This is a genomic window from Neolewinella aurantiaca, assembly GCF_008014675.1.
GTDB classification, from domain to species: Bacteria; Bacteroidota; Bacteroidia; order Chitinophagales; family Saprospiraceae; genus Neolewinella; species Neolewinella aurantiaca.
Genome location: NZ_VOXD01000013.1, coordinates 1 through 57671 on the forward strand (window position 1 = coordinate 1; position 57671 = coordinate 57671).

General features: G+C 53.7%; 41 protein-coding genes (1 of these 41 running past the window's edge). 23 read left to right on the plus strand and 18 right to left on the minus strand.

Annotated features, from left to right (window positions below; translation table 11 throughout):
- Window positions 1-238: 238 nt before the first annotated feature.
- Window positions 239-1060, minus strand: a complete 822-nt coding sequence (locus tag FUA23_RS09800) for a purine-nucleoside phosphorylase (protein ID WP_147930565.1) — start codon at window positions 1058-1060, stop codon at window positions 239-241.
- Window positions 1061-1458: 398 nt separating this feature from the next.
- On the opposite strand from FUA23_RS09800, the gene FUA23_RS09805 reads away from it, so the two are divergent.
- From FUA23_RS09805 to FUA23_RS09820, 4 genes are all read left to right on the plus strand, one after another.
- On the plus strand, window positions 1459-1962 hold the full coding sequence (locus FUA23_RS09805) for an RNA polymerase sigma factor (protein ID WP_187270956.1): 504 nt from the start codon (window positions 1459-1461) through the stop codon (window positions 1960-1962).
- Window positions 1959-2435, plus strand: coding sequence for a hypothetical protein (locus tag FUA23_RS09810; RefSeq protein WP_147930567.1), 477 nt, complete (start codon window positions 1959-1961; stop codon window positions 2433-2435). The genes FUA23_RS09805 and FUA23_RS09810 overlap by 4 nt, the downstream gene beginning before the upstream one ends.
- Window positions 2436-2533: 98 nt before the next feature.
- Window positions 2534-3037, plus strand: a complete 504-nt coding sequence (locus tag FUA23_RS09815; RefSeq protein WP_147930568.1) for a DUF4252 domain-containing protein — start codon at window positions 2534-2536, stop codon at window positions 3035-3037.
- Window positions 3038-3098: 61 nt separating this feature from the next.
- Window positions 3099-3605, plus strand: a complete 507-nt coding sequence (locus FUA23_RS09820) for a DUF4252 domain-containing protein (protein ID WP_147930569.1) — start codon at window positions 3099-3101, stop codon at window positions 3603-3605.
- A 32-nt stretch (window positions 3606-3637) separates the two neighbouring features.
- Here FUA23_RS09820 and FUA23_RS09825 read toward each other — a convergent pair whose 3' ends face one another.
- Window positions 3638-5218 (minus strand): tetratricopeptide repeat protein, encoded by a 1581-nt coding sequence (locus FUA23_RS09825; protein ID WP_147930570.1) that lies wholly within the window; start codon window positions 5216-5218, stop codon window positions 3638-3640.
- A 216-nt stretch (window positions 5219-5434) separates the two neighbouring features.
- Between FUA23_RS09825 and FUA23_RS09830 the strand changes: the two genes are divergently transcribed.
- Window positions 5435-8392, plus strand: coding sequence for a T9SS type A sorting domain-containing protein (locus FUA23_RS09830; RefSeq protein ID WP_147930571.1), 2958 nt, complete (start codon window positions 5435-5437; stop codon window positions 8390-8392).
- A gap of 113 nt (window positions 8393-8505) precedes the next feature.
- Here the strand turns inward: FUA23_RS09830 and FUA23_RS09835 are convergent, their stop codons facing one another.
- On the minus strand, window positions 8506-9804 hold the full coding sequence (locus tag FUA23_RS09835; RefSeq protein ID WP_222707018.1) for a sulfatase-like hydrolase/transferase: 1299 nt from the start codon (window positions 9802-9804) through the stop codon (window positions 8506-8508).
- Window positions 9805-10004: 200 nt separating this feature from the next.
- Between FUA23_RS09835 and FUA23_RS09840 the strand changes: the two genes are divergently transcribed.
- From FUA23_RS09840 to dtd, 3 genes are read left to right on the plus strand one after another with little or no spacing between them, the layout of a single operon-like run.
- Window positions 10005-11183, plus strand: a complete 1179-nt coding sequence (locus tag FUA23_RS09840) for an aspartate aminotransferase family protein (RefSeq protein WP_187270957.1) — start codon at window positions 10005-10007, stop codon at window positions 11181-11183.
- 18 nt (window positions 11184-11201) lie between these two features.
- A complete protein-coding gene (locus tag FUA23_RS09845) occupies window positions 11202-11723 on the plus strand; it encodes a GNAT family N-acetyltransferase (RefSeq protein WP_222707019.1) in 522 nt (173 codons plus the stop codon).
- Between the two features lie 25 nt (window positions 11724-11748).
- Window positions 11749-12201 carry a D-aminoacyl-tRNA deacylase gene (dtd, locus tag FUA23_RS09850; protein ID WP_147930573.1) on the plus strand — a complete coding sequence of 151 codons (453 nt, stop codon included), beginning with the start codon at window positions 11749-11751 and terminating at the stop codon, window positions 12199-12201.
- Between the two features lie 75 nt (window positions 12202-12276).
- Here the strand turns inward: dtd and FUA23_RS09855 are convergent, their stop codons facing one another.
- The 3 genes from FUA23_RS09855 to FUA23_RS09865 form a co-directional block, all read right to left on the minus strand.
- The gene (locus FUA23_RS09855; RefSeq protein WP_147930574.1) at window positions 12277-14817 is read right to left on the minus strand and encodes an outer membrane beta-barrel family protein; all 2541 of its coding nucleotides are present in this window, start codon (window positions 14815-14817) and stop codon (window positions 12277-12279) included.
- Between the two features lie 85 nt (window positions 14818-14902).
- Window positions 14903-15721: a tRNA pseudouridine synthase A gene (locus FUA23_RS09860; protein WP_147930575.1), complete on the minus strand. Its 819-nt coding sequence runs from the start codon at window positions 15719-15721 to the stop codon at window positions 14903-14905.
- Window positions 15722-15768: 47 nt separating this feature from the next.
- Window positions 15769-19332 carry a hypothetical protein gene (locus FUA23_RS09865; protein WP_147930576.1) on the minus strand — a complete coding sequence of 1188 codons (3564 nt, stop codon included), beginning with the start codon at window positions 19330-19332 and terminating at the stop codon, window positions 15769-15771.
- A gap of 231 nt (window positions 19333-19563) precedes the next feature.
- On the opposite strand from FUA23_RS09865, the gene FUA23_RS09870 reads away from it, so the two are divergent.
- Both FUA23_RS09870 and FUA23_RS09875 read left to right on the plus strand, forming a co-directional pair.
- A complete protein-coding gene (locus FUA23_RS09870) occupies window positions 19564-19890 on the plus strand; it encodes a DUF6364 family protein (RefSeq protein ID WP_147930577.1) in 327 nt (108 codons plus the stop codon).
- Window positions 19887-20312, plus strand: a complete 426-nt coding sequence (locus FUA23_RS09875; protein ID WP_147930578.1) for a type II toxin-antitoxin system VapC family toxin — start codon at window positions 19887-19889, stop codon at window positions 20310-20312. The genes FUA23_RS09870 and FUA23_RS09875 overlap by 4 nt, the downstream gene beginning before the upstream one ends.
- Window positions 20313-20318: 6 nt before the next feature.
- On the opposite strand, the gene FUA23_RS09880 is transcribed toward FUA23_RS09875, so the two are convergent.
- The 3 genes from FUA23_RS09880 to FUA23_RS09890 form a co-directional block, all read right to left on the minus strand.
- Window positions 20319-23636 (minus strand): ATP-dependent helicase, encoded by a 3318-nt coding sequence (locus FUA23_RS09880; protein WP_147930579.1) that lies wholly within the window; start codon window positions 23634-23636, stop codon window positions 20319-20321.
- Window positions 23637-23639: 3 nt separating this feature from the next.
- Complete coding sequence (locus FUA23_RS09885; protein WP_147930580.1) at window positions 23640-24029, minus strand: type II toxin-antitoxin system VapC family toxin; 390 nt, start codon at window positions 24027-24029, stop codon at window positions 23640-23642.
- A gap of 245 nt (window positions 24030-24274) precedes the next feature.
- Window positions 24275-25240, minus strand: coding sequence for a ribose-phosphate pyrophosphokinase (locus tag FUA23_RS09890; RefSeq protein ID WP_246144136.1), 966 nt, complete (start codon window positions 25238-25240; stop codon window positions 24275-24277).
- Window positions 25241-25333: 93 nt separating this feature from the next.
- Between FUA23_RS09890 and FUA23_RS09895 the strand changes: the two genes are divergently transcribed.
- Complete coding sequence (locus FUA23_RS09895; RefSeq protein ID WP_147930581.1) at window positions 25334-26782, plus strand: TrkH family potassium uptake protein; 1449 nt, start codon at window positions 25334-25336, stop codon at window positions 26780-26782.
- A 119-nt stretch (window positions 26783-26901) separates the two neighbouring features.
- On the opposite strand, the gene FUA23_RS09900 is transcribed toward FUA23_RS09895, so the two are convergent.
- Window positions 26902-27567 carry a hypothetical protein gene (locus tag FUA23_RS09900; protein WP_147930582.1) on the minus strand — a complete coding sequence of 222 codons (666 nt, stop codon included), beginning with the start codon at window positions 27565-27567 and terminating at the stop codon, window positions 26902-26904.
- A 189-nt stretch (window positions 27568-27756) separates the two neighbouring features.
- Entirely contained in the window at window positions 27757-29097 is a 1341-nt protein-coding gene (gene trkA / locus FUA23_RS09905) for a Trk system potassium transporter TrkA (protein WP_147930583.1), read from the minus strand.
- A gap of 245 nt (window positions 29098-29342) precedes the next feature.
- Here trkA and FUA23_RS09910 point away from each other — a divergent pair, with 245 nt between their 5' ends.
- A complete protein-coding gene (locus tag FUA23_RS09910) occupies window positions 29343-30581 on the plus strand; it encodes an HD domain-containing protein (protein ID WP_147930584.1) in 1239 nt (412 codons plus the stop codon).
- A 20-nt stretch (window positions 30582-30601) separates the two neighbouring features.
- Here FUA23_RS09910 and FUA23_RS09915 read toward each other — a convergent pair whose 3' ends face one another.
- On the minus strand, window positions 30602-31855 hold the full coding sequence (locus FUA23_RS09915) for a Pycsar system effector family protein (protein WP_147930585.1): 1254 nt from the start codon (window positions 31853-31855) through the stop codon (window positions 30602-30604).
- Between the two features lie 165 nt (window positions 31856-32020).
- Window positions 32021-33205 (minus strand): radical SAM family heme chaperone HemW, encoded by a 1185-nt coding sequence (gene hemW, locus FUA23_RS09920; RefSeq protein WP_147930586.1) that lies wholly within the window; start codon window positions 33203-33205, stop codon window positions 32021-32023.
- A gap of 230 nt (window positions 33206-33435) precedes the next feature.
- Here hemW and FUA23_RS09925 point away from each other — a divergent pair, with 230 nt between their 5' ends.
- Window positions 33436-34971, plus strand: coding sequence for a phytoene desaturase family protein (locus FUA23_RS09925; RefSeq protein ID WP_147930587.1), 1536 nt, complete (start codon window positions 33436-33438; stop codon window positions 34969-34971).
- A gap of 68 nt (window positions 34972-35039) precedes the next feature.
- Here FUA23_RS09925 and FUA23_RS09930 read toward each other — a convergent pair whose 3' ends face one another.
- The gene (locus FUA23_RS09930; protein WP_147930588.1) at window positions 35040-38897 is read right to left on the minus strand and encodes a M4 family metallopeptidase; all 3858 of its coding nucleotides are present in this window, start codon (window positions 38895-38897) and stop codon (window positions 35040-35042) included.
- Window positions 38898-39251: 354 nt separating this feature from the next.
- On the opposite strand from FUA23_RS09930, the gene FUA23_RS09935 reads away from it, so the two are divergent.
- Window positions 39252-39968 (plus strand): OmpA family protein, encoded by a 717-nt coding sequence (locus FUA23_RS09935; protein WP_147930589.1) that lies wholly within the window; start codon window positions 39252-39254, stop codon window positions 39966-39968.
- 90 nt (window positions 39969-40058) lie between these two features.
- Window positions 40059-40433 (plus strand): VOC family protein, encoded by a 375-nt coding sequence (locus tag FUA23_RS09940; RefSeq protein WP_147930590.1) that lies wholly within the window; start codon window positions 40059-40061, stop codon window positions 40431-40433.
- A gap of 94 nt (window positions 40434-40527) precedes the next feature.
- Here FUA23_RS09940 and FUA23_RS09945 read toward each other — a convergent pair whose 3' ends face one another.
- The 3 genes from FUA23_RS09945 to FUA23_RS09955 form a co-directional block, all read right to left on the minus strand.
- Window positions 40528-40824 (minus strand): Sec-independent protein translocase subunit TatA/TatB, encoded by a 297-nt coding sequence (locus FUA23_RS09945; RefSeq protein ID WP_147930591.1) that lies wholly within the window; start codon window positions 40822-40824, stop codon window positions 40528-40530.
- Between the two features lie 159 nt (window positions 40825-40983).
- Window positions 40984-41928 (minus strand): isopenicillin N synthase family dioxygenase, encoded by a 945-nt coding sequence (locus FUA23_RS09950; RefSeq protein ID WP_147930592.1) that lies wholly within the window; start codon window positions 41926-41928, stop codon window positions 40984-40986.
- A gap of 252 nt (window positions 41929-42180) precedes the next feature.
- Window positions 42181-43254 (minus strand): alpha/beta hydrolase-fold protein, encoded by a 1074-nt coding sequence (locus tag FUA23_RS09955; protein ID WP_147930593.1) that lies wholly within the window; start codon window positions 43252-43254, stop codon window positions 42181-42183.
- A 203-nt stretch (window positions 43255-43457) separates the two neighbouring features.
- Between FUA23_RS09955 and FUA23_RS09960 the strand changes: the two genes are divergently transcribed.
- The 7 genes from FUA23_RS09960 (at window position 43458) to FUA23_RS09990 (ending at window position 55927) form a co-directional block, all read left to right on the plus strand.
- Window positions 43458-45263 carry a S8 family peptidase gene (locus tag FUA23_RS09960; protein WP_147930594.1) on the plus strand — a complete coding sequence of 602 codons (1806 nt, stop codon included), beginning with the start codon at window positions 43458-43460 and terminating at the stop codon, window positions 45261-45263.
- A gap of 180 nt (window positions 45264-45443) precedes the next feature.
- Complete coding sequence (locus FUA23_RS09965) at window positions 45444-46352, plus strand: hypothetical protein (RefSeq protein WP_147930595.1); 909 nt, start codon at window positions 45444-45446, stop codon at window positions 46350-46352.
- A 100-nt stretch (window positions 46353-46452) separates the two neighbouring features.
- Complete coding sequence (locus tag FUA23_RS09970) at window positions 46453-47766, plus strand: UDP-glucose dehydrogenase family protein (RefSeq protein ID WP_147930596.1); 1314 nt, start codon at window positions 46453-46455, stop codon at window positions 47764-47766.
- Between the two features lie 147 nt (window positions 47767-47913).
- Entirely contained in the window at window positions 47914-49050 is a 1137-nt protein-coding gene (locus FUA23_RS09975) for a glycosyltransferase (RefSeq protein ID WP_147930597.1), read from the plus strand.
- A 295-nt stretch (window positions 49051-49345) separates the two neighbouring features.
- Complete coding sequence (locus FUA23_RS09980; RefSeq protein ID WP_147930598.1) at window positions 49346-52063, plus strand: protein-disulfide reductase DsbD family protein; 2718 nt, start codon at window positions 49346-49348, stop codon at window positions 52061-52063.
- Between the two features lie 198 nt (window positions 52064-52261).
- Window positions 52262-52906 (plus strand): hypothetical protein, encoded by a 645-nt coding sequence (locus FUA23_RS09985; RefSeq protein ID WP_147930599.1) that lies wholly within the window; start codon window positions 52262-52264, stop codon window positions 52904-52906.
- 378 nt (window positions 52907-53284) lie between these two features.
- The gene (locus FUA23_RS09990) at window positions 53285-55927 is read left to right on the plus strand and encodes a DNA gyrase/topoisomerase IV subunit A (RefSeq protein WP_147930600.1); all 2643 of its coding nucleotides are present in this window, start codon (window positions 53285-53287) and stop codon (window positions 55925-55927) included.
- 85 nt (window positions 55928-56012) lie between these two features.
- Here the strand turns inward: FUA23_RS09990 and FUA23_RS09995 are convergent, their stop codons facing one another.
- Window positions 56013-56828, minus strand: a complete 816-nt coding sequence (locus FUA23_RS09995; RefSeq protein ID WP_147930601.1) for a 2,3,4,5-tetrahydropyridine-2,6-dicarboxylate N-succinyltransferase — start codon at window positions 56826-56828, stop codon at window positions 56013-56015.
- A gap of 202 nt (window positions 56829-57030) precedes the next feature.
- Between FUA23_RS09995 and FUA23_RS10000 the strand changes: the two genes are divergently transcribed.
- Window positions 57031-57671 carry the beginning of a CHAT domain-containing protein gene (locus tag FUA23_RS10000; protein WP_147930602.1) on the plus strand. It continues 2269 nt past the right edge of the window, so the window shows 641 of its 2910 coding nt (coding positions 1-641); its start codon is at window positions 57031-57033; the stop codon falls past the right edge of the window.

A 57671-nucleotide genomic window follows, 5' to 3' on the forward strand; every position in this document is an offset into this window, starting at 1 on the left:
AAGTGGATGGTGAACCAAACAAGCGTTTCTTGGGTCAGGAATCTGATCGACTCCAGGTAATGGATCAAGGGGGAGATTGGTCGTTTCCTTATTTTGCATGACTCAATAACGGAAAACAATCCCAGCTAGATTAATTTTATAGTATGCGTTAGCCCTGGGGACCGAGGGAGAGGGCAACGTTGTTTTCACACCCGGAGGGTGCTCACCCCGCTCGTTTACGGAGTGAGCATCAGACCAATTACCCCAGCCGTTCCACAACGTCCTTCATCAGCTTCCGCAGCTTCGGTTCAACGGCTTGCACAGTGGCAATCACGTCGTCTACGGTGGTGGGTTGAATCTCCACGATGGGGAAGCATTTATTGGATACGACGGAAACCACGAAGACGGGTAATCCGCAGTGGCGGGCAACAAGCACTTCGGGTACGGTAGACATACCGATACAATCAGCCCCTATGATGTTGGCCATCTTATACTCGGCGGGTGTTTCGAGGTTGGGACCAGGTAGGGCGAGGTAAACTCCTTCGTGGCCCTGAAGACCGTGCGTTTTAGCACGTTCTATGGCCCAGGCGTTGAGTTCGCGGTCGTACGTCTTGAGCATATCCGGGAAGCGGGGGCCGAGACGGGGATCGTTGGGGCCGCGCAGCGGATTTTCGGGCTGCATATTTATGTGGTCGCGCAAAAATATCAGGTCACCGGCTTCAATGTCTGCATTTACCGAACCACTGGCGTTGGAGATGATGAGGTGCTCAATTCCCAACGCGTGAAGCACGCGAACGGGGAAGGTTAGTTCCTGCATGCTGTAGCCCTCGTAATAGTGCAAACGGCCAGCCATGGCCACTACCGGAACGCCGTGTAGGGTCCCCAAAATGAGCTTTCCGCGATGAGTGTCAACCGTAGCAGCACAGAAATAGGGCAGAAGGCCATACACGAATTCGTGCTCTACAACGATGTCTTCGGTCAGCGAACTCAGCCCGGTGCCGAGGATTATGCCGAGGCGCGGCTGAAGGTCGCAACGCTGGCGAATGAAAGCTAGGGTTTCCTGTATCTGATCGTAGAGCATGAGGGTGATTTTTGCTTGGTGAGATAATAAGGCTGAGACGGTGGAAAAGTTCGCTGGAACTTACCGCAGAATAACTCATGCCGACTAAAATGGCGGGGCCGCGGGTGCAAGGAAAGTTGCGGAGCAGGGTAGGGGCTTGGGAAGTGAAGCTCTGCGTTGCGGCACGCCGCAACCGGCTGATGGTTGGTTATAACGGAAGACAACCTGGCCCTTACCTTTCTCTGCACCTGCGTCCGCGCCCCCTGAATAAGGTGGAAAATGCGCAAAAAAAACGGGGATTGCGGATGCCGGACTCTTCCGGATGAAGGCCCCAAAAGCAACGCGGGAGAAAAAACATCGTCTCTCCCTGTAACAAACTACTCCGCCCAAACGTGACCCGGGCAAACACAGCAATCATTTTGGACCATTACTCCAGCATTATAACATCCGTTCGTGACCGGCTTTACCGCCTGGCACTACGCGTCGTTAACGACGCCGATGATGCGGAAGATGTAGTGCAGGATGTACTGGTGAAAAGCTGGGGCCAACGCGAAAAAATTGTCTGTCTGGATAATCCACCCGCCTGGCTCCTCCGGATGACGAAGCACCAGGCGATCGACCGCCTGCGCTCGGCCAGGGTTCGCAGCGCCCGGGAAACCGAGGCTGCCATCCCCGACCACGAGGCACGGACGCCTTACCGGATTGCTGCCGCCAATGATACCCTCAGTCATGTCCATCGGCTCCTCCAGCAACTTCCGCCCGATCAGCGGATGGTGCTACATCTGCGCGAGGTGGAAGGAATGGAATACCAGGAAATTTCTGAGGCTACCGACCTGAGCATGCAGCAGGTGAAAACCTACCTGCACCGTGGCCGCCATAAAATCAGGGCACTTTTACTCAAAGAAAAAATCGTTCAACCATGATGACGCATTCCGAAGCTGAAATTCTGCTGTACCGTTACTTCGAAGGTGAAACCTCGCTCGACGAAGAACTGCGCCTGCGGGAATACTTCAGGGCTGGCGACATCCGCTCTGATCTCGCCGAACTGGATCCCATGTTCGCCTACTGGGACGAAGCCGCCCAAATAGTGGCTCCTCCGGCAAAGCAAACGGCCATTCGCCGGAGAATTCCCGTGCGGCGCTTGTCTGCGGCCGCCGCCGCAGCGGTGCTCTTTTTTGCCGTCGGGTCCTGGTTCAACCAGCCTGCCGGCCTGACTAACTTCCCCATCGCCGAGGCGGAGTCTACAACCATAGACTGGAGCAAATACGAAGTTACTGATCCGGAGGAAGCCTACAAGGTCCTCCGCAATGCCCTCGGTACCGCGAGTGCCGAGATGAACCGCAGTGCCCGGATCACCGTCCGGGAAATCAGCGCAGCGCGCAATGCGCTGAAGTGAATAAACGATGATCGGCAGGTTGCTGCTGGCTGTTTTTCACCATCGACTATCCTTTAACAAGAACCCCGGGCGCAGCCCGGGAGCATAAAATAATACCAATGAAATTTATTCTTCCCCTCCTCTTTCTGCTCCCTTTTACTTCTGCCTTTGGGCAGAAACTGCCGCAGGATGCCATCTCTACTTATTTCAGTGAATACGTAGACGATCCCGATTTCAGTGTGGTGTACGTCAGCGGTAAGGTGTTCAGTTTGTTCAAGGATGCTAACCTTGATTTCGATGACCTGGACGAGGAAGAGGTGAAGGCCGTCTTTGAAGTAGTGAAAGACATCCAGGGCATCCGTGTCCTCCATACCGAGCGCGCCGCAATGGCGCGCTGGAAAGAGGCGAAAAAACGTATCCCGACGGATCGCTACGAGCTGCTGTTCAAAGTTCGTACGGCGGATGGGGACAACGTAGAGGCTTTCATCCAGGATGAAGAGGCTGTTATTTCCGAACTGTTTCTGCTCATCGGAGCTCAGGATAATTTTGCGATGCTCTCTTTTGTTGGCGCAGTAGATCTGACTAAGCTTTCGGACCTGCAAAGGGCAATTGAAAGCAACTGATCCTCTTTCCTGATTTACTCACCGACGACGGCACCTGCCGCCGATCACACCCACATCTATCATGAAAAAAGTATTTACCCTTCTTGCCTTCACGCTGTTGACTACGGCTGCTTTTGCTCAAAATCCGATTAAGAAATTCATCCGTAAGCACAACAACGGGCCGGAAAATGTTTCGATCACGGTTCCTGGCTGGCTTATCGGGCTGGCGGGCGAAGTTGGTATGCTTGCCGCCGAAGACGAAGAAGAGCGGGTTGTGTTCTCTCTTGCGCAGTCTTTTGGCACCACGAAAATTCTGACCTTTGACAGCAACGATTTTGCTACGAAGAAAGACATTCGTGAATTACTCGGTGAGCTCGAAACTGAGCATGGCTACGAGCGCTGGGCAACCGTCCGGGCAGCATCTGGTGAACAGGTTGAGTTAACTGTTGAAATGAGAGGCGATGCGGTAAAAAGCATCGTTGCTCTGGTCCATGTGGAAGAAGAGCACCAGACTTTTTTTGCCCACGCAAAAACAGACTTTACGGCGCAGGAACTTGGCGATATTCTGAACCAGTTGATGGAGCAGTAGAGGCCGGCCAGCTAGAAAAAGCCGGGTCCGGATCAGAACGATCTCACGTGCTCCTCCAGGTTTTCTTCAGCACTAAGCGAGAGTTTTTTGCGCAGCCGGTTGCGCGTTTTCTTAACACCGCTGGTGGAAATACCCAGGATGTTTGAAATCTCTTTGGAGGTAAGGTTCAGTTTAAGCAACAGGAACAGGCGTTCCTCGGCTTCAGTCATTGCCGGAAACGCCGAACGAAGCCGCTGGACGTACCCAGGGAAAGAACCATCGAAGTAAGCCTTGAATTCGGTCCAGTCGGTTTCGGTCAGGATAGACTGGTTAAAGAGGTTGATGTGTTCTGATGTGTCGGGTTTGGAAGCCCCTCCTTTCAACTGATTGTCGCTGGACGCATGTGGCGTTACGGTTTGTTGCAACCTCATCATGGCTTCGTTCTTTTCCTGAAGCAGCCTTGTTACCACCCCGAGGTTTTTTTTGCTCTCTTCAATCCTGGCTTTCTGCCTTTTGTTTTGCCGCCACCAGAAGATTACGGCGATTAGAGAAAGGGTAAGGAGGGCCAGCAAAATGGTTCCCTGCCGTTCGGTCTTTCGCCGCGATTCTATTAGAGCCCGTTCACTTTTTTCCAACTCAAGGGCTTGTTCACTTTCCATGAACCGGGTCTCCAGTTCTGCAATTTTCAACTTGGTTCTGCTGCCAATCAGACTATCCTGAAGGCTGTAGTACTTCTCCTGGTAGGCAATGGCTGATTTATAATCTCCAATTGCCTGGTAGCTCTGCCTGAGCCCGGCGTAATTTCTGACCACGCTCTGGTAATGACCGATTCGTTTGTTGTGTTCAATTGCTTCTTCAAAGCCAGCAATTGCTTTAGGGATGTTGCCAGCCATCCGGTACGCATTGGCCAGGTTGTTGATGGCCCTGCCTAAATTCACGTCGTTACCTATCTCCCTTGCCAGGTCTCGGGCTCTTTTCTGGTAGGCAATTGCCTTGAGGGGCTCGCCCTCACCAATCAGTAAGTTTCCATAATTGGCCAATGCTGTTTGCAAATGCTTTTTCTCTCCGAATTTTTCCAGGAGAGGAAGGGCAAGCTCAAAGTAGTGATGAGCCAGATCGAAACTATCCATATAGCCGTAAGCTGCGCTTATTGACTGATAGCTTTCGCCTACGCAAAGGCTGTCTCCGGCCAGGGCGCATAACCTGCTGGCTTCCTGAGCGGCATTCAACCATTTTTCAGGCTCTCTGAGGTAAGTGTGAAGGTGAGCTTTACGAAAGGCGACTCCTCCCTGCCAACCTTCGTTCCCTGACTTTGCGGCTAAGTGCTCTGCCTTGATGATGTGGGTGGAAGCCCCGGTCAGATCGTTCAGCCGCACATAATCGTAAAAAAGGTAGAGCTCCCCCAGAATTTGTAACAAGGTATCTTCTTTGGCTATAGCTTCTTCGAGCCATTCCTGGTGAACTTTCACCCTTTCTTCTACTGGCAGGCCGGCAGAAGTAGGCACCGGGTTCTCACGTTCGTAATCCTCACGAAAGTTGGCTTGTCCGGTCAGAACAGACACGAAGCAAAATGATAGCATCAGGGTGCAGGCAATGGATGCGCTGTAACTAAAGATGCTAAGTGTAGATTTCATAGTGTGGTTGTTCTGCGGCGATGATACGGCGGGTAAAAAGAGGGAACAAATACATTCTGTTAAAAGGGCGGTTTTACTGGCTTTGATGTGTTGTCACCCCATCTGTCACCCCCTTTTTCTGCGATTTGGGCCTTTAAAAAAGCTTCTTTGTGCTTCTCTAGAAACCTTTTTCATCCTTCCATTGCACACAGTGGAACAACTCAAATTCATTCTGACATGAACAATCGACTCAATTTCACTAATACGGGTCTGGTCTTATTTCTGTTTTTACTCCTTGCTTTTCTTGTCTTTCCTGCTGTGGGGCAGAGCCAGAATACTGAGCGGGGAGATAACAGTTGGACCAGCATTTACCGACTGAATGAAAACTCATCTTTCGAAGCCATCCGGGAAGACTTTCGCTCTTATTGGGAGGGGCGGGAAATTGGAAAGGGGCACGGCTACAAACCCTTTAAGCGTTGGGAGGCCTACATGGCTCCACGAATTTACCCGTCTAACGACATGAGTCTCGTGAATAACACCTACTTCAATTATATGAAATGGGTACATAAGCAAGAGCAATCAGGAGAGACCAAGTCTTTTGCCGGAAACTGGACTCCGATGGGTCCCTTCACGAAGGCCACGGGTGAAGATACGGGTGTTGGCCGGATAAACATGGTCCGCTTTGACCCTCTGAATAATCAGGTCATGTACGTTGGAGCAGCCAACGGTGGACTTTGGAAATCCACAGACGGAGGTGCGTCCTGGTCAACGAATACTGATTTTCTGGATATAATCGGTGTTGCTGATTTAGCTATTCATCCTACTGTTACCACTACCATGTACATGGCCACAGGCGATGCCGAAGGTGATCGTCGGAGTATCGGTGTACTTAAGACGACTGATGGTGGAGCAACCTGGAATCCTACTGGCCTTAGCTGGACGGCAACGGACAATTTCTTCATCCGGAACCTGATTATGGACCCCACCAATTCTCAAGTCCTGTTGGCCTCGACCAATAACGGCGTCTACCGTACAACCAACGGAGGTGTCACTTGGGCGGCGCCTACGACAATAACAACCCAAAATGTTCAGGACATAGCTTTCAAACCCGGCAACCCGAACGTAGTCTACGCCTCGGGCAAATACCTCTGGAAATCAACAGATAACGGTATTACTTTCACTCGAATCACGAATGGCGTGCCTTCCGTAGATGTAGAGCGAATTGCAATCGCCGTTACGCCGAAGGAGCCCAATTGGGTTTATCTGATGGTGGGCAAGGCTTCCAACCAGGGGCTACTTGGTATTTACAAGTCCACGAACAGCGGAACTTCCTTCAGCACTCAGCACGAACCCGATTATTCTCCTGGTGCTATGCCCGCCCTGGGTTATGGAAGTAATATAAATATCCTCGGCAACGATGAGTACGGAGGAGATGCTGCCGGACAGGCGTTCTTTACTGCAGCCCTTGCTGCTTCTCCGACCGACGCTAACTTCTTGCTGGCTGGAGGGGTCAGCCAATGGGCTTCTACTGACGGTGGTGAAAACTGGTATATAAGCTCCTATTGGGCTCCTGACCCAAACTACTACTTTGTCCATGCTGATGCCCACGAAATTGTATTCAGCCCCGATGGTACCAAAGCCTATTCCAGCTGCGATGGTGGCCTGTCTATGTACACTGACAATGCTTCTGGCGATGGGGCATGGACAGATCTGAGCAACAATCTCAACATCTCTCAACAAGAAAGCATCGGGATGTCTGCAAACGACCCTAACCTGATTACCGCAGGTCTTCAGGACATCGGGACGATTCTAAACACCGCCCCCAACACATGGAAAGTTATCGGTGGCGGAGACGGCGAATACAACTTTATTGATCGTACCAACAATTCTGTTATAGTAGAAACGGGTACAAACGGGCAGCACTCCAGGTCTACGGATGGTGGACTGACCTTCACAGATATTCACACTGGTTTACCAACCGATGGAACAACGGGTGAGGTTCTGTTTAAGTCACCAATCAAGCAGGATCCCATCGTCGCAAATACTTACTACGCTGGTGGCCGTGCACACCTATACTACTCCTCTAACCAGGGAACAACCTGGACTGCGCGCGGAATTCCCTTCCCCGATGGAGATGGCGGTGGCTCCAATATCACTGAATTTGAAATTGCACCGAGCAACAACAACATCATCTACGCCCTCGATGGTTTCTACATGGCAAAATCAGTGGATGCAGGTGTGACCTGGACTGCAATCGCGGAGCCTACGGCCAGTGCTGCTATGTCCAAAATTGCTGTCTCCAACGTAGATCCTAACAAAGTTTGGGTTTCATGCTCTGGCTACTTTGCTGATCAGAAAGTATTCAAATCTGTTGATGGTGGTGCTACCTGGACCAATCTTTCGTCTGGCTTACCTAACATCCCCTTCAATACCATCGTCTTTCAAAATGGTTCCAACGACCTGGTCTATGTCGGTGCAGACATCGGTGTATACCACCGCGATGCTTCCGCTTCTGAATGGACCCCCTTCTTCGATGACCTGCCCCGTACCCAAATCAAGGACCTGAAAATATTTTACTCTGCAGGGAGAAGCGGCGAAGCGCTGAAAGTGCGGGCCGCCACCTTCGGGCGGGGTACCTGGCAAAGCGATGCCGTCAGTTCAGTCCTGCCCGTCAATTTACGCTCTTTTACCGGAGTCAACGAAGGCAAAGTTAATCGCCTGAACTGGCTGACCACCGAGGAAATAGACCTGGCCTACTACGATGTACAGCGTAGCACAGACGGTATTTCTTACACGAGTATCGGCAGGGTGCTGCCATTGGAGGGCCGCGCCGGTGATCGTTCTTATGACTTCGACGACGAAAGCCCCGAAGTCGGTGCCAATTACTATCGTTTGAAGGTTACAGACCTTGATGGCTCCTTTGAGTATTCCCGAATCATTACGCTCTTTGTTGATGATTCAAACAGTGAAATCAGCATATTCCCTAACCCGGCAATCAACGTACTTAAGTTCAAGGGACTGAGTGAAACCAGTGCCACCGTACGGGTAATGGATGCTCTCGGGCGTACGCTCATTGTACAAACCGTTCCTACCGCCGAAGGCATCAACATCAGCCGCCTGCCTAACGGAACTTACTACCTCGAGATTCGTACAGGAAGTAATGAGTCTGTTGTAAAACGTTTTGTGAAGAAATAATTGAAATATATAAATCAAGCCTTTCTGGCTGTCTAAACAACACTCTTGGTGGTAGCTCCGAATCAATCGGGGCTACCATTTTTATTTGGCGGGCAAGCGCGAGGGAGCGTTTATCAGTCCCTGGCGTTTAGTGCTTTTAGCAAATCGGTTCCTTCGGGAGGCAGCGCCATACGCAAGGATTCATCGGGCAGCGCGCCAAGGTTGAAGTAGGTCAGTGAGTCGGTACTGTCGTCGCGGTAGAGTTTGAAGTCGCCATAGCGCACGGCGGAAGCGGCCCCTTCCGGGCCGCCGTAGGGCGCCGACCAGAACAAAAACCGTGGCTTAGCGGATGCTCCCCGAAGCAAATGCAAAAAGCTCTGTCCGTCAGGACTGGCGGCATAGTCTCCCTGACTAAGAGCTTCGCCCACCGAGGGGAAAATGTCGGTTCCCATCACCTGCTCCAGGCTTGCAAACTGAGTGGTGGCGTAAGCCGGGTAATGAACGATAAACGGCACCCGGATACCTCCTTCGTAAAGGGTTCCTTTGCCACCCCGTAAGATGCCATTGTCGGTAGGTGGGGTATGCGGCAGCAGTTTTCCTTCGGCGGGCAGATCAAGGCCGCCGTTGTCTGAAGTGAAAATGATCAGCGTATTTTCCAGTTGTCCGTTTTCGCGTAATAAGTCTACAATTCTACCCACGTTTTCGTCGATGACGGAGATCATCGCTGCGTACTCCAGGGTTGGGAATTTACGCCAGTGGGTACTGTCAATCAGAGCGCGGTAGCCGGTAACCTGATCTTTGCGGCCTTCAAGCGGGACGTGAGGAGCGTAGTAGTTCAGAGACAATAGCCACGTGGAATCCCGCCATTTGTCCAGCAGGTCGAGGGCATGATCGGTAAGTTTATCGGTCAGGTAATCGCCAGGCTTTGTTTCTGCCAAAAGGTCGGCCTGAGGCTGAGTGGAGAAGAAAGGATGGTAGTAGCTGTCGGGGTAGCTTTCGTTGGCCGCGAACACGTGGTCGTATCCCTGGTTTCGGGGTGATTTGCTGCCGGTACCGAGCTGCCATTTTCCGATGTGGGCAGTAAGCAGCCCGGCCCGTTGGGCTAGTTCGCCCAGCGTTTCGTAATTACCGGGCAGGGCACCATGATCGGTCCGGGAGGGGTGCAAACCGGTTTGCAGGGCGGCACGGGATGGCTTACCTGCGGGCGCGGCAGCGTAGGCTTGCATGAACTGCACACCCCGGCGCGCCAGCGCATCCAGGTTGGGGCTTTTAACCAGGGGATTCCCGTAGCAGTTGAGGTCGGCCCAGCCGAGGTCGTCGGCCACGATCAGCAGAATGTTGGGCGGAGACGCAGGAGTTGTAGAAGGCGCGGCCGCAGGTGCAGAGGAAGAGTTGCAGGAAGCAAAGAGGGTAATTATCGGTATTAACCGCAAAAAACGTAGTATCATCTGGTGTGTGGAGTATAGGGGCAGAAAGGTGGAAACCTGCAAATATCTGGTAAAGTTGCGGTCTTATCCTAACGGATGCTCAACAGAACGATTGCCGGTAAAGAGAATTGCTGTTTAGTGTCAAAAAACGTTGCTCGTACCGTGAGGAGCCACCGGTGCAGCTGTGTATTCCTACCTTTGTGGCTATGTCCCAACGATCAAATTTTTTGGCGCACGTTGCCCAAACCAGCCCGGCCCCCATGGGCCTCGAAATTGCTGGAGGCGAAGGCGTTTACCTGCACGATGCTTCCGGAAAGCGTTATCTCGACCTCATCGCCGGCATCGGCGTTTCAGCTCTCGGCCACAACCATCCGGCTGTAGTGGAGGCTGTGCAAAAGCAAGCCGGAGCGTATATGCACACGCTCGTCTACGGTGAGTTCGTATTGGCCCCGCAGGCCGAGTTGGCCGCTTTGGTTACGGCACAGTTGCCTGAGGAACTGAACAATGTTTACTTCGTTAACTCCGGCGCGGAAGCGACGGAGGGCGCCATGAAACTGGCCAAGCGCGCCACGGGGCGCGCCGGGTTCATCAGCGCCAGGCACTCCTACCACGGCAGCACCCAGGGTGCTGCATCTTTGCAGTGGCCAAAAGATTTTACCCGGGCTTTTCACCCGCTTTTACCTGGTGTAAACCACCTGGAGTTCAACTCCGACGCCGATCTTGACCTGATTACCGAAAGAACTGCCGCCGTTATTCTGGAAACCGTTCAGGCCGAATGGGGCATCCGTAAGCCGCGTCCCGAATGGCTGCGGGCCGTACGCCAACGCTGTAACGAGACCGGAGCCCTGTTGATTTTCGACGAAATACAGGCAGGAATGGGCCGCACGGGAACGCTCTTCGCCTTCGAGCAGTACGGAGTAGTACCCGATATCCTGCTGCTCGCCAAAGGCTTTGGCGGAGGAATGCCTCTGGGGGCATTCATCGCTAATAAAAAAGTGATGGACCTCTTCACCGAGAATCCCGTTTTAGGGCACATCACTACCTTCGGAGGTCATCCGGTAAGCTGCGCAGCAGGCCTGGCTACTCTGAAAACCCTGCTCTCTGAAACCGAACTTATTTCCAGCGTCCGCGCCAAAGAAACACTCTTTCATCAGTTGTTGGTACATCCGAAAATCAGAGACGTTCGCTCGGCAGGGCTCTGGTTTGCGGTTGAGCTTGCCGATTTCGATGAAGTCCGCACTACCATCGCCAACTGCCTCGAGCACGGTCTCATCACCGACTGGTTCCTCTGGAACGAACGTAGTCTGCGCATCGCGCCGCCCCTCACCATCACGGAGGAGGAAATCAGGGAAGCCTGCCGGATTATTTTGGTGGCTTTGGGGTAGAACGCTACTTTTAGGCCAATGTCAGACACAATTACAACCATTCGCCCGGCAAGCCCCGCTGAGTACCCGACGATAGAACTGATCGCCCGTGCTACCTGGCCTTCCGCTTATGGAGAAATCCTGACGCCGGAGCAGATCAGTTATATGCTGAATATGATGTACAGTCCCCGGGCAATCGCCGATCAGGTCGCTGCCGGTCAGGAGTTTTACCTCCTTGAAACCGCGAACATGAGAACGCACAGTAAACAGGTAGTAGGTTACGTCAGCCATCAGGTCGATTACCTGCCCGGAACGACCAAAATACACAAACTGTACGCTCTGCCCGGCGTGCAGGGCCAAGGCTTCGGCCGCAGAATGGTGGAGCACGTAAAGGAGTTTGCCGCCGCTGCCGGTCAGCAAAAACTTCGCCTCGATGTGAATTACAAAAACCGCGCGATCGGGTTCTATGAAAAGCTGGGCTTCGAAAGAAAAGAGCGCTGCAATACCGATATCGGCAACGGCTACCTGATGGAAGATTGGGTGATGGAAATGCCACTCTGATCCTCAAAACAAATGTATTTAACCCATGCGAACCTTAATCCAACGAGTATCCTCAGCCTCGGTAACCATTGGCGGGAAAGTGTCCGGTGAAATCGGTCCGGGGTTGCTCATCCTGCTCGGCATCGAAGATGCCGATACTTCCGAAGACATCGATTGGCTCTGCGGAAAAATAAGCCGTCTGCGCATCTTCAGCGACGAAAACGGCCTGATGAACCGCAGCGTGACGGATGTGGACGGTGGCCTCCTCGTCGTCTCGCAATTCACACTATACGGAAGCACGAAAAAAGGAAACAGGCCGAGCTTTATCCGTAGCGCGAAACCAGACGTGGCCGTTCCTCTCTACGAGCAGTTCGTGAAAACCCTGGCTTTTACCGCTGTCCGGACCGTAGAAACGGGCGAGTTTGGCGCCGACATGCAGGTTGCTCTGGTAAACGACGGTCCGGTTACGATCTGGATAGACTCAAAGGCGCGGGAGTGATGAGACCGCGGAATACAGAGAGCAGATTTTACCCGATAGGTATGCTGCGTTCTGCTCTCTGAATTTTGCAATCTGCTAGAACTCCTTATCTCCGAATTCACTTTTAGGCAGTTTGGCTTTATTCGCCAGCTTGGTGAAGTGGTAGCCCACACCCAGGCGAAGAATGTCCGGCTCGTAAACATAGTTCGTTGTAGTGAAGAAGTTGGGCGTGGAGGTAGTGATGCGTTGCTGGTTATTGTCCCATAGCCCCAGGCTGATGTTTTGCCACTGGAAGGTAAGCGTAACCCGTTGTTCCGGGAATTCACGGCGAAGACTGAGGTAAGGATTGAAGAAGCGGCCATCGCGCCCCTGCGCCGTTACCCGCTCGGAGAGATAGTTGACGCCGAGCTGCAGGTCGGCCAGGCCGAAGATCGGAACATCGGTGGTGGTGTTGATGCTGTAAACCCAGTTGCCCGTATCCACCTCGTCGCCGAAGACCTCGCCCTGGATCTGGTAATGGTACACGTTTCCGCCGAGAGAAACCCGCCAGTCGTTACCCACAGGGAATACTGTCAGGCCCAGCTCCAGGCCGAGAGCGTCGGCACTGCCGACATTCGTATAAATCCGGTTTAGGATGGTGTCGTTGTAAATGGTATTAACCCGATTGATCACATCGCGTGTATGCCGGTAATAGATTGTGGCGAAGGCAGAATTATCACCGAAGTTGGAGGCTACGCCGAGTTCGACTAAGTCCGTCAGTTCAGGGAGAAGTTCCGCATCGCCCTGTTCCAGGGTTTCGTTGTGTTCACGCTCTGGGAAGGGAGTCATCTTGAAGGTTGTCGTCCGGTCGATGCGGCGACTGTAACCCGCTTTGAGGTTGAGCCCGTCGCCCAGACGGTAGCGCAGGTTGACGGAAGGATAAAAGCCAATACGGTCAAGACGATAGGTGGTGTCCGGCTGGTTGAGTTTTACGGTCCTGTCAAAATATTCGAGGCGAAGGCCGGCGGCGTATTCGAGCTTCTCCGTCGCTCCGCTGATCTGACTGTAGGCAGCGTGCACATCGCGCCGTAACAAAATGCCGTTGGTGAACTCCGGGTTTTCCACAAAGCGGTTGTTCCCGAAATCACGATCGAGGTAAAGAAAGTCACCCGGGTGTTTGAGGTAACGAAACTGGTAGCCGCTCTCCCAGGTGGCCGCGCCGAGTTTGCCGGTGTAGTCCAGGTTGAAGCGGTAGCCGTCGAGCGGATTATCGTTGGTGTTAAATTGATACTGGAGGGAGTCCGTTGAGCCCCGCTCGGGGAGGATAGTGTTGTCCGTAGGGCCACCCAGGATGGTGCGTTCGTAGAGGCCGGAGATGGCTAGTTTACGGTCGTTGCCGAGGTCGCGTTCATAGTCGAGTGAAGCGATGAAGAAGTCACCTTTCCTGACGCGGAGGTTTTCGTTGTAAAAGGTGCGTTGATCTAAGACTTCCTCTCTCCGGGGTTGGTTCCCCCGGTCGAGGTAAGCCTGGTAATAGCCTTCAGGACTGAAGCGGGTACTACTTACTGCGGAAAGGAAAGAGCGGGTTTGGTCGAGGTAGAGAATGTCGGCGGTTCGCCAGACGGTTTTTTTCCCCGCGAGTAGTCCGGCGCGGAGGTTTTGCTTTTTGTCGGGGGTGTAGTTGACGGTTAACCGGCCGGAGTAGTTTTCGCGGTCGTGGCTGCGTTCGCCGTCGCTGGGGAATTCGGTGAGTTGATCACCTGCGGGGTTTCTACGTCTCAGGGTATTCACGTACCCTTCCCGCCGCCCGGAGTTGTCATCGCGGCGGTAATCGAGGCCGGCGGCGATGTCCCACTTTCCGGCGCGGTAGCCCGCGCTGAGGTCGGCAGCGTAGCGTTTCTGAGGGTCTTTGTTGTCGTAGTCTTCGAGGCTGGGCAGGCCGTAGTTCACGTTTCCGGCTAGGCTCCAGCCGTCGGTGCTGCCTTGTTTCGTGATGATGTTGACGATTCCTGCCTTGCCGTCGGGGTCGTATTTCGCACCGGGGGTAGTGATGATCTCTACGCTGGCAATGGCGTTGGCGGGTAACTGACTAAGAATGGTAGCGGGGTCGGATTGTACCGGCTGGCCGTCGATCAGAACAAGAAAGCCGGTCGCGCCGCGCACGGTGATTTCGCCCTGTGAATTAATGGCAACCGAGGGCAGGTTGGCGATTACGTCGGTACCCGTTCCGCCGGTGGCGTTGGTGAATTGATCGGCGTCGAACTCCTGGCGATCGAGGCGGTGGATATCGGTCAGTTTTTTGCCGGTCACTTCCACTTCCTTCAGGATTTGGGCGCCGGAGCGCAGGTACAAAGTAAGTTCTTCCGAAGATCGCTCCACGGTAAACACATCGGTAAAAACAGCATCGTAGCCAATAAAACTGGCTTGAAGGATGAACGATGCTTTCCGGGGTGCATTGATTTCCCAAGCGCCCCCTGCACCTGCGACCGCGCCCGTTATCAGACTGGAGTCGACGGCATTCAACAAACTTACGGTGGCAAACTCCACAGGTTCGTTAGTGTCATGATCGAGGACTGTTCCCCGGAGCTTGAGGGTGCTTTGAGCAGAGAGAAAAAGGCAACACAGTAATAACTGCAGGGTCAGGCAAGATTTGAACATTATGGGGCAAATTAAACTGCAAAATAATCGACTGCCACAAAGAAACTGTGTTCCTGAGTAATACTATGGAGCTAATGGGTTTTTATCAGATACCCTCGGTTTCAGGAAGAATTTCAACCCACGCCTCCCGCCCACAAACCGGCAACACCGGCCCGGCATTAACGTACGGATACCGAACCCCCGTCAGGTAAAGCCCCTCCGGTGGGGCCAGGTGGAAACGCTCCAGGCGCTCTCCGGTACGAAGCGCCCGGGCAAAGTCTTCCACCGAAATTTCTCCCTTTCCGATCCGCATCAGATTGTCCACCAGCAGCCGGATCATACCCCGCAAAAAGCGGTTCGCCACGAACCGCAGCCGAAACCGATCCCCCGCCGCATTGCGGAATATGGTCGCCTCCCGGAAGTGAACGATGGTCGTATTGTGCCGGTCTGGCGCCTTACAGAAGGCCCGGAAATCTTCGTGCTCCAGTAAAAGGGGCAGTGCCCGGACAACCCGCCCGGGGTCAAATTCGCTGAGGTCGAACAATCCGCTTGCCCGGTCGAGCCAGGCATCTGGTTTGCTGTGCAGGAAATAATCGTAGGTCCGTTCCGTAGCGTCGAACCGGGCCTGGGCGTTGTCTGGCACCGGCAGGGCGGCGTAGAGCGAAATCCCCGCCGGCAGCCGTTTGTTGACGATGAAAGTATAGTGCTCCGGCAACGGCTGGTCGGTGCGGAGGTAGGCGTAGAACTGCGTAGCGTGCACACCCGCGTCTGTTCGGCCACAACCGCCCAGAATTACTTCCCTTCGGTGCACCTTGCTGAGTACTTCTTCCAGTGTTTGCTGTACGGTGATCACCCCGCCGGGCTGGCGCTGCCAGCCGCGATAATCGGTTCCGTCGTAGGCCAGGGAGAGAAAGTAATGGTGCATTGGGCGAAGGTACGGTGCAAAGCAAATTAAGCGCCCGGAGGGTTAGGCTAAAAGAAAGCCTGTACCTGCGCCCTCCCAACGTGGACCGTTTTGGCTTCGCCGGTCTGGCGCCCTTCGTAGCTAAGCGTAAGTTGTAAATATTCACCGAGCTGTCTGGTAGCGCCTGTGTTCCACAAGAGATTACGGCCAGGCTGCAAGCCCTGCAGGAGCGCGTAGCCTACGGGACTGCGGGAGTCGCCATCAAAGGCAATGTCGACCCAGCGGAAGCGGGCCGTGAGCCAGTTTTTGTAACTGCCCTCCATGTCGAACTCCAGCCGGTCGGTTTGTTCGCCTTCGCCTCCGGCGAGAATGTTTTTCTCTTGCCCGACGATGACCTTTGTCACGAGCCGGAGGTCTCCGGGCTGCCAGTTGATGCTCGGTTCGGCGCTTTGGGCTTCGATCCGGTAATCTTTGTTGTTGAAAAATTCTGAGTCGGCAGCCCGGGAACCGGTTACCGCAGCGGCCTCGAGGGATAGCTGGTCGTTCGGGCGGTAACGAAAGCGCAGGGTCCAGTCCTCGATCTGATTGGATTCGTACCCGGTGGTCAAGACCTGCCGGGTGCGCCGGTCGGAGTTGCTGAGCTGAATGTCGTACTTCGGGTCGGAACCGTTGAAGAACAGGCCGTGCCTGCGTTGTACGTTCAGGGCTACCAGGCTGGAGTCGGCAATACCGAGTTGGAGTGGATTCCACGCCTGAACGTCGGGGTGGTCTCTCGTTTTTCGGTCAATGATTACACTGGTGTTCAGGGCGAAGCGGCGCAAGAACTTTTTAACCCCTTTGGCGTCACGCCAAAGTTTTGCCGGGTCCCAACTCAGGGTCTGGTTAAGGGCGACGTTATCGGTCTGAATAAAGTCATCGCTGAACACAGAAACCCGGACGTAGTCACCGATGTCGGAAAACGGTGCAATTTCCATTTCGTTGGGCTGGATGCGGCCATCGTTGTTGTACAGGCTATCCTGCCAGATGTATTGCCCCTGACCCGGTCCGACGTAGAGGTACTGGAAATCCACCCGAGGCTCCTGACCGTTACCGACCTGATAGGTAGTTTGCGTCTTCAGGCTGCGCTCAAGAGCGTTGATGCGGAGGTCCAGCCTGCCCAGAATTGTTCGACTGGGCGTATCCTCCACGAGTTCCCGGTCATTGACGATCAGATCCCGGAAAGTGAAGTTGCCACCGAATTGTACGTGCTCGCTGGCGGTGTAATTCCCCTCGGCGGTCAGCTCGCTGGATTCGGTAGAGACGATGAGTTCGTCTCCCTTGGGCAGGTGGTCTGTTCGCTGGTTGGCACTGATGCTGAATTTATAGTTTTCGTTGGTAGGCAGGGCCATACCAACGGTGTATTTGTCGAACTGAAAAGACAGGGGAGAGAGGGTGTCGATCCCGATAGCCTGCCGTATGGAGCGCTCCCCCTCGTAGGCCGACTGCAGGGTCCATCCTCCCATTTTTTCGAATGTTTTACTGATCTTCAGTTTGGGTTGCCGAAAACTGCCATCAGCGACATCGTCTCTGCTTTGCAAGATGCTGATGTTGCCGTCTACCAGCCAGTTTTTTGCATCGACTTTTATCGAGGCAGCGTGGCGCTGCCCGTTGTAGCTCTGTCCCCTTACGAACTGTTCGTAGTCGTAATCGAATCGTCCCGTTTTACTTTTTACGAGGCCCAGACCCAAGCCCAGCACTTGCTCGTTTTCCCGCTCCGGCTGAACGGTGCCGAGGCGGTCACTGAGGTTCCAGTTCCGGAAGAATTCGGAGCTGCGGTAAGGGTTGATGGCATTGAAGCTTCGCTCTACGAATTCGTAGTGTCCGCGCCCGGCGAGGGCCCAGCCTACTGAGTCGGGGCCGATGGAGAAGGTCCGGTCGGCGTCGAAGCGCAGCGCGCTTCCGTTGTCGTCCTCGGCATCTTCGCGGCTGAAGCGATTCAGGTCGAGCTTACTGCGGGAGCCTTCTATTCGTACACTTCCGTTTTTTTTGAACCGGTATTCTCCTCCGAGCGCGATGAGCTGTTGTTGGGTTGGGGCAACAAGCTCGATGACGGGCGAAAAACTGCCCTGAGGCGTACAGGTCTCGGGGTTTGAGCCAACGTACCGGAAGACACGCTCGTTGGCCGAGTTTTCAGTATCCAGTTCATACTCTCCGAGGCCGGCACCGGTTTGGGTAAAAGTGGCAACGTAGCGGCCTGAAGTCGAACTCTTGAGATAAACGGTATCGATGTTGCGGGTTCCGCAGGTGTAGCTGGTGTCGCGGAGTTCATAGGTGGCGCGCTGTTCCGCGCGCCCGTCAAGGGTGTCGAGGCTCAGGATGGGGATGCCGCCTTCGGCGTCGCCGAATCCGGCGAGTTGAGACCGCTGGTTGGCGGTAAGTTCCAGATCGCCGGTGGCGGTACGGCTGTCTTGCTGAGAGTAAGCATTGAGGTAAGCACTGAAGCGTTCAGTGTCGTAGCGTGTTCCTCCGGTGGCCAGGGTACGGAGGTAGCGTTGGTCGGCAAATTCGTATTCGGCCGTAATCCGGCTGTCGCGGGTAATCAGCCGGCGGGTGGTGAAGGTCAGCTCCGCGATGTTATAATCTATGATGTAGTCGCCGTCGAGCCCGCGCACGAGCAACTGCCCGTCGAGGTAAATACGTTCCGTGCCGGCAAGCACGATCAGAAACTGCTGGTTGCCGTTGCCCACGAGTTTGTAGGGCCCCTGATTGCCCTCTATTGGTTCAATTTGCTGCCGGACGAACTGTCCCCTGGCAACTGCTATAGACGCTGAGTTGGTGAGCTGGCCCGGGGGCGAATCGTCTTCAGCTGAGCGCCCCGGGGGCGCTGCGCCTCGGACCGGACCCGCACCTGCGTCACCGCCCGAAACAGTGGTAAACGTCGCGCCTTCGAGTTTTTTGAAATAGCGCAAAAAGTAACCATCGGGGTTACGGAGTTCGTAGTCGCCAGCCGTGAGTGTACTGCGGTTCTTTTTCAGCTGGATGAATATTTTATCGAATTCGCGCAGCTGTTGGGTCGTGCCTTCAGGTTGTACAGGCAGGCTCTCGTCGGTGATGGCCGCGGCAACTTCTATGCCGTTGCCGAGTTCGCCGTTCATCTGCAGGTTGAAGGCCGAATTGAGAACGAGATCCTGACGATTACCGAAGCTGATGGCGCGGCTGAAGCTACCGTTGGTGCGGACTTTGCCATCGGTATCGAGCAAGCCCGACCGCACGTATTCATCGTACCCACCAATTACAAGGCCCGCTTCTTCCTGAATCAGTTGAGAGGAGTCCAGAATCCGGACGGTGGCATCGAGGGCGAAGGGAAGAACCCGGTACGTTGCCCGGACGGAATCCGGCAGGGCGGTGTTTTGCCAGGTAAGGAAACGGCCCTTCAGTTGGTAATCGGTGATGGGCAGTGGGGTAAATGACTCTGCGTCGTAGAGTCTGATACTGCCGGGAACTACCGTCAGGCTATCAAGTAATTGCCCGGCCGCATTGACGGTAACCACGGTGTCGCGGAGATTAGACAAGGGGTTGGTCTGGGCCATAAGCCCACCGGTTGCCGACAATAATGCCAGTAACAGCCATATCCGGTTTTTAAATTCGACCACGGTAAAAGGAACGGTGTAAGGACGTGCTTTCGTTTGATACTAACAAAATAGGGTGCGTGGCCTGCTTTTTTTCGTGGGCGCGGACGCAGGTGCAGCGAAAGGTCGCTGTGAAGAGCACTCTCCTGAAAGCGTGCTTTGCACCTGCGATCCCGCCCCGAAACACCACCCCTGGCAAATCAATGCAGCTTTTGTACGTGTCTTTAAGTTGTTATACGTATAAAAGTAATTGCTATGACTGCTGCTAAGCCATCAAAAAAGACCAAAGCGAAGAAGTCAAAGAAAAAGAAATTGACGCTGAGTATTGACCAGGAGGTAATCGAACAGGGGAAAGCCCTGGCTCGGGACCAAGGGATCAGTTTGTCTAAGTTGATAGAAAAATTTCTCAGTGAAACGGCCCCCATTGTTAAGAGAGAGCCGATTGTTATAGTCCCTGATCCAGACGTACTTGCATTGATGCTTCCCCGTAGAAATGGAGGCTCTTACGCAACTGACCCTGATGAAGCTACGGAGTATTACGATTACGTCAGCACCAACCATCTAAACTCCGAAGAAGAATGAAAGTATTTCTCGATGTAAATGTAATTGTTGATTATGTAACCAGCGGCGAACGTTTTGGAGCTGAAGCAGCAGAGATTATCACACTGGCAAAACACGGTGAATTCGAAGCTGTAACCGATCCCAATACGTTTGTAATTGCTTTTTTCAGGATGAACAGATTGATCAAAGACCCTGCGCGGTGCAAAGAAATATTGATTGAAGTTCGGAAGATTATTGGATGTGTTGATATGAACGCTAAGACGTTAGGTCTTGCGTTGACAAGAGAGAAGCCAAAGGATTTGGAAGATGGCGTTCAAATCGAAGCTGCATTAGCCTGTAAAGCCGATATGTTTTTAACTAATAACAAAAAATTACTCAAAACGAAAGAGTTCTCAGTGATGACAACTGAGCATTTTTTGAAACAGACGCCTTACAAAAGTTAACGTACACTACGTCCAGTCATCCACTTCGTCGACCCGCTCCAAAGGGACTTCCTCGCGTAGATCCGCCACAAAGCGGCACCAATCACAGTCTTCTTCTCCGCAGCCGGTGAAGTTCTGCGCCTGAATGCCATCCCAGGCTTCCCGCATAATCGCCCGCAGCGCATCCTGGTCTTTGGGGCCCATCGAGACGGTAGCCTCGGGTTGCTTACCCTGAGAGTTGACAAGCAGAAAACTGATCTTTCCCTCCTTTACCCGGCGGATATTCCCCGGCCGGTTATCGTAGAGCAGTTTGTAGAAGTTGAGCTGCCGCCAGTAGTTTCCGCCGTGGGGTTTCGACTTAGTGGGGCCTTTTATTTTTGGCCCCAATGACCCTTTACCAGAGCCGCTGGTTTTGTAATCTACCACACGCACCCATGCGTCGCTTAGAATGTCTACGCGGTCAATCATCCCAACGAGCGGAATACCGTCGACTTCAGTATTGCGGATGAGCATTTCAACTTCCACGTCTGCGGTCCAGCCACTGCGGTAGGTGTCGTAGTAGCTCGCAAGCTCGAGGTTTCCCTGACGCAGGCGGTTACGAAAGCCCTCGGGGCTAAGGAGGCCCCGTCGCCTGTTTAGCGCGGATTCGAAGTTGAAGAGCAGCTCTTCCTTGCTGGGGAAAATTTTGGAGGTGTCCCTCTTCATCCGCAGGAAGTAGGTCTCTAGGGCATCGTGCAGGGCCGATCCGTAAAGGGTTTGCTCCCGCTCCAGGTCGGGTACGCCGAGGAGTTTTTCGTAAAAAAACGCGGTAGGGCACTTCAGGTAACTGTAAAGCGCACTTACGCTGAGGCGGAAGTCTTTCAACAGTTCCGCGATAGCGGAAGCTTCCAGACCGGGGAGTCGGCTTTGATCGGTTGGCTGTAGTTGGAGAACGGCCGTTTCCATGGTGTCTTCGGCGGAGAGGCCCGCTTCTTCAATTTCAAGTCCGGTGTCGCTTACCAGTTCATCGATGAAGGAAACCCGTTGCTGAGCTTTGCCTTTACCGTCGAGGTCGGCCACAGACATGATTACCTCAGTTTTTGCCCGGGTCATAGCCACGAAGAACAACCGGCGGCGTGCTTCCTCTTCGCTTTCTACGCCGGTGTAGGTGAGGGTGTCGGGCAGCTTGAACTGCGATTTTCGGCCACCATTGGGCTTACCCCATTTGGGCTCGGCGCAGTCGAGCATCCACACTTTATCGAATTCGAGTCCTTTGGCGCTGTGCGCCGTAACGAGCAGGACAGCCTCGGCCTGGTCAAGATGAGAACGCAGCGGTAGCTGGATGCGGTTTTCGTCCATCTGTTCGATGGTTTCCAGTAGTCCTCCGAGCATGATTCTTGGTCGGCGGGCGACTTCCGCAACGGTGAAGTCGGCGAAGGTTGCGAGGTGTTGGAGCAGTTCGGCCCGGTTGGGATGACGCAGGACATTGGGCAGTAGCCCGGAGCCGTTCATGGCGCGCTCGACGTACTCGGTGAGCGGGTAGAGGCCAATTTCGCCGATCATATCTTCGAGCCAGTCGGCGGCGACCTGGATGGCGTCGCCATCGCGCAGGTCTTCCGGCCAGCGCTGGGGCATTTGCAGGAAGTCGCGCCAGGTGGGGAAGAACCCCTCGGCGTCTTTGGCGGCCAGGCGTGCGCGGTTCAGCCGGGCCAGGTCGTGCGGCCAGAGGCCGAAACAGCGGAAGTGAAGGACGCGGAAGAGCAGGTATTCGCCGGTTCCCGGGCGATCGTATTCTGCCTGGAGGTAGTGCAGCAGGTCGAGCAGCTGCCGTACGGGGCGTCCGTTGAGGACGTTGGGCCTGCGCTTGCTCTGGTAGGGGATGTCCGCGCGTTCCAGCAGGTGGCGGAGCTCCTCGGCCTGGCCGTGCCGGGCGTAAATCACGGCCATCTCGGACCAGGGCGTGCCAGCGGCATGCCACTGCCGCAACTGGTTGATGAGGTAGCCGGTTTCCTGATGGGCATCGGGGAAGGTGAGGATGCGGACCGATTCTTGATTCTCGATTTGGCTGCCGCTTGTTGGAGATTCAGATACTCGCTCCAACGTCTCCCCTCTCCAAAGGAGAGGGGCTGGGGGAGAGGGATTATCAGACACAGTTGAAGCAGGATGGGGTGTTTCTGCTGTGCCCGGCTCTTCTGAAACTTTACCCTGCACCTGCGTTTGCGCCGAAAAGGCAGGGTTGCTGGCCACCAGTTTCTTCTCTACCGCCAGTTCCGGAAGCTTGTTCCCGATCCGGAGGTCGTTCTTCGCAATGAGCGTAGAGGCAACGTCAAGGATTTCCTGGCGGCTGCGGTAGTTCTCGGTCAGTGTGACCAGTTTCACGTCGTTGTACCGCTGAAAGAAATCGGTCATTGAGCGCAGGCGCGCGCCCTGAAATTCGTAGATCGCCTGGTCGTCATCGCCAACGATGAAGATGTTGGGGTTTTCCCAGTATTCTACGAGACTGCGGACGATGGCATCCTGGGCACCGTTGGTGTCCTGAAACTCATCCACCAACACGTATTGGTAGCGTTCCTGGTACGCTCGCAGCAGGGAAGGGAAATCGTTGAAGGCGCGCAGTACCCACCCGATCATATCTCCGTAATCGTAGCGGCGCTCTTTACGCAACGCCTCCTGGTAGGCCGGAAACAGTTCTGCCGCGGCCCGGAGACGCTTCATGCGTAGAATCTCCTCGTCGATCTGGCCCTGCTTGGGGTCGCCTTTAGCTTTGTCTTTGTACTTCTTCTGGTAAACAAAATCCGGATGGGTCGGCAACTCAGCTACGTACCGGTCGATCTTCTGTTCTATGTCGTCGAGTTCCCAGTTTTCGGCTTTAATGGCACCGAAGAGATGCTTCAGGTGAGGTTCGTAGAAGTAGGGGTCATGGTAGCCTTGGCGCAGGGGTGTGTCTTGTTCCAGCCCATCCAGCAAGCTGCGGATGATGCGGATTTGCTCCAGCTCACCGAGCGGCTCGAGGTCGGGCTTGCCGAAGTACTGGAGGTTTTGCTGAATGAGGTTGCTGCAGAAGCCGTGGAAGGTGTAAATCCCGATGCGGTGCGCTTCCGGGCCGATGAACTTCAGGAGCCGTTCGCGCATCGCTTTTACGCCCGCTTCGGTAAAGGTGAGGCAGAGGATGTTGTGCGCACCTGTGTCTGTTTCGCTGAGGATATTGCCGATGCGGGCGGCAAGGAGGTGGGTTTTACCCGTGCCGGGGCCAGCCAGTACCATCACCGGTCCGTCGATTTTTTCTACGGCGGCCCGTTGGGCCGGGTTCAGGCGGTCCAGTTCGGTTTGGAAAGTAGCGTTGTGTTGGTAGAGTGAGGTGCGCAAGGACTAAAGGCTGTGAAGATTAATGGTTTTTAGGCCATCAATATCTTTGAAGTCCTTTTCGTTTCTGGTAACAATAATTGAATTATGCGTGAGTGCAGTAGCTGCAATTACAGCATCGGGAAGCTTGATTTTTTTTTGACGCTTAATTACAATCGTGGTTGCAATTACTTTCTCATCAATCGGTATAGATACAGAGCTATTGATGAATGCCGCGGCGAGTTTCATTTCATCTGGCTTACCGTCGTAACCCAAGACTCCAATTTGATTGATTGGTGAAATACAGTGTTGTTGGTTATTCACTTTTTCAATCAACCATGAAGCACCATCTGATGGCAAGCTTCCGGCCCAAAAGTCAATAATCACGTTAGAGTCGATCAAAAACTGCGGTCCCATTCGTTTTTGCTGTTTTCAACGAATGATAACATGTCTTCGCCTGTTTCTTTCGATATTGACCCAATCCATGATTGATCGATCTGAAGAGGAACTGTTGGTGTGCTTACCACACGGAAGAGTTGCAGAGCCTCAAGGCTACGAATAACCTTTAGCGTCTCCTCGTTGGCAACCTCAGTCATCATTCTGGTCATCGCAAAATGTTTGTTGCAATATAACGGTTTTCACTGATCAGTAGTTGCTAAACACTACTTCCCGCCCACAAACAGTGCTGAAATCGATTCGTTGTCGTGCGTCTTCCGGATGCCTTTGGCAAACAGAGCCGCAGAACTCAGCACTTTGATCTTAGGGGAGATTTGCTTCAGCGGCACCGCATCACAGACGATGAGGGTTTCTAGTTTTGATTTCTCGATCTTCTCGTAAGCATCTCCGCTCAGGATGGGGTGGGTAGCAATGGCACGAACAGATTTCGCTCCGCGCTCCATGATCAGGTCGGCGGCCCGGCACAGCGTGCCGGCGGTGTCTACGAGGTCATCCACGAGAATTACATCGGCTCCCTCTACGTCACCGATCAGGGTCATGCCGGCGATCTCACCGGCACGCTTACGGTATTTGTCGCAAATCACGACGTTACGCTCGTAGTACTTGGCGTAGTCCCTCGCCCGCTTTACGCCGCCCATGTCCGGGCTGGCGAAGGTGACGTTGCTCATGTCCTGACTGTCGAAGTACGGAATGTAGATAGCCTGGCTTTTGAGGTGATCCACGGGGATATCAAAAAAGCCCTGAATCTGATCAGCGTGCAGATCGAGCGTCATGATCCGGTCTGCGCCGGCTTCAACGAGGAGATTTGCGATCAGCTTGGCACTGATGGGAACCCTCGGCTGGTCTTTGCGGTCCTGGCGGGCGTAGCCGAAGTAAGGCATCACACAGCAGATGTAACCTGCGCTGGCGCGGCGGGCTGCGTCGATGGTAAGCAGCATCTCCATCAGGTTTTCGTGCGGCTGGAAGGTGCTGCCGATGATGAATACGTACTCTCCGCGTACGCTCTGTTTAATGATGGGTTGCATTTCTCCATCGTTGAACTTGGCTACTTCCAGTTCACCTAACGGTTTACCATAAGCAGTAGCGATTTTCGCAGAAAGGTACTGGCTACCTGTCGTGGAGAGTAGTGTGACCTCGTCGGTCATCGGGGTGAGGCGGGGCTTGTGGGACATATGGCAAAGGTAGCACGTTCGCCCATTAGTTCTCAGGTCCGAGACAGCTTTAAGGTTAACAGCCTAAGCGGCTCTGTAATTACCTTCGCACTCATGATTAATTTTCGTCCTATCGCCAGGGTAATCAGTATTCTCTTCGGCCTCATTGGTTTGATGATCTGGACTGCCCTGCCGTTTACCTGGTTCTATGGAGAAAACGGCTGGCCCATCTTTCTCGCCGGACTAACTTCTATGGGTATGGGAGGCCTCTGCTCTTTGGTTGAAAACCAAAAGGGGGCTCCGATCAGAAAGCGGGAAGGCTACCTGATTGTAGTGCTCAGTTGGGTAGCGATGGTCACCGCCGGGATGCTCCCCTACCTCTACAGTGGGATGATCCCTTCCGTTCCCGATGCGCTGTTCGAGACGGTCTCGGGCATGACGACAACGGGAGCATCGGTTCTAACCGACATTGAAATACAGCCGCGCGGCCTGCTCTACTGGAGAAGCCTGACACAATGGATCGGAGGCATGGGCATCATCGTACTCACCGTCGCTATTTTTCCGCTCCTCGGGATCGGCGGTATCGAGTTGTTTGCCGCCGAAGCACCGGGGCCGACATCGGATAAACTGCACCCCCGCATCAGTGAAACGGCGAAGCGGCTATGGCTGCTTTACGTCGGCCTTACGGGGATTCTCGCCATTTTACTGACCGTCTTCGGGCTTTCCCCCTACGAGGCAATCAACCACGCTCTGACTACTATGGCAACGGGAGGCTTCAGTACCCGCAATGCCAGCGCAGCGGCTTTTGCTCCTCACATTCAGTACCTGCTTATCGCGTTCATGTTTTTGGCCGGCGTCAACTACACCGTTCTGTACCTGAGCTGGAAGCGACGCTGGGCCGATGTCTGGCGCAGCGACGAACTGAAAGCTTATATCGGCCTGGTTGCGTTTCTGTGTGTTGTCTGTACTGCCGGCGTTTACCTGTCGGGCAACGGAGGAGGGCTGGAACAGTCTTTCCGCGACAGCCTTTTCCAAATAGTAAGTCTCATCACTACTACCGGGTTTATTTCCGCTGACTACACATCCTGGTCTACAAGCCTCACGCTGGTGTTTTTCGTTTTGTTATTCCTCGGAGCGTGTGCGGGGTCTACCGCAGGGGGGATTAAGTTGATCCGGCACCTGGTGTTCGTGAAGAACAGTTACCTGGAATTCAAACGCATCGTTCACCCGTCGGCCATCGTTCCGCTGCGCCTTAATGGCGAAGTAGTGCCGGGCAAGATCATCACCCACGTTTTCAACTTCCTACTGCTGTACCTGCTCATATTTGTAGTTGGCTCCGTTCTTCTGGCGATGATGGGCCTCGATTTCGAAACCGCACTCGGCGCAATGGCAACCAGCTTGGGTAACGTTGGACCCGGTATCGGGAAGGTTGGCCCAGTAGACAATTTTGCCTGGCTTTCACCACAGATCAAGGTCTTCCTCAGTGTTGTAATGGTGATCGGGCGGCTCGAAATCTATACCGTGCTGGTCCTGTTTTCGCCCTTCTTCTGGCGGCTCAATTGATCAGGTAAGACTGCGGTACAGTCGCTCGTTGCGACCAACAACAGAACTGAAACAAGAACGATTCTTTGGCGCGAACGCAGGATGCAATGCCGGGTTGTTGAAAATGGATTGGCGGCCTGCTAGTTCTCCAAACGGAAGGAAACGGGTACCCTCACTTCCCCTCCGGCAAGAGAACCATCGTGCCAGCGGTGTCCGTTGATGTCCATGTCACGGAGAACGTCGAGCACGGCGATGCCGGCCTCATTGGCGCTTCCCTTGATATGGTGTACGAGCATGTTATCGGCCAAACGGCCTTCGCCGTCTACGTTGAAGCTGACCACAAATGAGCCATTGAAACACTTTTTATCCCGGGCCCACACCTCTTCGGTGAAGGATTCGGCGAGTGCAACCTCGAGGCCGGACCGGAAGAGGTCGGTCGTCTCAATGCGGAGGTCTCCGAAGATGTGGGTTTTCAGGCGGTCGTTGTGGCCCTCCACATCGGGGTTGATGTTAACGACAAAACACGGAGTCGCGCTGCCGTAGTAAAATGCATCGTCGCCGGCATCCCGGAAGTTGGGCACATTGGCCCGGCTGCGCAGGTTTTCTTTTTCCTTCAGGGTTAGTTTTTGCAGGGTCCACTGCGGGCGCTCGCGCGCTCCGCGCACGTTCTCCACTACGTACTCGCCAACCGGCCCGGAAGATGCTGAATGGACGGTGAAATCGAAAAATGTACTAACAGCTATGGAGATAACCGCAAAGCACATACCCGCTAATGCGTAAGGAGAATTGAAGCCGAGGTTTTTCATGATGCTGGCGTTTGGTAATGAAGGGGTTATACCCTCAACGCCTTAATGATCTACTTTCTTTCGAAGATGTTGGTTTGTGCCCCGACTTTAACATCAATGCCGCCACATCTGTCCTGTAACGCGTCCTTCAACCCTCATTGCACCTGCGGCCCCGCCCCTGAATAGCGGAGCGACAACCGCACAGCTTGGTTAGCGGAAGAGTTCCTCGAGTCGTTTGATGGCCCGGGGCAGCGCAAATACGATCACCTTATCACCGATCTTGAGCTGCGTATTGCCGTTTGGAATCAGTGTTTCGTTACCACGGATAACCCCCCCGATCAGGGCGGTGTCGGGGAAATGAAGGTCTTTCACTTTTTTCTTCGTCAGCTGATTGCTCTTGGTAATGTGGTATTCGATCACTTCGGCGTCCACGCCGTGGAGGGTGGTAATGGCCTCGATGTTGCCCTTCCGCACGTGGCGGAAAATCTTGTTGGCCGCCAGCAGTTTTTTATTGATGAGCGTATCCACACCGATGTTCTGGCTGATGTGAATGTATTCCTTGTTCTCTACCTGAGCGATGGTTTTATAAACACCATGGTTGCGGGCCGTCAAACAACTGATGATGTTGGTTTCGCTGTTTCCCGTGACGGCTATAAAGGCATCCATGCCGTTGAGGCCTTCTTCCTTGAGCAAGTCGATGTTCGAATAATCTCCTTTGATGACGAGAACATTATTGAGTTGTTCGTTGATGTACTGGCAACGGCTCTTTTTCTCTTCAACGATGGTGATGTTGTAGTCGTCCTGCAGCAAGCGGGCGGTGGCAATGCCGAGGTCAGTACCACCGAGGATCATGATGCTCTTCACCTTGCGCTGCTTTTTACCAACGAAGGCTTCTACCAGGCTCTGCTTTTCGGGGCGGGTGATGAAGTAAATATGATCGGCCCGTTGGAGCTGGGTGAAGCCACGGGGGATGATGGTGGTGTGGCCCCGGAGAATAGCGATAGGGTGAAGATCGACCTTGGTTTCCAGGTGGCCGATGTCACTCAGGCGAACACCAACCAGCGGAGAGTCGTCGTCCAGGGTAATGCCCAGCAGGGACAGCTTGCCTTCTTCGAACTCAAAAATGTCGGTAAAGGAGCATTGCTTAATGAGCCGGCTTATCTCCTGGCTGGCCAATTGACGTGGGCTGATGATCTGGTCGATACCCAGCGAGCAGATCGTCTCGTTATGCTCGCACTGCATGTACTCTTCGTTGTCTACCCGGGCAATCACACTGCGGCAACCAAGCTTCTTAGCTATGATGGCCGACATCATGTTCGTCTTCTCCGAAGTAGTAACCGCCAGAAAGAGATCGGCAGAGGGGACAAAAGCCTGATTCAGGGCCGACATGCTCGTAGCGTCTCCGCGCACGGTGAGTACATCCAGGTGGGTTCCTGCGTAGTCGAGTACATCCTGATCGTTATCGATAAGAATGATGTCCTGGTTTTCAGTGGCTAACAGGGTGGCGAGGTGAAAACCTACGTCTCCTGCACCGGCAATGACAATTTTCATGCGCTAGAGGGGCTGATAATCAATTTAGAGGGGCAAAGGTACTGAAGGTAAATGTGATGTACATGATCAGTATGGTTCCTGAAAGACTGTAACTGCTTATTCGCCACTTCGTTGAACCCTGTGCGTAGGTGGGTTTAAATATTTAGCGGCTCAGCTTACGGTCATCGGGCGCCCCGGCCTGTTATAAACAGTAAATCTGTATTCTTAGAGTTAGGGAGTATCTTGCCCGTGCAAACCACACTACCATGAAAAAGTCCCATAAAATACTGAACGACCCGGTTTACGGTTTCGTAAGCATACCCTACGGGATTCTTTTCGATCTGGTAGAGCATCCTTATTTTCAGCGACTACGCAGTATAAAGCAGGTGAGCCTTACGCATTACGTCTATCCGGGAGCACTGCACACCCGCTTTCATCATGCGCTCGGTGCGTTGCACCTGATGGGCAAGGCCGTAGACAGCCTCAAACGCAAAGGCGTAAAAATCAATAAAAGGGAGGCCGAAGCCGTAAAGATTGCAATCTTACTCCATGATATTGGCCATGGGCCGTTTTCCCATACTCTCGAAAACACTCTGATTGAAGCACATCACGAAGAGCTTTCGTTGTTGTTCATGGAGCGCCTCAACGATGAGTTTCAGGGCAAACTCGACCTGGCCATTAAAATATTTAAGGGCAAGTACAAAAAGCATTTTCTGCACCAACTGGTTACGGGGCAATTGGATATGGACCGGATGGACTACCTCAACCGCGACAGCTATTTTACCGGCGTGAGCGAAGGCGTGATCGGTTACGATCGAATCATCGAAATGCTCAACGTTGCGGACGATCGGCTGGTCGTTGAGCAGAAGGGCATTTACTCAGTTGAGCGTTTCCTTACCAGCCGGCGGATCATGTACTGGCAGGTTTACCTTCATAAAACGGTGGTAGCTGCCGAGCAGATGCTCATTCTTGTCCTTCAGCGTGCGCGCGACCTGAGTCGCGCAGGGCAGGAAGTATGGGCTCCGCCAGGGCTCAGGTACTTCCTGAAAAACAGAATTACCAGCGACGACTTCAAACTCCGCCGCAACGAACTGCTCGACTGCTTCGCTGCGCTCGACGATACCGACATCACTACCGCAGTAAAAGCCTGGCAGCAACACCCCGACCAACTCCTGGCTTACCTCAGCTACGGGCTTATCAACCGCCGGCTCTTTCGCCTCGAGTTCTCTAATGAGCCTTTCCCCGAAAGCTACCTCGTCGGATTGCAAAAGGCACTAAGCAAAAGCGACGACCTGCCACGGGGAGCCGAGGCCTTCCTCATTAGCGGAGAAGAAAGCAACAGCGCCTACACCCTGAATAAAGAAGAAATTATGGTGCTCACCAAAGACGGGGCCGTTGTGCCGATGTCAGGCGTCAGCGATTTTGGCATCGAACCACGTACTTTTCGTAAATACTTTCTTTGCTACCCGAAGGCAATAGGCAGCGCTGCCGCAGACAAGGAATAATCAAGTGCCGGCAAAGTGTTCTATAAAAACATAACTCCCACCAGTACCAGTACGCTGAGGACCAGGCCCGCCAGAAAAATGGTGTAAGCCATGCGCAGCAACTGGTATTTTCTCTCCAGCGATTTTCCCAAGCCGTGCAAATCATTGACGAGGGTGCCGTACAGGGCGTTGGGGTCTTTGAGGCGATCCTCCATCTTTTCTGCAAATTCGGCGCGGGAGAGCTGGCTGAAGGAACCAAAGAAGGCCAGGTTTTCTTCAGGCTGTTCTTTGCCCGAAGGCCGGGCGGAAAGAGCCGCGTAAACAAGGCTCACAAGGCCACAGATGGAGAATAACCCGAGGGGAAGCAGAATTTCCGGTCGGGTTTCAGCCCAGTTCCGATAGCTCGTGAAAGTAACGAGAGCACCGATCAGGAGAGCGTTCACACTTATCATGATCGCGGCTTTTTGGTCTGCCATCGCGCTCAGATTGATGTGGTTGCGGAAAACGGTGCGGAAGTAAGTTTGAGCGGCCTGACGGGTCGGTCCGCTCTCCAGACTGGAAAGCCCCTGAAATTCATAGGGCTCGTCGAACTCCTGATAGCCAACACCTTTATTGATACGGGGGCGACGGCGCGCAGGTGCAAGGTGAGTTGCCGGAGATTGACGCGAGGTAAGCTTGTCTACCAACCGCTGCAAATCCAACAGCACCGCACTGTGTGTGGCTTGATACTGACGGCGGAGTTCTCCGTTGCGGAACCGCGCCGCGCGGAGTTCATTGAGGTAGGTTCGGAGCACCTCCAGGCGGGAGGTCGTCTCCTCCGCATCGGTCGGTTGTGAGTAGCGTGCTTCGAGCCACGAGAGCTCGGCGCCTTCTGCTCCGGAGAGTAGCCGCTGTGCAAGCTGAGCGTCGTGGAGCACATCCGCCAGTTCGGCTCTTTGCGGACCACTACCGCCGGGCAACGCCGCCTTAAGCGCCATTTGAGGGTTGAGGTAATCTGGGCCCGTCCATTGTGTAAACTCACTGGCAACCTCGGTCATGTCTCTGATTCCCGAGCCAACGCCCCAGTAGCGACAAGACTCTAGCAAGGCACAGGTTCTGGCCAGCGGAGCCAGGTCTGGCGAAGCACCGGGACGGCGCAGGGCAATCTCCCGGGCATGGCCGGCAAGGGCCAGTGCCCAGCTGTCGTTGTGCAACACGTGTGCCCGCGGTTGGCGCTCGTAAGTCATGAGCATAAAACGCTCCGCCTGGTCGGCGAGGTCGGACAGCTGGTGGTTGGAGAATAGAGGTGATTGCATTTACAGTAGTGAGCTTCGTGCAAAGTACGGGATTTGGACTGGGAAGTCAAGGTTTTTTGAATGAGAATCGCTCCGAAAATAACTTCAGGTTCGTTTATCCCTACTGCAACTGCCGCATTCTCTCTCGGTTACGCGGAATCAGGACCGAATTCACGCTTCGTCTCTCTAAACCCAAAACCCATCTCCCCCAACCCCATCAGCGCGCATTATCCCCGCCCGGCTCAAACGGTAAATGCCCTCGGAGCTGTCTTGGAATAAACCCGCGTCAACATTCCCTTGCTGGCTATCTACAAAGTAGCGGGCCTTCTCTTTACCAAATAAACGCTCCAGGTCGGAGACGGATACCCCAATGTCCCGCCGCAGCCCGGTCATAATGTATTCGTTGTAGCGGTCATGGTCGGTCAAGGATTCGGAATCGTAAAGGAAACCGTCTGCAGCGGCGTAGTCTTCGGGGGAATGGATTTCAGCCCAGGCTTTTGCGTAAGCCGCGTTGTTGGAAACGTTCCACTTGCGGGTCCGGAGGCCGTCGAAACCATGTGCTCCGGGGCCAATGCCCAGGTAAGGTTGTCCGCTCCAATAACCGGAGTTATGGCGGCTTTCATGGCCGGGTAAGCAGAAGTTGGATACTTCGTAGTGGCGGTAGCCGTGGGCCGTCAGGTGGTCAACGAGCATGTTGAAGTGGCGATCAAATTTGGCGTCGTCGGTGTCAGCTACTTTGCCTTTGGCTACCCTTACCCCGAGAGCAGTTCGGGGCTCCACGGTTAGCGCATAAGCGGAAATATGGTTGACCCCGAGGTCTGTGGCTATGCGCAGGTTTTCTGCCCACATTTCGTCACTCGTCGTCTGCCCGCCGTAGATGAGGTCGATGCTGACATCGTCGAAACCGGCCCGCCCGACTTTTTCGACGGCCGCGCGGGCTTCGTCCGCGCTGTGGGCCCGGTTCATGAAGCGGAGGTCTTCCTCGAAGAAGGACTGAATGCCGATGCTCAGGCGGTTAACGGGAGAGTTGGCGAGAACCTGTATGTTGGCTTCGCTGAGATCGTCGGGGTTGGCCTCAAGGGTGATTTCCGGAAAGTTGGGCGTGTCTTTATGGGGAGGCGTATCTGCCAGGTAGCCTTCGTTGCGTAACACGGTGAAAATCCTTTCCAGTTCCTCTGCGGTTAGTAAGGATGGGGTGCCCCCTCCAAAATAAACCGAAGAAACCGGACCGGAAGGTAACTCCGGTCTCCGCATTTGCAATTCTTTACGGATGCCATCAATCACCGCATCCCGTGTCTTCATGCTGGTGCTGAAGTGGAAGTTGCAGTAGCTACATGCTTGTTTACAAAACGGAATGTGGAGGTAGAGCATCGGAAGAAGTCATGGTAAGACTGTCTGGTAACAGCTCATTGTTTCAATAGTTACCTTTTTGCGCGTATCCCGTAGTAGACAGCATAACTTTTGGGCGGCACGCGCAGGTGCAAGGTAGGAGGTTGAAGGGGCAATGTTCTGTAAATTGCTCGCTTCCGGCTCCTGACGACGAACCTTTCCTGTATAATTCTCTTCCCCTACCGGAAAGCTAACACAAAAACAGAATTCTTATGTCTACAATCGTCATCGGAGCAGGAATAGCTGGTTTGGCTGCTGCAGTAAGGCTTGCTGCTGCCGGCCACGACGTGACGGTGTTTGAGGCAAACGAGGGCCCGGGGGGGAAACTCAGCCAGTTCAGCCTGGGTAAATATCGCTTCGATTTTGGCCCTTCTCTGTTTACGATGCCCCAGTATGTCGATGAACTCTTCCGCCTGGCCGGCGAGGAACCGACCGATCACTTCAACTATGTCCGCCTTCCGGAAGTGTGCCACTACTGGTGGCCCGACGGAACCCGCTTTTCCGCCCCCGGAAATACGGAAGACCTGGCCAGCGCCGCCGCCGAAACGTTTGATGTGCCAGAAGAACGCGTCGCCGAATTTATGGCCGCCGCCGCTAGAAAATATGAACTGACGGGACGTACGTTTCTGGAGAAACCGTTGCAAAAAGCAGATACCTGGCTCAACTGGCAGGTCCTCGGCGCGATGCTTCGCATCCCGACCCTGGATCTGTTTTCCACCATGAATGCTGTCCATGAACGCGACCTCCAGCATCCTAAGTTGGTGCAGTTGTTCAATCGCTTTGCCACTTATAATGGTTCTAACCCGTACAAAGCACCGGGCCTGCTGACGATGATCCCCCACTTCGAGCATCATTTTGGCGCTTACCTGCCGGTAGGAGGAATGTACGACATCAGCCAATCGGTGTACGACCTGGGGAAAAGATTAGGCGTGAGCTTCCGTTTCAATCAGCGGGTAGATGAGATCGTCCGCGAAAAGAGCAAAGTGACGGGAGTGAAAGTGAACGGCGATTTCCATCCTGCCGATACCGTCGTCTGCAATATGGACGTTTGGCTCGCCTACGAAAAACTCCTGCCCGAAGCTAAAAAACCAAAGCGAACCCTGAGTCAGCAAAAAAGCACCAGTGCGGTGATTTTCTATTGGGGAATCAGGCAGGAGTTCCCGGAACTGGGGGTACATAATATCTTCTTTAGCGAAGATTACCAAGAGGAGTTTACCCGCCTCGAAGCCGGAGAACTCGCGGAAGAAGTAACGGTCTACGTCAATATTAGCAGCAAGGTAGTAAGAGAGGACGCACCTGCGGGCGGAGAAAACTGGTTCGTAATGGTCAATGCCCCGGCACATACTGGCCAGAATTGGGAGGCAATGATCCCGGGACTTCGTAAACGGGTTATTGCAAAACTCAAAAAACATCTCTCTGCACCTGCGTCCGCGCCCGAAGAAAGTGAAGGGCCCGGGTCTGCCCCCGCAAGCGAGAAAGGGAAGGTTGAACCAGCTGGCTTCAATGAAGACCTTATTGTAGAAGAACGAATTATTACCCCCCCCGAGCTTGAGCGCTTAACGGGCTCGCACCAGGGTGCGCTATACGGCACGAGCAGTAACAATACCATGGCTGCTTTTTTGCGCCACCCTAATTTCAGCAGCCAGATTGACGGGCTGTATTTTCTGGGAGGAAGTGTGCATCCTGGCGGTGGGGTTCCGCTCTGCCTGCTCTCGGCAAAAATTGTTGCGGGGCTTGCCGAAAAATGAAAAACCCGCGCCTTCTGAAGCCGAAGACGCGGGTAAACACTTGTTATGAAGCACTAAGGGGATTTATTCTACTGCTTAAGTAAGCGGTGGGCAGAGGTCGTACCGTCTGCTTTGCGCACTCTAATGAAGTAGAGCCCGGACGGACGACCGGAGAGGTCCATCTCCTGCCCTTCAATAGCCGTTTGGGTCTCGAGGGTTTTGCCCGTTGCGTCGATCAGCGAAAGGGTAGTACCCTCCAGTTGGTCGGTACCACTCCAGCTTACCCTTATTTTATTTGAGGTAGGGTTGGGGAAGATGGAGACAGATTCTGTTCCTGCCGCAAGGGTCACCTGCCGGATATCGGAATAGGTAAAGGTTCCGTCGAGGTCTTGTTGCTTCAGGCGGTAGTGGTAGCTCTGGCCGGGCTGCGCCGTTGGGTCAGTAAACTGATAGCTGCCGGCACCACTGCGCCCAGAAGCAGCAGGTACCCAGCCAAGAGAACTAAAGGTGTTGTTTCCAACCATAGCCCGTTCTACCGAGAAGCCGTCGTTGTTTTCTTCCCGTGCGGTGGCCCAGTCAAGGATCACTACTTTACCGACAGCCTGGGCATTGAAGGAGAGCAGGTCTGTAGGCAGTGCCGATGAGGCTGGTTTGCCGAAAGCGAAACTCGAGAATCCTGAAGAGAAGTCAGCAGAGAAGTATACGCCTCCCGGAACGGTTGTCTGTGTCAGGTTTTCACCTGTTTCTACATCTCCTGGCATCGCATCGGCGAGCGGTCCGGCTGTTTTAAAGAGAACGAGGTCGCCCAACTCGTTATCCGATTCTGCCAGGTAGGCAGCAATTTCTGCGTCGGTGAAGTAGAGGGAGATAGCGTAGGTTCCGGATGGATCGTTGGTAGTTGGTGTGACGGAGATGGTTTTCGAGAAGTAGTCCCCATCGGGGAACATGGCGGTATGTCCGCCTCCGTCAGTTGTAATCTCTACTGTGGTACAGCCGAAGTCGCTCGCGCCGGTATTTTCGATGCGTGCAATTACTTCGTCTCCGGTAGGAGTAAGGAAAAAGATTTCGTCGCCGCCTTTGAAGTCATCTTCGATCGAAGTCGTAGTAGTTGCAATACCGGTTCCCGTAGCCGTGATCAGAGGATCGGTGAAAGAGAAGCTGTACAAGCCTCCGACGAGTGGGTCGTTGCGCCAGCGGAACCCAAGGTAAAACTGGGTTCCCTGAAGGAAATCGGGAAGTTGTTCGTCGAAACTACCGGTAGCGATGGTAAGAAGGATACCGTTGAAGGTCTGGAATTCCGTGAAGTCCGTCCAGGTCGTACCGTCGAAGGAGTAAGCCAGGTTGCCGTAATCTAAAGGGGTGGCGACCGGAACAGGTATTCCGTTGGGCCCGGCCTGAACGTCGGAAGGTACGTCAGTTTCTCCACCTGCGGTCCAGTCAAAACTAACGTTCAGTTGCCGTAATCCCCGGGCATCGATGAGCGGGGTTGACAGGATCAGATCGTCTGCTGCAGAGTTGCCATTGTAAACGGGAGCCACGCCTCCGGTTCCATCGATGCCGACGGTTCCGCCGTCGGCTGTTTTGAAGAAGTCGTTAGGACCTTCCAGCAGGGCGATGGTGGTCCAGTCCTCGTTGGGGGTAGATCCGTCCAGTAGGGTGACTTCTCCGTTGCCAACGCTGAGTTGAATATCGTTATCAATGAGAGTTATGGTATGCGTCAGGGAGCCGATGCTGAGGATGATGGTTTCATCGCCTTCAATTCTGGCGTCATCGATGATGTTGACGATGAATTCATGGCTGCCGAATCCGCTGGGGCCAACGGTGTAGTTGGGGTTGGAAATGGTGAAGTCTTCCCCTTCGGTAGCTGTTCCACTTACGGCTACTGTTCCGCTGGCGTTAATGGCTGCTTCAACGGTGAATGCTTTGCTGGCATCGCAGTCGTTGTTGTCCGATACGAGTTCGCCGACGGAGCTTTCGTCGAGAGTAAATCCGGCTGTAACGCCACAAACAAAAGCAGGGCCCACTCCTACGCCGTACCATGAGTTGGTAACCTGTTCTTCGAGGTTGCCACAGGCTCCGCCGCCTTCGCCAGAGGGCAGCGTGCGTACGTAAGCGATGGATGCAGCGCGTGCTTCGGCAAAAGTCGCGTTGGGCGTCAGCATCAACTCTGTACCATAAGCGATTTTTTCGGAGACTTCAAAGTCTACACCCACAACGCTGTAGGCGTCGCCTTTGTCGTTAGTTGCGCTTTCGCCGTTGGTGAGGATGTAGTACCATTTGTTCAGGACGCCGGAGTTGGTGTGTACGCCACACTGATCGTTGGCGAGACTGGGCTCACAATCCGGGTTTTGCCAGTTGGCTCCCCCGTAGGTGTCGGGGTCACCGGCTTTGTTTGGGTCGTCCATGTAGCGGAGCGCCTGCCAGCCGGCATCGGGGTACTGAATGCCGTTATCACGCTCGTCGATCTGTTCGCCAATTCCGTAAGGAGCCATCCGGTTGGCCAGGGTGGCGTCTACTTCACGGAAAACATACGCTTCAATGGCTGCTCCCCAAATATCGGAGAAGCCTTCGTTCATCGCCCCCGACTCGCTGGCGTAGACCAGATCGGCGGTAAAGGTACAAATGGCGTGGCCGATTTCGTGGCCACAAACGTCAAGACTCATCAGTGGCGCGAAGCCTGCCTGAGTACCTCCCTGAGAGCTGCCGTCGCCGTAGGTCATTGCGGTACCATTCCAGAAGGCATTGTCGTAAGCGACGCCATAGTGCAGGAAACTTTTGATGGCAATGTCGTTGTCGTCGTAGCTGGCCCGGCCGTGGACATCCAGCCAGTAGTCATAAACCATCTGGGTACCCCAGTGGGCGTCCCAGGCGACATCGTCGTTTTCGGCCTCGTTGACCGTACCACCCCGTTTGTGCTCTGCGAGGGTCCAGTTGGTATCGTCATCGGTAAAAGCTTTAGACTGGGTGTAGAGGGCTGCCAACGAAATTGGTGCGCCGCCCAGGCCATTCATGTCGTAGGTTTCAAGCCCGTCTCCACGGGTATCGTCTCGCAGTACGTACATCGGGCCTGATGCGAGAAGAAGTCCACCTCCTGCTGAGCGGCTGTCCGTAAGCGGCAGGCCACTGTTGGGGTCAAGGCCACTGCTTTCGAGGTCAATCATTATTGAGCGATCACCGGCGTACCGGGTAGTTACGGTAGTTGGCTGCGAAGCATGCTTGATGATGCGATCGTAGAGCATGATCTCGCCGGTGTGAGCGTTGACGTAAACCCAGGCACGGCTGAGTGGCTTTGAGGCATAGAGGTTGAACTTCCAGGCCAGGTCGGGGTCGTAGTTGTCGGTAGAGTAATTGTCCACGATGGTCAACTCACCACCGGGCCGGACTTCTTCCAGCTCTGCGGAAATCTGTTCCATGATGGGAGGAGCCCATACGTGACGGAGGTAATCTTCTTCGACTTGCTCCCAGGCGTACTGCTCGGCGCCAACGTAGTTTTTGGCGGAGAGCAGAGCCTCGTCGATGCTGAGGGTTGGCCTAACGTTGAGCGGTTCCAGAATTTTGTGGTGCTCCGCCGTGATGGCTTGCGGCCCCTGAGGGCCGGAAAGCAGGTTGTACCGGTCGTGTTCGACCTGCACCCCCTGGTGGAAGCGGCGGAAGAGTTGGAAGGTGATCCCTTCTTTGTTGGTCGTTGCCCGGTCGGCCCGGATTTCGTCAGCCCCCTTCTGAAGGTCGAAGTAGCCCGTAACAAGGGCCGCAGCATCCGTTGCTGCAGTTTTTTCAGGAACGAGTTCGATGACGTAGGGGGTGCCGCGCTCAGGACTCATCTCCACTTTGGAAATGTCTGGGCGGGCAGTGAGTGCTGACTTGGTGAATTGCGCAAATGCGCTGAGAGGAAGGAGAAGGCATAGCAAGGCCAGGCTTCTCCGGGAGAGGAGTAGATTAAGAGACATGTTTAAAAGGATGTTGATTTGTGTATTAACTAAAAACTAAGGCTTAAATATCGTTAAAATGTACGATGGCGGTAGTCTGTTTGGGTTTATATCGATTGCTTAGAATAAAAATAATCGACTTTTGCGTTGATTGTTGATGTTTAAAGTTATGTGTTAAGCCGTGTTTTTTAGAAGTTTATCACCTGCGATGTTTGCCTTGTATTTTTTTTGAAAAAAAAGTGCTTCAGGCGTATAAAATTTTGTCTTGAGGTAGGCAGAAGTGTGTTTTTTTGCCACGGCTTTATCCTTCCTGTGGCGAACACAGCAATTTATTTCCCCGTTTTAGTAGCCTGATCGCTACTAAATTATTGCATTATGAAAACTATCAATAGACTTTCTTTCCCCCTTTTTGTCATCATAGTCTTGCTTTTGGGCACAGGCTGTGCCGTAAGTAACACCGCCAAAGGCGGTGCAATCGGTGGTGCCGCCGGTGGCGTCGTTGGCGGAGCTATAGGTAAAAAGGGTGGAGATGGAACCAAAGGGGCCATCATCGGGGCCGTCGTAGGTGGTACGGCAGGCGCTATTCTTGGTAAATACATGGATAAACAGGCCGAAGAAATCGAGGAAGAGGTGCCCGGGGCCACCGTCGAAAAAGTAGAAACCGTAGATCCTGAAACCGGAGAGACAGTGACTGAAAGCGTGGTTATTACTTTCGACAGCGGAATCCTTTTCGAATTCAACAGCTATAAGCTGACGGTTGCGAGCCAACAGGAACTCAACCGGATGGCGGGCGTCATGAACCGTTATCCCGATACTGACTTGAGCATTGAAGGACACACCGACAGCAAGGGAACCGAGGAGTACAACCAGAAACTGAGCGAGCAGCGTGCATCGGCAGTAGCGGATTATTTTGCAACGTCAGGCATCAACCGCCAACGAATGACAATTCGCGGATTTGGGGAAATGTCGCCGGTCGCATCTAACGAGACCGACGCCGGCCGTGCAGCAAACCGCCGCGTGGAAATCAAAATACGTGGCAACGAGACCCTGAAGCAGAAGGCAAACGACGGTACACTCGTTACGCCCGAATAGGCCTTCCTCCCCGATTCCGAATCGTAATTCTTAAACTACAGCCCAATGATAGCAGCTTCGGATTCTCTCCGTTGCTGCTATTTTTATGCCATGAAATCCCTTGCTCCCACAACCCATCTTCGCGCTTTCGTGCCCGCCAAAGACTTTTCAGTCTCCCGCTCTTTCTACAAAGACCTGGGCGCTGAAGAACTCTGGTCTTCTGAAAACATGGTCTTACTTAAACTAGGCGATTCGTTCTTTTACCTACAGGATGCCTACGTAAAGGAATGGGCTGAAAACACCATGCTTTTTCTTTTCGTCCCTGACCTCGAATTGTGCTGGAGAGAACTTCAGGACCTTGACCTGGTAAACCGCTACGAAGGCATTCGTTGGAAGGAACCGACGGATTACCCGTGGGGGCTACGGGAAATTCACCTGATTGATCCGGCCGGAGTGCTTTGGCACTTCGCTACAGAGATCAGGTGACAAAATCAGGCCTCAGGGAGGCTGTCTCAAAAAAATACAGGCTGTCCTGCGCTTTGCAGGACAGCCTGTATGCTGTATACCGGTAAAGAGAAGCTTACTTCCCCTCCCGGGTAATGAATTGTTCCTCGCGCTGGCGCTTGGCTTCGCGTTCGCGAAGCTCCCGGAGTTCGCGCGCATCTTTTTCGCGTTGCTCACGCTCTTCTTCTTCTTTCATACCAGCCTTGAGTTCTTGCTCGAGCGTACCCTTGGCAGTGTTAAATTCACGAATACCCTTGCCGATGCCTTTCATCAGTTCCGGGATTTTTTTACCGCCGAAGAGCAGCAAAATCGCAAAGAAAATGACGATCATCTCGGGGCCGAGGAAGTTGAAAAGGAAAGTGGAATTAAACATTCGCTTTTATTGTTGGTCGATGCGCTGCCGTAGAATCTCGGTAGTGATCGGAATGATTATGGAGAATATGTGCAAAAATAACGCCTTTTCGTGGCATTGTGTTTCACAGGGCTGAGTTGGTAGTTGCGCAGCAACTCAGTGACTTGTCGGTTCAGCAACTTACTTCTTCAAGCCGATCTGCCGCAGCCGCTCATCGAGGTATTCACCGGCGGTGGTCGGCGGATAGTGTTGAGGGTTAGAAGGGGAGACGCAGCTTTCGAGCACGTTCAGACTCATTTCCGGACGGGGGTGCAGAAAGAAAGGAATGCTGAGACGCGGTTTGTGCCACTCCGAACGGGGTGGATTGACCACCCGGTGGGTGGTGGATTTGAGGTGGTTGTTGGTCAGTCGTTGCAGCATATCACCTACGTTGATCACGATTTCGTCGTTCTCAGGCACGATCTCCTGCCATTCTCCGGCTGCATTTTGTAGCTGAAGGCCACCAGCACTTGCACCCACCAGAAGGGTGATCAGGTTAATGTCTTCGTGCTGCTCGGCGCGGATGGCGCTGGCCGGCTCGTTCGTGATCGGGGGGTAGTGGATAGCGCGGAGGATGGAAACTCCATCTTTGGTGTACTCTCCGAAGTAGTTTTCGGGAAGGTTAAGCCCAAGAGCGATGGCCCGCAAGAGGCTGTTGCCCTTTTGCTCAAACTGACGGTAGAGTTTCATTCCCAGGTCCATGAATTCCGGAACCTCAGCTACGCGTGGGTTACGCTCTTCATCAGACATTCCTTCGGTTTCCTGGCCGATCTGAAAGAACTCCTTCAGGTCAGCAACTTTGCTCTGTTTCGCCTTCTCTTTCCCAAACGCAGTGTAGCCGCGCTGGCCCGCAGCTCCGGGAATTTCCTGCTTGCGCTTCACGTCTTCGGGCAAAGCGAAGAACTTCTTGGCCGCGACGAAGAAATCGTCGATCAGTGATTTGGGAATACCGTGACCGGTAACGCCCACGAAGCCAATGTCGTGAAAGGCTGTTCCCAGCTGTTTGATGAAGGCCTGGCGTGTGGCCTCGTCGCCGTTCTCAAAATCGGAAAGGTTGACGAGAGGGATGGTTCTGTTGGCAGACATATTGATTCGTTGTTATATAATTACGGGTAAGGTACGGGTTTGGTTGGATTGCAAACCTCTTGCTTACGTCAAAATTACGGGCGCGGCCGCAGGTGCAAAGTAAAGGTCTGGGCAAACAAGGCTCCTGAACTTAGGCTCGCCGAAGCACTTTTACGGGCGCTTTCCGTCTCTATGTAACGCCCCCTGCACCTGCGTTCGCGCCAGCAAGGGCAACATAAATTCGATCCAACAAGGTTTTTGCAGAGAGGCGCTCTAAAACAGCCATTCTACAGCCTTAGGAAATTCTTTGCCCCACCGTGCCTCGTTATGCTGGCCGTTGGGGTCTACTTCCGTTCTGAACTCCAGGTTGCCATGGTTACTGACGCGCGTTATCTCGCTCAGGAAACGAAGCATGTTCGGAACCATCGTTTTGCTTTCCGACTCGCCACCGTAGAGATAAACCTTACCGCTGAAATGCTTGGCCAGGTGCATCAGCTCGCCGGCCAGTTCGGGCGCAACCCAGAACGAGGGGCTGAAGATCATCAGCCGCTCGTAAACGTCGGGGAAATGAATCCCCGCCAGCACGCTCACGAGCCCTCCCAGCGAGCTACCTCCAATTCCGGTGTGCTGCGGTCCGGGCAGGGTCCGGAAGTTCTCATCGATGTATGGCTTAAGGGTCTTCGCCAGGAAATCGGAATACTTCTTCCCTTCACCAACGCCAAGCTTGTTCTGAAACGAAGGGGTAAACTCACTCACCCGCTGATGGTTGGCGTGGTCGATTGCGACAACGATAATATCACCAGTTCCGCGCTCGCTCATGGCGGCCAGTTGTTTGTCTACTCCCCAACTGCCGTACGGAGCGTAATCGTCGTAGAGGTTTTGTCCGTCCTGAAGATATAGCACGGGATACCTTTTGTCCGTTTCGTAGTAATCATGGGGCAGCAGAGCGGCTACCCTGCGCGTACGGATAAGCTGAGGGATCTCGAAGGCTTCATCAATAATCTCGATGCGGGGAAGAAACGCTTCGTTGTAGTGCAGGCCTGCTCCCGCCCAGTTCGTCACCCGATCGGGTAAGGTCCAGCGCTTGCTGACGTAGCGGCTGTGGTTCAGGGCGTTTTCGCCGTGCTGTCCCAGTTCCACGCATTCCCATCCGCCGCGGGTGTATTTGTACTCTACGTGGTCGATGTCATCGGGCAGGTCAAGGTATATTTCCCACTGGCCGGCCTTGGAGCCGGGCTGTAGCCGGTATGCTTCCTCTGCCACGCGCCAGTCATTAAATGAGCCTGCCACATAGATTGGCCGGTCGTCATCGGTTCCCGTTATCAGTTGTAGTTTCTTGCGACGCATGTAGTAGAGCGTGAATTGTAGCCGTATAAATTAAGGGGCACAAAATTACGATTCTCAAATCAAGTACACGTTTCGAATCATGTTTGAACTTAAAAATAAAGTCTTCGGATTCGTAACGCCCGCCCATCCTGGCGCATAAAGAGGCGATACGGGAGGCCCCTCTGCTTCCCTCTAACCCGCTTTTGCTCTCAAACAACACCATCATGAAACACCACCAGTTTCTCCTCTGCCTTGCTCTGCTCGGCGTCATTCTTTTGTGGTCCGGCTGCGACGACGAAGATCTCACCGATCCCGATTGCACCGTCGACATTCCGGTCATCTCCACCAACGTGTTGTGCGGCAACGAGCCTTACTACTTCGAAAACCTGGACGAACCTCAGGCGGGCAATCTGCCGTCGTTGCCGTTCAATTGCACCACCTCCGGGATGGAGCGCATTGTACGGATCGATGAGCCAGCCGACGGAGATTTCTACCTCCAGCTCTATGTCGGCGTTGCCGCTACCGTTCACTTTCAGGTGTTTGGTGCCAACTGCGAAGACAACGTGGTCCCCATCACGGGCTGCCTGCAGTCCGACGCAGTCGCGGTTTCGGAGAGAATCGTTTCTGCAAACGATTTCGAAGATGTCTACGTCGTTATCGATTACACCCTCTTTACCTCAGCTAACCACCTGGCCGATTATGTACTGGGCCCTGATGAATTCATTGGCGTAGCCGCGATCGATGAACTGCCGCAAACCGATGCTATTGATTACCGCGACCAGTCTTCCACTTATGAAGGCCCCGGACGATTGGCTTTCTCCTGCGACGGAGGAACCTTTCAGCGCGTGATCATCGGTAGCTGCAACAACAAAGCCGATGTTTACGCCTGGGCCCGGGAAATGGGGCTGCCCATCAGCGAAGCCTACCAGGGCGAAGGTGGTACCACCGTTGCGCTTGACATCCCGGAAGGGATGTCTCCCAATGCCGTAGGTGGCATGGGCGATAAGCCCCTCACTAAGCCCCGCCGGCCCAAGGCAGATTCCTCCGACTTTTTCATCGAAGAAGATTACATCATTGAGGTGTCCACGCTCGGCAATGGCTTATTTGATGGCAATGACATCTCCATCCCTGAGGAGGCCCTTCCGTGTCTTGCTTATCAGCCCCGCAACGGGTCGCGTCCGGGAGGAGGCAACGTGATCGTAAATATGATTGACAGCGGAATCGAAATCGGCGGCGCCTTCAACGACGACTTTCAGGGTTTTATCTATCAGGATGAGTACGAATCGGCTTTTGCTCAGCCAGGGCTGTTCGGTTTCGACTATTTGCGGGGCGATTTCGAGCCAAATGATGAGATTGGTCATGGCACTGCAACCGCTGGCACGGTGATAGGCGACTATCGGGGTGATGCTCCGCTTACCGTCTTCCACAGCAAGATTTTTGGAATCAATGGCCTGGCGAGTTATTTCGGCGCTGTCGTTGCGACCAACGAGGCCGTAGATATGAAAAGTACGATCATCAACATGAGTTGGGGCATACCGCTGGAAGAAGCTCCGCAAGCCCTGACCTGTGCTGTTCAGCGGGCTGCCAGTCAGGGTGTCGTAATCGTTACTACTGCCGGAAACGAAAACGCCAACATCGATGCTGCACCTCAATGGCCGGGAGCTTTTGGCCTTCAAAATGGTTTCGAGAATGTAATTACTGTAGCCTCGATGCAGTACCCCAATAATAATATTGATGAAGATCCGGTAAAGGCTTCTTTCTCGAATTTTAGCAACCAACGCGTTAACGTTGCAGCCTACCTGACCTCACAGTCTCCCGCGTTCATGGCAACTGACCTGGATGATTTCGATTACATCGGGGGCACTTCCATCTCCGCACCGCTCATCACGCGTAGTCTCGCCGCCTATCTTGGTCCTAACGGAGGCGGTTTGGCGTTGTGGACAGCGGAGAGACTGGAAAGGTCTTCCCAACTCAATAGCCTGGGGCAGGTGTACGAAGGCCTTTATTTACCCGTTTGTTCAGGCTTCTGAACTCTTCACTATTAGTTGTTAAGCTGGCACGCTCTGTTCGCATGAATTTGCGGTCAGAGCGTGCTTGTTTCCGGGCGCGGCCGCAGGTGCAGAGAAGGGTAGGGGAGCAGGCAAGGTTATTTAACCTGCTATTCACAACGATTAACAGTTGGCGGTATTCGTAGTGCTTAATTTAGCGGTATGCACCATTACTTCCTGTTATTCTGTCTGGTTTTTCTCTCTGCCTGCTTTAATGACTCCGCCGACGGAAGCCGCTTGATTCCGCTGTCTGATGTGGTCTCTTCTCCCGCACCGGACCCGTACCAGCCGTTGGACAAAATCATCCGCAGAGGAGATTTCGTCAAGGAAAAGAGCGGACTTAGTGAGGCGTACCTCGACGAAGTGCTTCATAACCGTATTCGCCGCCCTGCTGCCAACCTTGTTCTTAACGGAGACTCGTTACAGGTCTGTATTTCTTCGGTCGGGGCTCCCGGCGAAGAATGGGCGGCATCCCACGACTTGATATACCTCAACGCGTGGGGAGATACGTTGAGTCCTCTGGCGATGAGTTTGGGTCCGGATCATCTTGGGATGGTGAGCCCACAGACTATTCTGAAGATAAACCGCCGTACTTACCTGCTCAATATGCTCGACGAAAGCCGGTCACACATCGGAATCTCGGAGTTGGAAGATGCCCGGGATTTGCCCGTTGCAGCAAGCCTTACGACCCGGTACAAAAAATTATCGGTGCTGGATACTAACGACGAACCAACCCGTATTTCCCGGATGCCGGATAAAGAGCTCTTTGTGCTCTTCATGAATTTCCCCGAGGGGGCAGAAGAAATCCTGACTGCTTACCGGAAATTCACCGAGCTACCGATCAGGAAGCAAGAAAAAACCCAGGTCGCCGTAGTCAATCGCTACACCCGTGCACCGGCAGAAATTAAGGCTTTCTTCCTCGACAACGAAATCGGTTTCCCGCTTTACTTCGAAGGACCAGTCACCTGCGCTAACCTTCCCTGCCACGAGCGCTTTCCGTATTTCCTGAAAGTAAATACCGCTGGCAGAATCACAGATTATTACGGTTGGATGGAGGAGCTCGGTTGGTAGAAACTTATCCCTGCACCTGCGTTCGCGCCTTCTGATTGTTGCAGGGCCACAAATAGGTCATTAAAAGCATCTTATCTTTGCCCGCCAAAAAGAACCACATATGAAAATTGCAGTAGTAGGAACCGGCTATGTCGGCCTCGTAACCGGAACGTGCTTTGCCGAAACCGGCAATGACGTTATTTGTGTAGACATCGATGCCGCGAAGGTTGAGAAAATGCGCAACGGTGAAGTACCAATTTATGAGCCTGATCTCGATGTTTTGTTCGAGCGAAACCAGCGCCAGGGGCGGTTGAAATTCACAACTGACCTCAAATCCGCCGTCGATCATGCCGACGTGATCTTCCTCGCACTGCCTACACCACCCGGAGCCGATGGCTCCGCAGATCTGAGGTTTATCCTCGGAGTCGCAAAAGACCTTAGCGGAATGATCAGCCACTACACCGTAGTGGTCGATAAAAGCACCGTCCCCGTAGGTACCGCCGAGCGCGTACACGAAGCCCTGGCTAAAAACCTGGACGAAAGCCTGTTCGACGTTGTATCCAATCCTGAGTTTCTCCGGGAAGGAGTGGCCGTCGATGATTTCCTGAAGCCCGACCGCGTCGTGATCGGCACTAACAGTGAAAAGGCCGAAGAAGTGATGCGCCGCCTCTACGAACCTTTCGTTCGCTCGGGTAACCCGATCATTTTCATGGACATCCGCTCCGCCGAAATGACAAAATACGCTGCCAATTCCTACCTCGCTACACGGATCAGTTTCATGAACGAAATCGCTAACCTTTGCGAGGAAGTTGGCGCTGATGTAGACGCAGTGCGCAAGGGGATGGGCAGTGACAGCCGTATCGGAAAGCGATTCCTCTTCCCCGGCGTCGGTTACGGAGGCAGCTGCTTTCCGAAAGACGTGCAGGCCCTGGCCCGCACCGCGGGGCAAAACGACTACGATTTCCAGATCCTCAACGCCGTTATGGCGGTCAACGATCGCCAGCGGTTGCGTATCGCGGATAAGATCGAAGCCTACTACGGAGACGACCTGAAGGGTAAAACCATTGCGCTGTGGGGCCTCGCCTTTAAGCCCAATACGGACGATATCCGGGAAGCTCCCGCGCTTTACACCATCGATCGCCTCCTTGCGGCCGGAGCCAATGTACGCGCCTACGACCCCGAAGCGATGGACAACGTAAAGGAACTCTACGGCGATAAAATTACTTTCTGTGAAGACCAGTACGCTGCGTTGGAAGGTGCAGACGCCCTGGCCATCGTCACCGAATGGTCGGCCTTCCGGACGCCCGATTTTGGCCGGATGCAGGAAGCACTCAATCACAGCGTTATCTTCGACGGACGTAACCTCTACGATCTTCGCCGGATGGTGGAAGCCGGATTTTACTACGATTCTATTGGACGGGGGGTGGTTAAATAGTCAGATGTCCGGGTAGTCAGATAGTGGCTGCCGAGCCTTCTGCAGACAGCGCCAGATTTGTTTACGTTCAAAAGCAAGCATAGCGCAGGAAGTGAGCTCAATCTCAGTACTATTTGATTACCTGGCTACCTTGATTATCTTACTACTATGAAAATAGCCATCATCGGAACCGCTTACCCTTACCGGGGAGGGCTTGCTGCCTTCAACGAACGGTTGGCGGTTGAGCTGGCAAAAAATCATGAAGTAGCCATCTTTACTTTCACGCTGCAGTATCCGGGGTTTCTCTTCCCGGGGAAGTCGCAGTACACCGATGGCCCGGCTCCGGAGGGATTAAAGATCGTGCGGAACATCAACTCGGTAAACCCGCTGAGTTGGTACTCCGCCGGCCGGCAGATCAAAAGAGAAGGATTTGACCTCGCCATCATTGGCTTCTGGCTTCCGTTCATGGGCCCTGCTCTCGGTACCGTAGGGCGGCTGACCGGCTGCCCGGTGATTTCGGTAGTGCACAACATCATCCCGCACGAGCCGCGGCCGGGAGATGTGGCCTTTGCCCGGTATTACTGTGGCGCATCGGATGGTTTCCTTTCGTTGACAGATTCGGTGGCGGAAGATCTGAAGCGATTCATTGGGGATAAGCCCTCGGTAGTTTCCCCGCACCCGGTGTACGACCACTTTGGGGAAAGGACCGCCAGAGAAACGGCGCTCGGGAAATTGGACTTACCGACCGATAAAGAATACTTGCTCTTCTTCGGTCTGATCCGGGACTATAAAGGGCTCGATCTTCTGTTGGAGGCTTTAGGCGATGAACGCTTCGAAAACCGGAACCTGCATTTACTGGTGGCGGGAGAATTCTATACCGAGCGTTCGGTCTATGACAGCATCATCGAAAAGCACGGGCTGGGCGATCGTGTAACCATTATTGCTCAATTCATCCCGGACGAGGAAGTTGCCGACTATTTCAACGCTGCAGACTTGTTGGTGCAGCCTTACAAAACCGCAACCCAAAGCGGCGTAACTCAAATCGCTTACCACTTCGAAAAGCCGATGATCGTGACCGATGTAGGCGGTTTGGCCGAAATGTGCCCGGACGGTCGGGTAGGCTACGTTGTGGATCCTCAGCCCGCGGCGATTGCGGATGCCATTGTGCGTTACTTCGACGCTACCGACCGGGAAGCCATGCAGGAAATGATCCGGAAAGAAAAACGGAGGTACGACTGGGGCACAATGGCAGACGCCGTGCTGCAGCTTGCCGCTGATGTTGCTCGCCGGCGCGAAAGAGGGTAGTAGAAAGCACAAACCATCGTCTGATCATTGTTGTCCGCGACGTTTTGAGGTCGTTAACAATTGATGAGATTTGAAGCTCAACCTCAGTAGATTACTGGTTTTGCAGGGTAGAAAATCAGCCCGCCTCTCTCGACAATGACTGAGCAGGGGCTGAACTGAAAAAAAGAAATATTACATTTGTAGTATTGAGCGCGTTATCTAAAACTAAGTAAACTGCAGTACCGTTTACTTTCCTATTGGCAAAGAAGCCCTTGCCGCGCCGTACTTTTGCCCCGTTTCGCTAATTCCTCTGCCTATGTTACGTCATTCTCTAACGCTGATCATCGCCCTTTTTGCCCTGACGCTGTCTGCTCAGTTTGGCAACCCCATCAGCTGGGACTTTTCCTTCAAACAGGTGGAAGGAGATGAGTTTGAGCTTATTGCTACTTCTTATGCAGAGGATGGTTACATGATTTACAGTCAGTTTACCCCCGAAGGTGGCCCGATACCAACGGTATTTACGTGGGAGCCGGGCGAGCACTATGAACTGATTGGCAGAACGGAAGAAGAAGGTCACCTCAAATCAGGTATGGACGAGATGTTTGGCATCGAGGTCAACAAATTCTTGCCGGACCGCCCCGTGACCTGGACGCAGCGCGTAAAGGTGAAAGATTACGGCACGCCGATTGAAATGATGGTAGAGTGGATGTGCTGCGACGACGAGGAATGCCTGCCACCTACCGATGAGATTCACAGCTTCGTACTGCCCGCTCCGGCACCAGCCCCGGACCCTGCACCTGAAAATAAGCCAGCACCGGAGAACGAAGGAACAGACGGTGATGAAGCCGGGCAAGAGGATGTTGCCCAGGTCTCAAAACCATCCCCTGCACCTGCGGCCCCCCGCCCGGAACCACAAACGGCACAGCCCGCACCCGCAAAAGAAACGACCCCGGTAAAGCCCGAAGCAGAATCGGTCGAACCCGAAACACCAGCCTCCACTGATTTGCCAGTAAAGGGCACTTACGAAGTCAAAGGCCCTGCCCCCAGCGAACGCGCACCCGTAAGCTGGGATGCGAAAGCAGAAGACCTCGGCAACGGCACTTACCGCATTTCTATGACCGGAACGATGTTGCCGGAATGGACGATTTACAGCAAAGATGTGGATCCGGACGTAGGTCCCATCCCCACTACTTTCGTTGTTCAGAACAACGACAAGGCAAAGACGGTGGGTGAAGTCTCGGAAAAAAGTGCTACACTAATCGAAAAATTTGATAAAGCCTGGGACACGGTCGTCGCCAAAATAGATGGCGGAACAGTGGTGTATAGCCAACTGGTTGAAGTGCCGGCGGGCAGTAAAATAAGCGGCTACCTCGAGTATCAAACGTGTGATGGCGAGATGTGCCTGCCCCCGACTGAAGTCCCCTTCTCGCTGGACCTCGCCGAAAAGACACCTGTACTGATGCTGGACGGCCTCACCGCTTCGGATGCACCGGTTGCTCCCGCAGCTCCTGCTGGCGAAGTGAACACTGCCCTGCCCAACGAACTCGGCATCAGCGTTCCTTTCAACCCCGAACCCGTAGGTGATTGCAGCGTGGGCGCCAAAGAAACTGCCGGTAAAAGCCTGTGGGCCATCTTCGGTCTCGGCCTCCTCGGTGGCCTTTTCGCCATGCTGATGCCCTGCATCTTCCCGATGATTCCGCTGACGGTGAGCTTCTTCACCAAAAGCGGCGGTAGTAGAGGCGAAGGCATCCGCAAGGCGGGCCTCTACGGCTTCTTCATTTTCCTGATCTACGTACTGCTGAGTGCGCCCTTTCACCTGCTGGACGGCTTAGACCCCAGCATCCTCAACAACATCGCGAGTAGCGTTACCCTCAACGTTATTTTCTTTGTTGTCTTCATCTTTTTTGCCGGTAGCTTTTTCGGCTTTTACGAACTCACGCTGCCCGAAAGCTGGAGCAACCGCGCAAGCCGGGCCGAAGGCACCGGCGGCATCGCCGGTATTTTCTTCATGGCGCTCACTCTGGCTTTGGTTTCTTTCAGCTGTACTGGTCCTATCCTGGGTAGTCTTTTGGTGGAAGCCGTAAGTGGTGGCGCGTGGCCGCTGACCGCAGGGATGGCCGGCTTCGGCGTGGCGCTCGGTCTGCCGTTCGCGCTTTTCGCAGCCTTCCCCGGCTTCCTGAACAGTATGCCGAAGAGCGGCGGCTGGCTGAACAGCGTAAAGGTGGTGCTTGGTTTTGTGGAGGTCGCACTGGCTTTCAAATTCCTGAGTACGGCCGATCTGGTTGGTAATTGGGACCTGCTGCGCATCGAGCCTTTCCTCGTCGTCTGGATTCTCTGCGCACTTGGCATCGCAGCCTACTTACTTGGCTTTATCAACTTCCCTCTGGACAGCAAAAACAGAAAGAGGAGTACCCTGGGTGTAGCGCTGGCAGTTGGAGCTCTCGTGCTTACCGGTTACCTCGCAATCGGCCTTACGGCAGACAGCGATACCGGAACGTACACCGGCCGCAAACTGATGAGTGGTATCGCTCCTCCGGTTTGTTACAATTACTTCTTGCCTTGCGATGAGGACAAAAACATAACTCCTTTCAAAGATCTGGAAGAAGGATTGGCTTACGCCCGTGAAGTAAATAAGCCGGTAATGCTGGACTTCACCGGCTACTCCTGTGTCAACTGCCGTAAAATGGAAGAGCACGTATGGACAGAGCAAAAGATCAAGCGTTATCTGACCGATGAGTATGTTATCATCAGTCTCTACGTCGACGAGCGCAAGCCGTTACCCGAAGAGCAACACATCGAGGTTGACCGAATGGATGGGTCGGGCCGCAAGAGACTGATCAATACCGTTGGTAAGAAGTGGCAATACCTGCAGCAGTCTGTCTATTCCAAGTTGTCGCAGCCGTATTACGTTCTGGTCGATCCGGACGGTACCACCCTGAATCCGCCCGTTGCCTACACGGCCGATGTGGATACTTATGAGGACTTCCTGGAGTGTGGCCTGGCTACCTACCGGAAACTGGAGAGTAGTAAGTAGAGGGTATAGTTGCCGAACTCACGAAGTGGGTGTTTCCCTGCAGGAGCACTACTCCCCATCTTCTACACACTCAAAAAGGGCGCGGTCGCAGGTGCACAGTAGGTTAAAGTCAGTTTTAACAGGCAAAGCACGGTGACAAAGGCAACCTCTCCTCCCGAAATACGTACTATTCACACATAACCAAAAGATTCTACATCCATGCAAAAGTTATTTCTCTTCCTCTGTCTCGCTTCTATGCTTGCAGTTACAAGTTGCTCCAAGAAAACAACCGCAGGTGCGGTTGCGGGCGGAACCGATTATGCGGCCCTGGCTGCCAGCTACAAACAAAACCCCGACGCACTCCGCCAAATGGTAGAAAACTGCGAAGCGAACGAAGCAGCGCTAGTTGCTGCCCGCCAGGACATCAGTCGCCTGCAAAACCAAAGCAGTACGACCAGTCAGGACGTTACAGCACTGCGAACTAATCTTTCCAACGCACAAATGGAGAACGATCAGCTTCGTCAGCAACTCGCTCAGGCGCAGGCTGCTGCTGCCAACGCAACCAGCGACCGCCTGGACACAGACCAGCAAACGATCGTGGCCGGAGTTATCTTCCAGGTTCAACTGGGAGCTTACGCACAGAATACTGTCAATTCCGACCTGTCCACCGGAGATGCGCTGGAACTGCAGGAACAAAACGGTGTGCAAAAAGTAGTCGTGAGCCAATTCCGGACCTACGCCAGTGCCGCTACACTTCGTGACCGGCTGAAGCAAATGGGCGTTAACGGAGCCTTCGTGGTCGCTAAAAACAACGGCGTTCGGATTACCGTGCCGGAAGCACTGAAAATGACGGGGCAGGGGTAATTGCAGCCGTCAGGATGTTACAACCGGAGATTCCGAAAAGTCTCCGTGTCATACGATGGGTTGACCCAAATGCCGAAGGCACGGGTCAGCCCATTGTGTTTGAAGAAGGTGGTTCAGATGCATTGATATTAGCCGCACATTGTATAGAGTAATTTATTTTAAAACAATAAGTAGTATCAATAAATTTTTCTATCTTCGCCACTGCGGTTGCGCCGGGAATAGAAACCTCTCTCTGCTCTCTTGAGAGTTTGACTTTGCACCTGCGCCCGCGCCGCCGCTTGCTCCTTGACTAAGGGGGAGAGTGAGATGTATTCCGGCTCGGGATATTAAGTATGACATACAGCAGAGCAAATAACAGCTACGAAAAGATACCGAAACATGAGTGATAAGGCCCAGGAGCCCCAGGGGGAACACGCCTCCGACAACGAAGAACAAATCACTACCCTCAAGGGAATGTATGAGGATTACTTCCTCGATTACGCCAGTTATGTTATTCTGGAGCGGGCTGTGCCTACCATAGAGGATGGCCTGAAGCCGGTACAACGCCGAATTCTGCACGCGCTCAACGAGATGCACGACGGTCGTTACCACAAAGTTGCCAACGTGATTGGCCAGACGATGCAGTACCACCCCCACGGTGATGCTGCTATCGGTGATGCCCTCGTAAACATGGGCCAGAAAGACCTGATGATCGATCCGCAGGGAAACTGGGGTAATACCCTCACCGGAGATTCTGCGGCTGCCAGCCGCTACATCGAGGCCCGGCTTACCAAGTTTGCGACCGAGGTGATCTTCAATCCCCAAACCACCGAGTGGCAGGTGAGCTACGATGGCCGCAAGAAGGAACCCGTTAACCTGCCCGCTAAGTTCCCCCTCGTACTTGCCCAGGGAGCGGAAGGTATTGCCGTTGGTTTGAGCACCAAAATTATGCCGCACAACTTCATCGAGTTGTGTAAGGAAAGCATCAAAATACTGCAGGGAAAAAAACCGAAAATTTATCCGGACTTCCCCACCGGCGGAAGCATCGATGTATCGGATTACCAGTGGGGAAAACGTGGTGGAAAGATCAAGATCAGAGCAAAGATCGAGAAGATCGATAACCACTTTGTCGCCATCCGTGAGTTGCCTTATGGTATGACGACAAGCAGCCTCATCGACAGTATCCTCAAGGCGGTCGATAAAGGCAAAATCCGCATCAAAAAAGTTCAGGACAACACCGCGGCGGAGGTGGAAATTCTGATTGAACTTGCCTCCGGTATCAGTCCGGACGTAACGATCGACGCGCTCTACGCTTTCACGAATTGCGAACTTTCCGTTTCTCCCAATGCCTGTGTCATCATTGGAGGGGATAAGCCTCACTTCATTTCAGTACTCGACATTCTCGAGCACACTACGCACCAGACGAAGGCGCTGCTGAAGATGGAGTTGTTGATCAAGCAGAAGGAACTGGAGGAAAAACTCCACTTCGCCAGCCTTGAAAAAATATTCATTCAGGAACGCATCTACCGTGATATCGAGGAAGCCGAAGACTTCCCCGAAGTGATCGACATCATCCGTGCTGGTCTGGAAAAGTATTTCCGGGAACCACTGGATAAACCGAAAGCCGGAGATAAACGCATTCTTTTACTGCGTGCTATCTCAGAAGAGGACATTGTACGGCTCACAGAAATCCGGATCAAGCGGATCTCGAAGTACAATAAATTCAAGGCCGATGAGCGGATGGCGGCCCTCGAGGAAGAACTCAGGCAGGTTAAACACGATCTGGAGCACCTCACCGAATACGCCATTGCCTGGTACGAAATGCTGTTGAGCAAATACGGCAAAGGGCGGGAGCGAAAAACAACTTTCGACAGTTTCGAAAAAGTGAAAGTAGCTATCGTTGCGGCCAACAACGCCAAACTGTACGTTGACCGGAAGGAAGGCTTTGTGGGAACCGGATTGAAGAAGGAAGAATTCGTAAAGGAATGCTCGGATTTAGATGACATCATCGTCGTGCTGAAAGACGGAACAATGATGGTTACCCGGGTAGACGACAAGACCTTTGTCGGCAAAAATATCATTCACGTCGATGTCTGGCGTAAAGGTGATGAACGGACGACGTATAACATGATCTACCTGGACGGAAAAACAGGACGGGCAATGGGTAAGCGGTTCAACGTGAAAGCCATCACCCGCGACCGTGCCTACCAGTTACACAAGGGAGCAAAAGGATCGAAGCTTCTTTACTTCAGCGCAAACCCCAACGGAGAAGCAGAAATCGTCAATATTCTCCTGAGCCCGGCATCCAAGGCCAGGGTAAAGGATTTCGACTTCGACTTTGCCGAGCTGGCGATTAAAGGACGGGCCTCCGGGGGAAACATTGTAACCCGCTATCCCGTCCGTAAAGTAACCATGAAGGAAGCTGGCAAGAGTACGCTCGGGGCCCTGAAGGTATGGATGGACGAAGTGAGCGGTCGCCTCAATCTCGAGGAAAGAGGCTTGCTCCTGGGCGGCTTCGATACCGGAGACAAGTTGCTTGTCCTTAACTACGATGGCACCTACGAACTGGAAGAACTCGACATGACCCGTCGCTACGATCCCAAACAGGTATTCTACATCGGCAAGTACTACGACGACATGATCGTGAGCGCGGTGTATTACGAAGGAGAGCGCGGTTACACGCTGGTAAAACGCTTTGAAATAGAAACCAGTGCCACCGGACAGAAATTCAACTTCATCACGGATCACCGGCAATCAAAACTATACCTGGCGACCGTGCACCCGAAACCGGAAGCGGAGATTTCCTTCAGGGTGAAGCGGGAGACCCAGAAGAAAATAGTTCAGCTCGCGGACTTTATCGACGTTAAAGGCTGGAAGTCGTTGGGCAACAAACTCCACGATGGTAAGCTCACCGCTGTGAAGGAACTCAACGAAGCTTACGTACCGCCGGTAGAAGAAGCCGAGGTTAAGGCTGCTCCTAAAAAGAGGCCAATGGATACTCCCGGAATCAAACCGGGTGATACGATTGAGTTGGAATTCTAGTCGGTTCAGATCACGAAAAGAAAGCGCGCGCTCGGATGTTACCGGGCGCGCGCTTTGCTTTTGGCGTCAGAATTTGCGAAGATGATTATACCGCAACATCGTGTTCACGGAGAGCAGAGTTCAGGCTGGTCTTTTTGTCGGTACTCTCTTTACGCTGTCCGATGATGAGGGCACAGGGAACCTGGTACTCGCCGGCGGGGAATTGCTTGGCGTAAGTACCCGGAATGACGACCGAACGTGGCGGTACGTAACCTTTGTGAGTGACCGGCTCGCTACCGGTAACATCGATGATGTGGGTGCTCTTGGTAAGAACAACGTTGGCCCCCAGTACCGCCTCTTTGCCGACGCGGACGCCTTCAACAACGATACAACGTGACCCGATAAAACAGTCGTCTTCGATGATGGTTGGGGTAGCTTGCAGCGGTTCGAGGACGCCCCCGATACCTACGCCGCCGCTAAGGTGAACGTTGCGCCCGATTTGTCCGCAACTGCCAACAGTAGCCCAGGTGTCAACCATGGTGCCGCTGCCGACCCAGGCTCCGATATTAACGTAGCTGGGCATCATGATCACACCTTTTTCAAGGTACGCACCGTAGCGGGCGATGGCGTGGGGGACAACCCGTACGCCCTGAGCGGCGTAATCCTTCTTAAGCGCCATCTTGTCGTGGAACTCAAAGGGGCCTACTTCGATAGTTTCCATCTGGCGGATGGGGAAGTAGAGTACTACCGCTTTTTTTACCCACTCGTTGGCCTGCCAGCCGTCGGCTACGGGCTCCGCTACGCGGAGACGGCCTTTGTCGAGTTCTTCGATAACGGCATTGATGGCCTCTTGTGTCTTCGCTTCTTTCAGTAGCTCGCGCTGGTCCCAGGCGGCTTCGATGATTGCTCTTGCGTCTTGCATAATATCTTGTTTTTTGAGACGGCAAAGATGGGGAATTTCGGGCGACTGAGAGGAAACCTTCAGGCTGTTGTTTTACGGCCTGAAGGGAACGGGCTATTCGTTAAAGCGCTGCTTTACTGATGTATGGCAGTGCGGTGCCTTGGTGGCGTCGGCTAAACCCGTACCTTAGCAGTCCTCTGTTTTTCTTACTTATCCCATCCCGATGATTATTAACCGTCCTGTTACAGGCTGGCTCTTCCTTGTGTTTCTTACGGTCAGCCTTTTGGCCGGAGGAGATTCTTTTGGTCAGACCCCTCAGCAGTTGGAAGATCAGGGGAAGTATGATGAGGCCGCGCAAGCATTCGTTGCGGCCGGAGGGAGAATGAATTACTTCCGGGCCGGAGAAGCATGGTATGAGCCAGACAGCCTCCTGAAGGCAGCGGCGGCTTTCCTTAATGCAACGCAAGGAGAAAACGGTGCCTTGGTTGAAGACAGCCTTACGGGACTGGCCCTCCATAAAACAGGTCTGTGCTTTTATCGTCTTGAAGACGATGAGCAGGCGATCAAATATTACCGACAGGCCGTACAAATCCGCGATAAAATTTTTCCCGGGCCGCACAACGACCGGGCAAAGAGCCGGAAAAACCTGGCAACCTCAATGCGATTTCTGGGCAACCTCGATTCTGCCGCGGTTCTCACCCGCGAAGCTATCGCTATTTACGAGCACCTGCCCAGTCCTGATACCACCAACTGGCTAAGGGGGCTGAACGAACTTGGAGACATTTCACTTGAGTTGCAAGACATGCAGGTTGCGCTTAGCTCCTTCCTGGCTGCCCGTCCTCTGGTAACAAAGGTGTCGGCCGA

Bases quoted from the DNA above. Each gene is read 5' to 3' on its own strand.
- FUA23_RS09800 (WP_147930565.1), bottom strand. From the start codon at position 1,060: ATGCTCTACGATCAGATACAGGAAACCCTAGCTTTCATTCGCCAGCGT.
- FUA23_RS09810 (WP_147930567.1), top strand. From the start codon at position 1,959: ATGATGACGCATTCCGAAGCTGAAATTCTGCTGTACCGTTACTTCGAA.
- FUA23_RS09815 (WP_147930568.1), top strand. From the start codon at position 2,534: ATGAAATTTATTCTTCCCCTCCTCTTTCTGCTCCCTTTTACTTCTGCC.
- FUA23_RS09820 (WP_147930569.1), top strand. From the start codon at position 3,099: ATGAAAAAAGTATTTACCCTTCTTGCCTTCACGCTGTTGACTACGGCT.
- FUA23_RS09825 (WP_147930570.1), bottom strand. From the start codon at position 5,218: ATGAAATCTACACTTAGCATCTTTAGTTACAGCGCATCCATTGCCTGC.
- FUA23_RS09830 (WP_147930571.1), top strand. From the start codon at position 5,435: ATGAACAATCGACTCAATTTCACTAATACGGGTCTGGTCTTATTTCTG.
- FUA23_RS09840 (WP_187270957.1), top strand. From the start codon at position 10,005: ATGTCCCAACGATCAAATTTTTTGGCGCACGTTGCCCAAACCAGCCCG.
- FUA23_RS09845 (WP_222707019.1), top strand. From the start codon at position 11,202: ATGTCAGACACAATTACAACCATTCGCCCGGCAAGCCCCGCTGAGTAC.
- dtd (WP_147930573.1), top strand. From the start codon at position 11,749: ATGCGAACCTTAATCCAACGAGTATCCTCAGCCTCGGTAACCATTGGC.
- FUA23_RS09855 (WP_147930574.1), bottom strand. From the start codon at position 14,817: ATGTTCAAATCTTGCCTGACCCTGCAGTTATTACTGTGTTGCCTTTTT.
- FUA23_RS09860 (WP_147930575.1), bottom strand. From the start codon at position 15,721: ATGCACCATTACTTTCTCTCCCTGGCCTACGACGGAACCGATTATCGC.
- FUA23_RS09870 (WP_147930577.1), top strand. From the start codon at position 19,564: ATGACTGCTGCTAAGCCATCAAAAAAGACCAAAGCGAAGAAGTCAAAG.
- FUA23_RS09875 (WP_147930578.1), top strand. From the start codon at position 19,887: ATGAAAGTATTTCTCGATGTAAATGTAATTGTTGATTATGTAACCAGC.
- FUA23_RS09885 (WP_147930580.1), bottom strand. From the start codon at position 24,029: ATGGGACCGCAGTTTTTGATCGACTCTAACGTGATTATTGACTTTTGG.
- FUA23_RS09890 (WP_246144136.1), bottom strand. From the start codon at position 25,240: ATGTCCCACAAGCCCCGCCTCACCCCGATGACCGACGAGGTCACACTA.
- FUA23_RS09895 (WP_147930581.1), top strand. From the start codon at position 25,334: ATGATTAATTTTCGTCCTATCGCCAGGGTAATCAGTATTCTCTTCGGC.
- FUA23_RS09900 (WP_147930582.1), bottom strand. From the start codon at position 27,567: ATGAAAAACCTCGGCTTCAATTCTCCTTACGCATTAGCGGGTATGTGC.
- trkA (WP_147930583.1), bottom strand. From the start codon at position 29,097: ATGAAAATTGTCATTGCCGGTGCAGGAGACGTAGGTTTTCACCTCGCC.
- FUA23_RS09910 (WP_147930584.1), top strand. From the start codon at position 29,343: ATGAAAAAGTCCCATAAAATACTGAACGACCCGGTTTACGGTTTCGTA.
- FUA23_RS09915 (WP_147930585.1), bottom strand. From the start codon at position 31,855: ATGCAATCACCTCTATTCTCCAACCACCAGCTGTCCGACCTCGCCGAC.
- hemW (WP_147930586.1), bottom strand. From the start codon at position 33,205: ATGCTCTACCTCCACATTCCGTTTTGTAAACAAGCATGTAGCTACTGC.
- FUA23_RS09925 (WP_147930587.1), top strand. From the start codon at position 33,436: ATGTCTACAATCGTCATCGGAGCAGGAATAGCTGGTTTGGCTGCTGCA.
- FUA23_RS09930 (WP_147930588.1), bottom strand. From the start codon at position 38,897: ATGTCTCTTAATCTACTCCTCTCCCGGAGAAGCCTGGCCTTGCTATGC.
- FUA23_RS09935 (WP_147930589.1), top strand. From the start codon at position 39,252: ATGAAAACTATCAATAGACTTTCTTTCCCCCTTTTTGTCATCATAGTC.
- FUA23_RS09940 (WP_147930590.1), top strand. From the start codon at position 40,059: ATGAAATCCCTTGCTCCCACAACCCATCTTCGCGCTTTCGTGCCCGCC.
- FUA23_RS09945 (WP_147930591.1), bottom strand. From the start codon at position 40,824: ATGTTTAATTCCACTTTCCTTTTCAACTTCCTCGGCCCCGAGATGATC.
- FUA23_RS09950 (WP_147930592.1), bottom strand. From the start codon at position 41,928: ATGTCTGCCAACAGAACCATCCCTCTCGTCAACCTTTCCGATTTTGAG.
- FUA23_RS09955 (WP_147930593.1), bottom strand. From the start codon at position 43,254: ATGCGTCGCAAGAAACTACAACTGATAACGGGAACCGATGACGACCGG.
- FUA23_RS09960 (WP_147930594.1), top strand. From the start codon at position 43,458: ATGAAACACCACCAGTTTCTCCTCTGCCTTGCTCTGCTCGGCGTCATT.
- FUA23_RS09965 (WP_147930595.1), top strand. From the start codon at position 45,444: ATGCACCATTACTTCCTGTTATTCTGTCTGGTTTTTCTCTCTGCCTGC.
- FUA23_RS09970 (WP_147930596.1), top strand. From the start codon at position 46,453: ATGAAAATTGCAGTAGTAGGAACCGGCTATGTCGGCCTCGTAACCGGA.
- FUA23_RS09975 (WP_147930597.1), top strand. From the start codon at position 47,914: ATGAAAATAGCCATCATCGGAACCGCTTACCCTTACCGGGGAGGGCTT.
- FUA23_RS09980 (WP_147930598.1), top strand. From the start codon at position 49,346: ATGTTACGTCATTCTCTAACGCTGATCATCGCCCTTTTTGCCCTGACG.
- FUA23_RS09985 (WP_147930599.1), top strand. From the start codon at position 52,262: ATGCAAAAGTTATTTCTCTTCCTCTGTCTCGCTTCTATGCTTGCAGTT.
- FUA23_RS09990 (WP_147930600.1), top strand. From the start codon at position 53,285: ATGAGTGATAAGGCCCAGGAGCCCCAGGGGGAACACGCCTCCGACAAC.
- FUA23_RS09995 (WP_147930601.1), bottom strand. From the start codon at position 56,828: ATGCAAGACGCAAGAGCAATCATCGAAGCCGCCTGGGACCAGCGCGAG.